Origin of the sequence: Achromobacter spanius, assembly GCF_039673305.1 — a bacterium.
Taxonomy (GTDB): domain Bacteria; phylum Pseudomonadota; class Gammaproteobacteria; order Burkholderiales; family Burkholderiaceae_B; genus Achromobacter; species Achromobacter spanius_F.
The window spans coordinates 111,766-156,569 of the sequence record NZ_JBDJLJ010000010.1 but is presented as its reverse complement, the minus strand read 5'-3'; the positions used below and the strand labels follow the sequence as shown (position 1 = coordinate 156,569).

Sequence of the window (44,804 nt, the reverse complement as noted above, 5' to 3'; positions counted from 1 at the left end):
CCGCCCGGGCCGGCGCCCGGGTGTGGCGCCGCACGGCGCCGCTGGCGCGGGCCGCCACCCTGCGCAAGATGGCGCAGCGCCTGCGGGACAACGCAAAGGAGCTGGCGCTGCTGGACGCGCTGGACTGCGGCAATCCTGTGTCCGAGATGGGCTCCGACGTCATGGTCGCCGCCGCGCTGCTGGACTTCTTTGCCGGGCTCGTGACGGAACTCAAGGGCGACACCATTCCGATGGGACACGACGCGCTCGACTACACCGAACGGGAACCCGTGGGCGTGGTGGCGCGCATCGTCGCCTACAACCATCCGCTGCTCTTCGCCATGGGCAAGCTGGCCGCCCCGCTCGCCGCGGGCAATGCCGTGATCATCAAGCCGCCGGTGCAGGCGCCGCTGTCGGCCCTGCGCTGCGCGGAGCTGATCGGAGACCTGCTGCCTCCCGGTGTCTTCTCGCTCATTCCGGGCGGCGCCGAGGCGGGGGCCTCCCTGGCCGCGAGTCCGGATGTCGACATGATCGGCCTGGTGGGCAGCATTCCCACCGGACGTCGGGTCATGCAGGCCGCGGCGGCGCGGCTCAAGCCCGTGGCCTTGGAGCTGGGCGGCAAGAATGCGTTCATCGCGTGCCCGGATGTCGACCCCGCGCTGGTGGCGCGCGCAATCGTGGACGGCATGAACTTCACCTGGTGCGGGCAATCCTGCGGATCCACCAGCCGGGCCTTCGTCCACCGGTCCATCTACGACGAGGTCTGCGCCCGGGTGGCTGAGGCGTGCGCCGCGTTCGTGCCGGGAGATCCCACCGACCCCGCCACCACCATGGGCGCGATGATCAGCCGCGAACACCGCGACCGGGTCAAGCAGGCGATCGACGCCGCCGTGGCGCAGGGCGCCCGCCTGATCGCCGGCGGCGGCATTCCCCAGGCGGGCGTGCCCGCGGGTGGCAACTACCTGGAACCCACCGTCTTTGCGGACGTGTCCGCCACGTCGCCGCTGGCCACCGAGGAATTCTTCGGCCCGGTGCTCGCGATCATCCCCTGGGACGACGAGGACGCGATGCTCGAGGCCGTGCAGCGCCTGGACGTGGGCCTGACCGCCGCGATCTGGACGGCGGACCTGGCGCGCGCCCACCGCCTGGCGCGCGACATCGATGCGGGTTTCGTGTGGGTCAACGAAGTCGGCAAGCACTTCCTGGGCGCTCCATACGGCGGGGTCAAGCAATCGGGCATCGGCCGCGATGAATGCATCGGCGAGATGATCTCCTTTACCCGGGAAAAGAACGTCCACATCAACTTCAGGCGGGTGAGCGCAACGTGAAGCCGGAATACGACTACATCATCGTCGGCGCGGGCTCGGCGGGCTGCGTGCTCGCCAATCGCCTGAGCAAGGACCCCGCGGTCTCCGTGCTGGTCATCGAGGCGGGCCCCTGGGACCGCGATCCGCTCATCCACATCCCGCTCGGCTGGGGCAAGATCCTGCAGCAGCGCCTGCACGACTGGGGCTACGACGCCGAACCCGCGCCGCACGCCGACGGGCGGGCCATCGAATGCGCACGAGGCAAGGTCGTGGGCGGAAGCTCGTCGACCAACGCCATGGCGTTCGTGCGCGGCCATCCCGCCGACTATGCGCGCTGGGCCCAACACTACGACCTGCCGGACTGGCGTTTCGAAGACGTCTTGCCCTACTTCCGCCGCCTGGAGGATTGGGAAGACGGGCACAACGATGACCGCGGCGAAGGCGGCCCCCTGCGCGTGCAGCGCTGCCGCTACCAGGATCCGCTGCTGGACGCATTCTCCGACGCCGCGCGCCAGGCCGGCCACGCCTGGCTCGACGACTACAACGCCGCGCCGGCCGGCGGCTTCTCGCGCCTGCAGATGTCGATCCGGCGCGGTCGGCGATGCAGCGCGGCCACGGCCTACCTGCGGCCCGCGCTCAAGCGACCCAATCTCACGGTGGTGACGCTGGCCCACGTGCTCGGCCTGGATTTCGACGGCGACCGCGCGGTCGGCCTGCGTTATGTCCGGCAGGGGCACACCACGGCAGTGAAGGCTCGCCATGAAGTCATTCTTGCCGCGGGCGCCATCAACACGCCCGCGATCCTGATGCACTCCGGCATCGGCCCCACGCAGACGTTGAACGACGCCGGCATCGGCACCAGGCTGGACCGCGCCGGCGTCGGCGAGAACCTGCAGGACCATATCTCCGTCATCGTCACCGCGCGCCGCCGGGAACCCGGCCCATTCGTGCGCGGCATGCGCCTGGACCGCATCGGCGTCTCGATGGCTCGGGCCTACCTGGGCGGGGAAGGCTTTGCCGGCGACGTCCCAGGCGGCATCGTGGGGTTCGTGCAGCCGGACGGCGCGGACACGCCCGATCTGCAGTTCCTCCTGACCGCGGCGCCCTTCAACGCGCATCCCTGGCTGAATCCGGTGCGCAAGCCGTTCGCCGACGGCTTCGCCGTGCGCACCGTGCTGCTGCATCCCCAAAGCCGCGGCCGCATCACGGTGGCGGGCGCCGATCCGCTGGCGGCGCCGCGGCTCGACCAGAACTTCCTGGCGTGCGACGAAGACCGGATCCGGGTGCGCGAATCCGTGCGCATCGCGCGGACCCTGCTGGACCAGCCCGCGCTGGGCGACTACGTCGCCACCGAACTGGCGCCCGGCGGCGGCGTGGCCGATGACGACGCGATAGACGCTTTCGTGCGCAAGACCGCCATCACGGTCCACCATCCCGGCGGCACATGCCGGATGGGCCGCCAAGACGACCCCATGGCCGTGGTCGACGGCCGGATGCGCTGCATCGGCGTTCCGGGCTTGCGCATCGTCGACGCCTCGGTCATGCCGGACCTGACCTCGGGCAACATCAACGCGCCCGTGCTCATGCTCGCGGAGCGCGCCTCGGACTGGATACTGGAAGAGGCCCGCTGATGATGCGACTTTCGCTGCAGCGCCATCGCTGCGTCAGCCTGCTGCCCCTGGCGCACACCGCCCACCAGCGGCTGGACGACTTCTTTTCCGTGGAGTACTGCAGCCACGCCGACGAACTCCCCGCCGACACGGCGGCCCTGATCGTCGGCGGCGATACCCTGCCGTCGCTGCAGGCAGGGCTGCCGGCGCGGATCCAGTCGGTGACCGTGGTCGGCAGCGACGCGGTGCCGGCGCAGTTCGTGGAAGAGATGAAGGCCAAACACGTGCTGGTGACCTGGCCCCGGGTTGCCGGCGCCGAGGACGAGCACGAGGCGATGGAAATCTGCCACGACGTGATGGCGGCGTTCGGCTTCGGCCGCATGGGGTCGCGGCCGCGCAACGTGGTCAATGATGTGTTGCTTTGCGATTGTTGTTGACGGGCGGGTCGCCGGCGTGCATTTAAAAGCGCTCCAGCAACTTCATCGCCGCCCGCTCTGACACCACCAGCACCAGCTTCATCACGGCACGGGTCGCGCCGACGAACACGCGTCGCACCTCCTCGTCGCCCAGCGTTTCAAAATCGACCTCCGCCATCACGACCGCCGGTGCGGACTGCCCCTTGAACCGGTGCACGGTGTCCGCCACGATTTCGCCCTGTGAATATCCTGGGCGGCCTTCACCGTCGTAAGTGCCCTGGAACTTTCTTAGCACGTAGGGTCCCAACTGATCGTACGAAAGGATGCGGGAACTATCCCTTCCCCGATAGGTGAGCAATGCAACGTCGGTGGCGGCGAATCCGGCGGACAGACACGCATGCACCCCTTCCTTGACCTTGTCGATCAAGTCTCCGGTGTTCTGATAGACGAAGAACTCAACTTCATGTCCCGCGACAGGCGACGCGGAAACCACGCTCACGCCGTCCGGTACCAGCGCCTGCAGCAATTGGACGACCGGGCGTGGACTGCGGAAGTTCTTGTCCGCGCGCAGACGGATCCACCCGGGAAGCGTCACGGCCGCGTGGCGATACAGCTTCTGCATCGGGTCTTCAAGCCAGAGAATGCGGGCGTCTTCCCGAGCATGCCGCAGTATCAGATCGAACCATTCCGCCTTGATATCCTGCCCTTCGTCCACGATGACCGTATCGAACAGCAGTTCCGGCGGGACCGCCAACGCCGCGCAGGCCTGGACGAGCTGGTCAAACGCCCCTGCCGAATTGAAGTCCGGCACGGCCCCCGACTGCCGCAGCATCCGTTCGCACAGCATGTGGAATGTGCACGCCATTCCGCCCGGCGGCGCAATCATCGCTATGTGATCGGCCAATGGCCTGTTGAAGCAAAGATAAAGCGGCCTGCGGCCGCTTTCGATCGTTGCGCGGTATTCGGCTAACGCCAACTGCGTCTTGCCGGAACCCGCGGTACCCGTCACGTGCAGGCGAAACGGCGTCATGTCGAGCTGCCGCGCCCAATAGGCGAGGCCGCTGGAGACGCGCGTGACGAGCGCCTTCGCCTGCCCCGCCAGGGCGCTGGCATCGGTTTCCAGCTGGATCACGTCACAAAGAAACCGGTCGACTTTCACATACAACGGACCGGCGTCGCCCGCCGGCAGAATCTCCTGGATCACAGCGCACAACGCATCGCGCCGACGCGCATCCACGATACGTTCCGGCATCACCCCCGCGGTTTGGGGAGATTTGCAGAGATAGTCCGGGCAAAAGAGCAGATGCTCGATCCTGACATACTCGCCATCCAGGGTGCGCGTCAGCTTGTTGCGCAGGCTGTTCACCGTGCGCCCCATCTGAACCGGCACCGACTTCAGCTTGCCGCCGTAGTTCTTGGCCAGCCCTTCGGAGGTCTCCTCGAGCTCGCCACATTTCTGCTCGATCAACATCATATGGCCCGCGCGGTTCACGACGACGAAATCGACTTCCCCGTGGATCGCGTGCGCGCCTTCGATGTTCGTCCAATGCACCGCATGATAGACCGTGTAATCGTCCGGCAACCCTTGCGCCAGGAACCCGAGCGTCTCGAGCTCCCGACGCATGGCGCCGACGGCCTCCATGTTCTGCCAACCGTCCGGCACGATACGCGCCATTTCATCGACCTCCGCTGTATGTGAACCTGGCGACCGCCTTGATGATTCCGGCAACAAGACGGGATTGCACCCATGCTGTCATGGATGCCTGTCTCAGATGTCGAGTCCTCGAGACCAGCCGGCCAGACGTTCCTGAAGTGCCTGGTTCGCCGCGCCCTGAGAATAGAGCTCGGTCGTGCGCCGATCCAGCGCTTCGAGCACAGGGTTCACTGCCGTTTTGGCAACTTCTTTAATCCTCTGTTCGTAACGCCGCGTCGTATCGTCAAGCGCCTGACGCACGATCGACATCACGTTCTGCACAAAGAGGCGATGACTGTCGCGCGCCTGGGCTTCCTCCTTCTGCGCCTGCAACAGCTCCCAACCTGCCTGGCCCACCATCAGGATCGGCCCTGCAGCCTTCCCGGCGACTCCAGCCCACTTTCCCATCGTTTTCTTGCCAATGCCTTTGAACAGCTTGGGAAACCATTCCTTGCCATACTTCAAAAGCTGTTTGACACCGTTTTCAGTCATTTCCCCCACAGGTGCCGATTTCAGCTGCTCGAAGATCCTGGACATCCGATCATCATCCGGATCATCCGATTCACCGTTTGGCGAAATCGGCGCAGCCTTCAACTCCACCTCGTCAATCTGGACTTTCGCCGTGCCGACAAACTGCGACAACAGCTTTCCAGCCTCACGCACCACAATATCTGTCCGCTCGAGTTCCGCGGCCAGCTTCGCGTCCACGCCTTCCCAGATACGCGACTGGGACTGTCCCAGGGCATCGGTCAGCAACGCGGTCACGGCCATCTCGTCGGCAGCGTCGATACGCGCAACGGCTTCCTGGATGGTGCCAACCTCGCGCGTAGCCAGCGCCCGCACTTCCTCCACCAGCCCTCGTTCGAGCCTTGCGCGCTCCTGCTCCACCTTGTTGCGGCAGGCCGTGAGCTTGAGATTCGCATCATTGCCGGATTGTTCGGCCAACCTGGAAAGCGCCTCGTTAACCAGCTTTCGCACCCGTTCGGCGTCCGACTGCAGAATCTTGTCCGTGGACGCGCCGAGAAACTTCGACAGCACCGCCTCCGCCTCCGGAATACCGGTCGCCGCCAGGAGTCCAGGCTTGTTTTCGAGATGTGCCTTGAGCGCGGTCTTCGCCTTGACATGCAAGACGTCTATGCTGTCCAACGGATCGTTCATGCCCAGCTTTCGGGCCGCCATCAGCATGTTCTGATAGACGACGTTCCTGATGCGCACGAACTCCGCTCCGTTCAACTCCATGCCCGCCTTATCGTTGATGATGATAAGCACGGCCTTTTTCTCGCGAACGAACGAGCAAAGGCGCTCCCAGGTGGCAGCTTCTTCGATGGCGCCCCCCGTCGAAATAACGAAGATGACCGCATTGCACTCGGTCCGAATAAAGCCCTCGGTCACTGCCTCGTGCTCGATCGGCGCGTCGATGCCTGGGGAGTCGAAAATTACATGACCATTCCAGTCGTACTTGGAAATTTTTGCAGTCAATGGCACGTCGCCCATGGGCGCGACTTCGCGACCAAGCAGCGCATTGATAAACGTTGATTTTCCTGCGTTGTAATGCCCGAACACCAACGTGCTGAGCTTGCCCTCCCTTGCATCCTTGGCCAACTTCTCGGCGGCCTCATCCACGCGCCGAAGGGCTTGCGCATCGCCTTGAAATACGGTGTCCAGGGCAGGACGAATTTCCAAAAAGCCTTCATGCAGGCGGACAAGCGGATTCCCAATGTTCATCGTTTTCCTATGGATATTGATTGTGTCGCAACGGGGTTGGATGGCTCAGGCATCGAACGACCCGGTGCCGATATGAGCCTCCAGTTCGGCAAGAAGCCGGCTAGTCGCCGAACTCACGTGATCCGTCTGTGCCTGCAGGTCTGCTATCCACTGTTCCAGGCCGGAAAAGCAGACCAGCATCATGCTCTCAAGCGTCTTCGCCGAACTGTTCTCGAATTGCTCACGGATCATCTTGCGAACATGCATGCCAACTTCCTGCTTGTTATCGCCGACGACAACGTCCAGAAACTCGGCATCATCCAGCGTCCCGCCAATCTTGTTCCCCGCATAACTTCCAACGGCCGTGGCGGCAAGACCGACTGCCAGGGCAACCAACGGCCCTCCGGGGACAAGGAACGATGCCGCACCAAGCAGTCCACCCAACGCACCGCCGCGCTTGGCGTTCACGTTCTTCTTGTGCCGGATTGACTGCGTCAACGGCATGAATTCGGGAATCTCGCCAATGGCGTCGTTCAGCGAATTCGTCAACCCGACGCCCAGCGACGCCGCAAATGCCGCTGCGATCGCTTCGCGACCCGCGCCGAGCCATTTCTTGTAAGCCACATCAACCGCGTGCTTGAATGCAGCGCTGTCCTTGCCATGCACGACGAGCAATGCGTCGATTCCAGAGCCGATCTCGAGCGCGATGGCTTGCAGACTCTGACGCGCGTCGGTGTCGGCTTGCATTCGCGCGCTGGCAAGGGATTGGGCCACGCCTTTCATGCACGCCTGAATCCGCACCAGGTCGCTGGACTGGATCTGTTGCAAAAATGAACGCAGGATCTTCAGCGGCCGTACAAGTTTGTCCCGGACACCGGCGCCCTTGGCCAATGCAGCGACGTCGAAGAGCATGTTCCCTACGCCGCTGAGCGCCATGCCTTCCGAGTCGGGGTTTTGCTCGGCATATGCAGCCGACACGGAATGCACCCTCGCCCGACGCAACGTCTCGCTCATGATGCGAGCGGAATCGCTCGAATCGCTCCCCAGTTGCGGCGACAAGGAGTCGCGCACATACTGGAGCTGGGCATCACGGTCTTCCCGCGACTTCATGACACGGACTTTGACGACCCTTCCGTTTTCACCAAGGTCCTCGTCCCACGCATCGCTTCCCGTGATGAGTACGGCCAGGTTGTGGTCCTTGCGCCCGAGCGCCTGCAGTTCGGCCATGTCGCTGCGTTTGCAAGGCGCGCCCGAACTGGTGAGATAAAGAATCATGTCGGCGGCATCGACATACTGAGCCGCCAGGTCGCCGTTTGCGCCATGCTTGGAATGCAGCCCGGGCGAATCGACCCAAGTCAGGCCGGGCAGGCGGAATCCTTGAATCGCGCTGGTGGTTTCGCTCTCACCCACCTTGAATGCCTGCATCTGGCGTATCGACTCGTCGCTCACAAGTTCAGTCAGTCCCTGGCTCTTCTCCACAAAGAATTCGGGCTTATGCCCGGATCCTGAACTGGCATGTTGTCCGGCCGGGTCGGTTTTCCCCCATGCCATGTAGTTCCCGAGCGAAGATTTGCCGGCCTTCACCTTGCCGTAGACGAACACCAGCAGCGAATCCGACACCCTCGCTTTGAACTGTGCGTGGGTCTCGCGATTGTCAATGGCCTCTTGCCATTCAAAGAAGACTTGCTTGATCAGGCCAACGTTGTCGGCCAACACCTCGCGCAAAGGATGAGTAGGCTCGAGGTTGCTGAGCGCCAGCGGATCTCTGCTGGCGATTTCCCGACATTTGTGCAATTCGCCAAAGAAGGCTTCCTCCGTCGACGAAATCCTCTGCTTGTTGTCTTCAAACTGTCCTGCAAGTTGGCGGAACACGCTAAGGAATGCTTCGCGCGTCAGCGTTTTCTGCGCAGCGCAGGAGTCTGGTGCCTGTTCAAGGGTCATCGCTTCCTTCATCACAATTTCTCCGCAAGAGCGATTAACGCGTCCCGCCTGCTGCTCATGCGTTCGATCCATTTCTCGTCCTTCACATGCGTCACCGCGTACTTCAGTTCGCTCGTCATTTTTTTCAGCGCGTCAAACGCGCTCTCTTTGCCCTCCATTCGAGCCAGGTCTTGCAGGTCTTCCATGGACAGACCCCGTGCGTCGCTTGCGCTGCCCGCAGGGCTGCCGCCGGTGGGAAACGGGTAGCCTATTGCCGACCGGACCACCATTTGAACGACAGGATTCATCGGTGTCTTTGCCTTTCCCGTCACCACCCCCTTGTGGGCCTCCAGAATCGAACCCACGTCGGTCGATGTCCTGGCGAGCAACTCCGCCCCAAGCTTTTGGCGCACCGCTTTTCGCTGCTGCTCCCGGGCTTTCCTTGCCTCCTCGTCCGAACCTCCCCCTCCGGAGGACGAACTCGATGAATCGTCATCCTTGACGACGTCGTAGATCAGTTTTCCGAGGCCCGCAATCAAACCGCCCGCAACGAGGAATGGCAACATCGTTTACCTGCCTTTATTCATAGCCAAGAGAATGGTCAACTGGACCGTTGACCGGCGTATATCATTCTGCGGAATCGATTCCCTTGATCGATTGCCTTACGTTCTGCACCAGAGCCGCTGCCGCGGCCTCAAAGGACTGCAGGCGCTTCTGGTGTGCGGCCGCGCGTGCCTGGATCTGCTGATCCAGTTCACGGGCAATATCGAGAATCTGCACAGCGAGGAACTCTTTTTCGGTTTGCAGGCGATAGGCGCGAGACGCCTGCCAATCGACTTGCGCTGAAGGTCCGGATAGTGCGTCGACCCAGTCCTTTAGTTCGGGAATACCGCTGATATCAACCAATCCGGGCTTGCCTTCCACTTGCCCTTTCCTGTATCGGGTGGCGGATACCGCGAACGTCCAACGAGGCTGAAAGCCCACTTCTTCGGCAAAGGATGCGCGAATGGTGGCTTCCCTGCGTGCAGCCTCTTCGGGGTCGCCTACCTCATCTATCTGGCTGATCACCAGCGCAAGACGAGATTCAAGACCACGCACCTGTTCTTTCAGCAGATTCAGAAACCGAAGCTCGCTTTGTTCGAATTCCGCGGCCATCAGGCGGTGAACATACAGGTAGCAGTCCCCGCCAAGCACTCCTTGCCAGGCCGTTTCATCATCATCCTCGACGCCATCTACGCCGGGCATATCGACCAGCGTGACGCCTCCAATATCCAGTTCGGACACCTCGCTGGTGACACGCGCCGCTCCGGTCTTGAACGCTTCTGCGCCTTGTTCGAACTGGCCGGCCAGCATATTGAGCAACGAACTCTTCCCAGCGTTGTAAATGCCGCAGGCGGCCACTCGCGGACCGGATTCTTGCAACGCGAGTTTGCGGGCCACATAGGCGGAGTACGCGTCGGCGACAGCGGGATAATCGCCAAGACTGTCTGGAACTGAGGTATTCGCAACTGTCATTTCGATATCACAAATTGAATCAATAAGATTTGTATTAATACATATTGGGCGAAAGAGTACCTCATCTGGCCCGCTTCAATGCTTGTGCAATTGCCGCGCTGCGCCGTTGCTCCACCTCATCGCCAAGCTGAATCAAGGCGGATTACCGAGAGGCCGCAAACCCTTTCAACCGGCTCGACAACAACGCAAGCACCGAGGGTTCACGGAATTTCAATTCCTTCGAGCCGCAGCGCGGACACTGTGTCGCAATGTCGTGCCCCACGATCAGCGCATCACTGGCCGGCGCAAACGTCTTTGACCAATTGCATTGAGAGCAGACCTGGGTGAACGGTTTGGGACGAACAGGCATGTTCAATATCCAAGAAAGGGAAAAGGGTCGACGCAAACGGCTTCGCGGCCCCGTTCAGGCACCGGCGTTATCCACAGCGTCACGCTTCACCGCATCGATGTACCGCCCCAGGATTGCGGTGCTCAGCACACCCGCCACGAAAACGATGGCAAAGGCAGCAAGGTGCTCCATGGGCGATGCATTGTTGTTGAACATACGGGCTCCGGAATAGGGAAATCATGGGTCCTGCGACTTCAGGCTTGAAGGCAGGTTAAGACCCGCTCGGGACAAATCCTGTCCCGATGACGCCGCGCTTACGGTTTTTCCGCGTACAGCGCCGCAAGCGCGCGCGCTTCAGCGGCCATTTCGTCGCGCAGCGCCGCCGGCCCCAGCACCTCGACATTGGGTCCGAACGACCGCAGCCACCAGCGCAGGCGTTTGCTGAGCAGGACGGTTCCCCGTATGTTCAGGCCAGCTCCCGCGGGCTGCGCCACCTGGTCATCGGCAAGCGGCGACTCGAGCAGATGGTTGCCGGCGCCATTGAGAAACAGCAGTTCGACGGAAACGGCGCCCTCGACCATAAAGTCGAACTGCCGCTGCGCCTTCACATATTCGGCAAGGCTGAATTCGGGAGGATAGGAGAACACCTCAGGCAGCATATTTGCGCTGACGAGCCTGTCCAGCCGGTACATGGCGGGCTTGTCATAGCCGGCCATTGCTGCAACGAGATAGACCACGCCACCCACTTCGACCAACCCCAAGGGGTCCAGGACCCTGGCCTTCTCCTGATCCGCCTTCGAACGCACGCGGTACACGACGTCCAGTTTCTGCTCATAGAACAGGGCCCGGGTAACGGCGGAAAAGAGCGTAGCGTCGATGGCCGGATGCTGCAGGGCAAAGCCGCCGCTTTCCACCTCGACCTTGTCCACCCATTTCCGATATCGGCGCTCGCTGTCATTGTGTGAGACGCCCAGGCGCTTTTCAGCGGTGTCGAACAACGAGGAAAGCGATTCCGCAACCAGCGACGGAATTTGCCGCGACGAAAACCGCCTCAAGGTCTGGAGCGCGAGCGCCTGCTCATGCGTCATAAGGCTGGCCGACCTGGCGGCCACCCCGCCCGCGCCCGCCCGTTTGCGCCAGACGAGCGCCGTGCCGCGCTTCTGGGATTCCACCAGTTGCTCGTCCTCCAGCCTCTGCAGCGTGCGTTGAACCGTCTTGACGACCGGGGGTTTGGGAAGGGACTGGCACAACTCCCGGTGGACTTCGGGGGTGCTCATGAAGCGACCGCCTTTCTCGGCGTCCTTCAATACATGGAAGATATTGGCGACCAGCGGGGGCATAGTGAACATCACTCGCTTCGACATGGAGTTAACGGCAGGGGGGAGGAATTCTTAAGACAGGGTCATCAATCGAGCGCCGGCCATTCGAATCCCAGCAGCGCATCCACGCGTAGCGTGCCGTCAAGGGTCATGGGTGTAGCGGTCAACGTATGCAGGTCGTGCAGGCCAGCCTCGACCAGCGTGCGCCGCAGCTCCTTGTCCGGAGCCCCAGCAACCGCTAGCGCGGCTGGAGGCATCAGGGATGCCGCGAGCGCATCTCGCAACACCGCGGAGAATTCCGATGCGGTTTCATCGGCGCCGGTCACTGCGAGAAGATTGCGTTGGACGAACTTGCGCGTCTCGCGCCAAGCATGCACGGCCTTGTAGCCGTCTTCTGGCGTCCACTCCAGCGCCGACAATGCACGCACCAGGCTTTGCACGGCAGCGTCCCACGATTTGTCCGCCAACATGATCCAGACGCCGCTGCGGACCGCCGGCAACTGGCTGACTCTTCCACGGCAGAGCACCAATGCCGGCAGGCCTCGCATACGCGCCTGACGTATGGCTTCAAACGGGCCTGATGTGTTCCACACAGCCCCCCCATTGCCCGCCAACTCGGCGAAATCGACCAAGTGCAGCGACAGCGCGCCAGCGACCGCCGCCCCATCGATGTGCCAGTCGATGGACGGCATTGCCAGAGCGAGCTTCCGAACAAGCGTGGCAAGTTCCTCTGCAGGTATCCCCCATCGTTCCAGGGAGATTGCCGGCCGCGTCGAAGCGATGTTAGCCGCGCTGTGTGGAATGGCTTTCGTCACTGTTGCTCCTCTTCATTTGGGAACAGGCAGTGTGGATCGGAATCGAGACATTCGGTGTCCGAACGGTGATGCGGGCCGTCGATCGAAGCCGCTCCAACGCTGTTACGGACGCTGCTCGATTGAAGCGGATGCGCTACGGTGTCACACTAAAATGATTGACGCTCTCGCCCAGCGCAACGGCTAACGCGGGGAGCGCCTGGGCTGCACGGCCGACTCCTGGTGCGGCTTGCCCGCTTCAAATCAGGACAGCCAGAAAGGAATCTATCTCCGTGGATAGCACAACAGAAGCAATCATCGCCATCGTGGGACCAGGCGCCATCGGCACCACCGTCGCCGCGGCGCTGCACGAGGCCGGCCGCACGCCATTGCTGTGCGGACGCACGCCCCGCGACCACCTGAACCTTCACGATGGCGATCGCCGCATCATCGTTCCCGGTCCGGTGCGGACCGATCCCGCCCAGGCCGATGGTCCGGTCGATCTCGTCTTTCTTGCCGTCAAGGCGACCCAGATCGAGTCCGCATCAGCCTGGCTTGCGGCATTGTGCCGCCCGGACACCATCGTGTGTGTGCTGCAGAACGGCGTCGAGCAGTTGGACAGGGTCGTCACGCACGCCCCGCGCGCGGAGATTGTCCCTGCGGTCGTGTGGTTCCCTGCGCAGGCGCAATCCGATGGCTCGGTGCGCCTGCGCGGCGACGTCCGGCTCAGCCTCCCGGACACGCCGGCTGCCCGCGTCGTGGCCAGGGCGCTATCGGGAACCCGGTGCGCGGTGGACGTCACCGCAAACTTCAACGCTGCCGCCTGGCGCAAGCTGATGCAGAACGCGGTGGCCGGGCTCATGGCGCTCACACATCGCCGCGCCGGCATGTTCGGCCGGCCGGACATCGCCACGCTCTCCCTGGCCTACATGCGGGAATGCCTGGCCGTGGCGCGCGCCGAGGGCGCCGACCTTGGCGACGAAGTGCCGCAGGAGATCCTCGACAAATTCCAGGCGTCTCCCGCCGACATGGGGACATCCATCCTGACGGATCGCGAAGCCGGCCGGCCCCTGGAATGGGATATCCGCAACGGCGTGATCTCGCGCCGCGGCCGGGCCCACGGCATCCCGACGCCGATCAGCGACGTCCTGGTGCCGCTGCTCGCCGCGTCCAGCGACGGTCCCGGCTGATCCCGCGGCCTGTTGCTGGAGATCCGACGGGCGCGTCGGCGTAAGTCATTGAAGAAGGGCCGCCCAAGCGACGCGGCCCTTCGGGACAAGTCTTTGCAACCAGCGCCCTTCACGTCACGGATGCGGCGCTCAAAGGGTGGACATCCGGCCCGGCAGCCACAGCGCCAATTGCGGAGCGGCCAGCAGCAGCACGATCATCAGCAACAGCATGGCAAGGAACGGCAGCACACCCACCACGACATCCATGAACTTGCCGTGGCCGCGCACGCTGTGCACCACGAACAGGTTCATGCCAAAGGGCGGCGTGAGCTGGCCCATTTCGCACAGCACGATCAGCAGCACGCCGAACCACACCGGGTCGTAGCCCAGCGCCACCACGATGGGCACCGTAAGCGGCGCGGTGGTGACCAGCATGGCGAGCGTGTCCATGAAGCAGCCGAGCAGGATGTAGAACAGGATGATGGCCAGCATCATGCCCAGCGGCGGCAGGTCCAGGCCGGTCACGGCATTGACCAGCAGGGTGGTGAGGCCGATCGAAGACAGCACGAAGTTCAGGAAAAACGCGGCCAGCGTGATCAGGATGATCATGCCGGTGGTCCGCAGCGTAGCCTCGAAGGCGCGGCCCAGCATCGTCCAGTTGAGCACCCGCTTGTAGGCGCACAGCAGGGTGGCAGCCACCACGCCGAGCGCGGCCGATTCGCTGGCGGTGGCGATGCCGCCATAGATCACGCCGATCACGAGCGCAAAGATGGCGAGCGGCGGCAACAGGTGCGGCAGCGCGGCGATGCGTTCGGCCCAGCTCACCATGGGGCGCTTGCCGGCCAGGCCCGGCCGCCACAGGCACAGGCCGACGATCAGCGCGACAAAGAGCGCGGTGAGCAGGACGCCCGGCAACGTGGCGGCCAGGTAGAGCTTGGGCACCGACACATTGGCGATCAGCGCGTACACGATCATGTTGATCGACGGCGGGATCAGGATGCCGAGCGTGCCGCCGGCCGCGATAGAGCCCAGGAACAGCGGCGCGTTGTAGCCGGCCTTGCGCTGCTCCGGCAGCGCCAACGTGGAAATCGTGGCGGCGGTGGCGACGCTGGAGCCGCTGGTAGCCGAAAACAGGGCCGACGCGCCGATGTTGGCGTTCATCAGCCCGCCGGGCAGCCAGGACACCCATTTGGACACGGCGCCATACATGCGGCCGGCCACGCCCGAATGCACCAGCAGCTCGCCCATCAGCACATACAGCGGAATCGCGACCAGCAGGAATTCGGCGCTGGTGCCCCAGGCCAGTTCACCGATGGCATTGCTCAGCTTCAGGGGCGAATAAGCGCCGGCCAGGCTCATGCCCAGCAGGCCCACGGTGGCGGCCGCGGTCACGCTCAGCGCCAGCAGGCCGAGCAGCATGGAAATCGTCATTATCAACATGGCTCACTCCTGGGGTTGCGTGCGCACAGGCACGGGTGCGTCGGCGGTTTCTTCTTCGATGCCCTCTTCCACCGAGTGGATGCCGATCAGCGCATTGACCGCCTGCCAGCGACCGCGCATCACGCGGCCCAGCGCGCAGGCGCCCAGCACCACGATGGTGAGCAGGAAGAACGCGTAGCCAGCGAACCAGAGCGACTGCGGAATCCATTGCGGCACCTGCAGCGGCGTGTTGGACACCGACTGGAAGGCGATGGAGTCGGCCAGCACGAACCAAGCGTGCCAGGTCAGCGTGCCCACGAAGACGCCCAGGCAGGCCAGCGCGAAAAGGTCGAGCACCACGCGCGTCTTGGCGGGCAGATGGGTATAGACCACGTCGACCCGGATGTGCGAGCGGCGCAGCAAGGTGATGGGAAAAGCCCAGGCGCTCGCCACCGCCAGCGTGTAGCCGGCCAGCTCGTCGGCGCCACCGAGCGAGACGCCGGCCACCTTGCGCGCGATCAGGTCGATCACGATGAGCCAGGACACAAGCAGCAGCCCAAGACCGCCCATCCAGGCGCCGATGCGGGCCACGCGCTCGAGCAGACGTAGCGAACCATGCGTTTCTGTCGTCATGAGAGTTCCTTGAAGTTCAGCGCAGCGTCACGCCCAGGGCCTGGCCCACGGACGCACTCCAGTTGGCGGCGCATTCCTCGCCGCAGCGCCGCGCCCAGCGGCTCGCCATCTCGGTGGCCACCTCGCGCAGCGTGGCGCGCTCAGCCTCGGTGGGCGACGAGGCCTGCATGTCGGCCTGGGTGTGGATGCGGCATTCGCCTTGCCCGGTGTTGCAGGCCAGCGCGTAGTCGCCCTCGCGGCCGGTCTCGTCCCACAGGCGCTGCTCCAGCACCTGCGCCTCCTTGAGCATGAACTGCTGCACGGCAGGGTCGAGCTTCTGCCAGCGGCGCTCGGCGATGGCGTAGAAGCCGATGGACCAGTCGATCGGCAGCAGATAGAGGTTCTTGGCCACGTCGTACCACTTCGCGGCGTTGCCCGAGCCGATGCCGGTCACCGCGCAATCGACCACGCCGGTCTGCAGCGCGGGAATCACTTCGGCAAACGGAATGGTCACCGGCGAGGCGCCCAACGCACGCACGTATTCGGCCATGTTGCTGCCGCGCGTGCGCACCTTGCGCCCCTTCAGGTCAGCCAAGGTCTTCACCGGCGCGCGGCAGAAGAACACCTGGGCCGTGTATGGCACGGTAGCCAGGAGCCGCACGCCGTGGCGCTCGAGCATGCGCTGCTCCAGCACCGGACGATAGGCGGTCACCATCTTGCGCGCGGTGGCAAAGTCGGTCGCCATGCCGGGCAGGTCCACGCCTTCGAAGGTCGGGTCGTCGCCGCTCACGAAGGCGAACACACCCATGCCGACGTCGAGCGCGCCGGCGCGCATCAGGCGCACGATCTCGGGCCCTTTCAGGCCGCTCTCCGACAAGCCGATCAGCTCGGCCGTCACCTTGCCGCCAGAAGCCTCGGGCAGGGTCTTTTCCCAGAACGGCTTTTCAACCGCCCCGAAGGTGTAGTTGTGGCTTCCCCCCCCGACCACCGCGAAGTGGGTCTCGGGCAAGGCGGCGGGCTGGGCGCGGACCGGTCCGGCCGCGCAGAGCGAGGTCGCGACGGCCGCCAGCAGCGCCGCCAGAGTGCTTCGTTTCATGTTTCCCCCCTGTTTGTGTATGGGCACACGCGCGGCGCGTACCCCGGCACGGCATCGGGTTATGCCGCGTTCGCCGGCGCGCGCGCGTCGGCGCGCACGCGATGCCAATCGGAATGACGCTGGAAGACCTCTGCCAGGTACAGCGCCAGCCGGTCATCGCCGCCGGGGCAGAGAATCTGCAGGCCGGTGGGCAGGCCGGCCTCGTCGCGGCCGTTGGGCACCGATACCCCGCACATCTGCAGCAGGTTGCCGATGCGCGTGTAGTGCACCGGCGCATTGCCGTGATCGATCTCGTCGAGCGGCAGCGCGGTGGTGAGCGTGGTCGGCGTGAGCAGTCCCGCCACGCCTTGCAGGCGCGCCTGCATCGCCGCCTGCAGCCGGTCGCGCTCGCCCAGCGCGGCCAGATACCGCACCGCCGGCACGTCCAGTCCCACCAGCAGGCGCGGGCGCACCGAGTCATCCACAGGCAGGCTGAAGTCGGTCATCTCGCGCTCGAACGAGGCCACGCCTTCGGTCATCATGATGTCCCCGGTCACGGCCTTGAACCCAGCCAGCGTGGCGGGCGGCGTGATCTCCACGACCTGCGCGCCCAGGCTCTGATAGAGCGCGATGGATTCATCGTAGGCCCGGCGCACGGCGGGCGCGACGTCGACGAGAAACGCCTCCGGCAGACGTCCGAGCGTAGCGCCGGCGATGCCAAAACGCGACGCGTCGAGCGGCTCGCGCCATTCGCCCGGCTCGGCCGGCGCCAGCGCATCGAACACCAGGCGCGCGTCGGCCGCGCTGTGGGCGAAGATGCCTACGCTATCGAGAGTCTGGCTCAGTGTGACCACGCCCCGCGCCGAAATGCGGCCCACGGTGGGCTTGAGCCCGGTGATGCCGCAATAGCTGGCTGGCACGCGCACCGAGCCGCCGGTGTCGGTGCCGATGGCGGCCGGCGCCAGGCGCCCGGCCACGGCAACCGCCGAGCCGCTGCTCGAGCCGCCCGGGATGCGGTGCACGCTGTCGTCCCACGGATTGCGCGGCGTTCCCATGTGCTGGTTCGGCCCCCAGGCGCCCATGGCGAACTGCACCATATGAGTCTTGCCCAGGATGATGGCGCCAGCGCGCTGCAACTGCTGCACCAGCTCCGCCGTGCGCGTGGCGATGGTGTTGGCGTGTATCGGCGAGCCGATGGTGGTGGGCCGGCCGGCGATGTCGATCAGATCCTTGAGCGCGATCGGCACGCCGTGCAGCGGACCGAGCCAGATGCCCTGGTCGAGCTGCAGGTCGGCCGCACGCGCCGCGGCCAGCGCTTCATCGGCGTACACCGCCACATAGGCGTGCAGCCAGCCGTCGAGCGCCGCGATGCGCGACAGATAGTCGCTCACCAGCGCCTCAGAACGCAGCTCGCGGCGGCGCAGGCGCTCGGCAAGGTCGGTGATGTCAAGGTCGATGCTCATGCTTGTGCTCCTTGGGCTGCCGCGATGGCGCGTTCGATCAGCGCTCGCGATCCCACGATGTCGGGAAATTTCTCGCCGGCGCGCAGGCGCGCCAGCGTGGCCTGTTCCCGGGTCTGGAAGTCGATGGCCTGCTGCGCGGCGGCACGCAAGGCGCCGCGGGCGAGCACCAGCACGCCGTTCTCGTCGGCCAGGATGGCCGCGCCGGGCCATACCGTGACGCCGCCGCAGTGGATCGTGCCGCAGAACTCGCCTTCCAGGCCAAGCAGTCGCGTGGTGATGGGCGACGGCCCGCGCGACCACACCGGCATGCCGTGTTGGCGCAGCTCGCCCAGGTCGGTCACAAGACCGTCCACGATGATGCCGGCCACGCCGGCCTGCTTCGCGGCGTAGGCCATCGCGCCGCCCAAGGCCGCCGTCACCGCCTCGCCGCCGCGGTCGATCACCAGCACGTCGCCGGGACGCACGCAGGCCATCGCATGGTGCAGAATGCCGCCATCGGTGCCGGGCATGCGCACGGTGACGGCCGGCCCGGCGATCCGCACGTCCTGCTGATGCGCGCGGATATCGCTGCGCATGAAGCCGGTGGTCTGGAAGTGGCCGATGGTGGCCGGCTCCGCCTGCAGCAACAGCGCCTGGTCCTCGGGCGGCAAGGCCGCGGGCAAGGGATGAATCAGATACATCGTGTCGTCTTCACTACAATGAGAAGGGCTCGGGAACCCGGTGAAAAAAAGGTATCACGTGGGCTTTCCGGACCAATAATCAAAGTTTCGGCGCTGTTTGAAAAAGAGTTCTTATCATGCGGATAACCCTAAGCCAGCTCGAGGCCTTCTACTGGGCCGCCAAGCTGGGCAGCATCCACGCCGCCGCGCGCCATCTGCACGTGACGCAGCCCGCCGTGTCGGCACGCATCCGCGAACTCGAAGGCGCGCTCGAAGTGCAGCTGTTCGACCGCTCGCGCCAGCGCGTGACCCTCACCGACGTCGGCCAGTCGGCGCTGCGCCACGCCGAAACCGCCCTGCACAGCACGCGCCAGCTTGAACACTTCGGCAAGGATCGCAGCCTGGGCGGCAAGCTGCGGCTGGGCGCGGACGAGTGCTCGGCCAACGTGGGCCTCACCGCCGTGATCGCGCAGCTCAAAGAGCACTACCCCTCGCTGGCGCTGGAGATGACGGTGGACGTGGGTTCGGTGCTCAACAGCAAGCTCAATGCGGGCGAGCTCGACATGGCGCTGCTCACCAACCCGGCCACGGGCGACACCGTCACCGACGTGTTCATCGGCTGGATGACGTTTCACTGGGTAGCCTCGCCCACGCTGCACATCACGGCCGATCCGTTCCGCGCCGAACATGCGCGCGGCCATCACATCGCCACGCACTCGCCGCCCTCCACGCTCTACACCGTGGTCGAAAACTGGCTGGCATCGGGCGGCGTCGACATGTCGGGCCCCAGCACCACCAATTCGCTGGCGCTGATCTCGCGCCTGATCGCGGCTGGCCACGCCATCGGCATCCTGCCGGTGCCGCTGCTGCAGGACATGCTGACCATGGGGGTGCTGCGCGCCTTGCCCGCCGATCCTCCGATCCCGCCGGCACGCTTCTACATCTCGTATCTCACCGCGTCGCACGGCGCGCACATCGACTCGATCGTGGACATCACGCGCGACACGCTCACGCGTCTGAACTTTCTGGCGCCCATCGAAGCCGCGCCGGCGCACGCCGACCTGGCATGACAAAGGGGCCGCGCAGGCGGCCCCGATCCGGCGTCATCGCATCGCGCGCGGCCCGGTTTGTCCGGACCGCGATGCGTCAGGCTCAATCGATACGAGCGCCCGATACCCGCACGACCTCGCCCCACTTCTGCACTTCGGCATCCACCAGCGTCACGAACTGCTTGCGGTCGGTGAGCTGCGGAATCACCAGGCCCACGGCGCCCAGCTTTTCCTGAATGGCCGGCGACTGCATCGCGGTGCGTGTGGCCTCGAACAGTTGCTGAAACACCGGCGCCGGCACACCGGCCGGGGCGCTCAGGCCGAACCAGTATTCGGAGGAGAAACCCGGGTAGCCGCTCTCGGCCACGGTGGGCGTGTCGGGATACGTGGGATTGCGCTTGGCGCTGCCGATGGCCAGCGCGCGCAGCTTGCCGGCGCGCACGTGCGGCAGCGCCGTATCCTGGTTGACGAACAGCACGTCGACGCGACCCGCCAGCACGTCGTTGATGGCCGCCGAACCGCCGTTGTACGGCACGTGCATGATGTCCAGCCTGGCGCGCTGCTTGAGCATTTCCATGCCCAGATGACCGGTGGTGCCGTTGCCCGACGAAGCGTAGGAATACTTGCCGGGCTGCTTGTGCACCAGGTCCACGAACTCGGCCAGGGTCTTGGCCGGAAAGCCGGGCGCGGTCACGAGCACGTCGGCCCCGAAGGCAAGGATCGCAATCTGGTCGAGCTGGTCCAGTCTGTAGGGCAGCTTGCTGTAGAGGCCCTGGTTGGTGGCAATACCCACGCCCGACACCAGCAGCGTGTGGCCGTCCGGGCGCGCCTGGGTCACGTAGGCCGTGCCGATGTTGCTGTTGGCGCCGCCCTTGTTCTCGACCACGATGGTGGTCTTGAGCGCCTTGCCCATTTCCGCGGCGAGCAGGCGGCCGATGAAATCGGTGCCGCCGCCGGCCGGGAACGGCACGACCAGGCTGATGGGTTTGTCGCTCGGGAAATCCGCGGCCTGGGCCGGCGCGGCGGCCAGGCCCAGGGCCAGGCCGGTGCTCAGCACCGGGGCCATCAACTTCAGAAACGTGCTGCGAACGGACGTTGCCATCCCTGCCTTGCGGCATGCTTTACCTGCGGCGTGCATGGTGTGATTCCCTTGTGTGTTATGGAGCGAGCTCTGAACTGCAGGGAAAAATTAGCACGCAGGTTTGCGCCGCCAGTAATCACAAATGCCCGCTGAATTGAGAGATTTTTCTTATTGCGGGTAATCCCGGCGTGGCACGGCGCACCGCCATGCGGCCACGCCTTCGACCCCGAATTTTTCGAGCGATTGCAGGAGTCTGAACCCTTCAGACCAATCGCCCATATTGCTGTCTGAATTGAGATGCCCTCGGGCTCCAACGTCGACAAGCTGGCTGCCCCACACTTTGGCGCAACGACGCGCATGTTCGACGCTGCCGTAGGGATCGTTGGAGCTGGCCACAACAATCGTGGGAAAAGGTAGCGTTACTGACGGAACAGGAGCAAAGCCGGTTGCGGCCACCGCAGGAAATGCCGGCGCGACGGGATCCGGCACGGCAACGAGCAGCGCGCCACGGATCCGGGGCGAATGACGGGCGGCCCAATGTGCAACTGCCAGGCATCCCAGGCTGTGCGCCACGATAAGGGTGTCATCGCCGACGTCCGCTACCTGCTCTTCGATTGCGGATACCCAATCGCCGCATGCAACGGTTTCCCAGTCTTGGACCACGAGACGCCGCCACTCTGGATGCGCCGCTTCCCACACACTTTGCCAGTGCAATGGACCGGAATTGCCGATACCGGGAACAACGAACACGGGATGGTCCATGTGCCAACGCTCCATCATTGAGTGGGCGTCCAGTGTAAAAGCGCTCGAACTCTGGCAACATCCCAAATCAAACGAATGAAGGCCCGGAATCCTTCAAATCGACGGCAGTTGATGGATCAAACAAATGAAACCTAAGCAGGTATTGTTGGACCGGCTGGACTGGCGAATATTGGAAGCGCTTCAGAACAACGCGCGCATCAGCAACACCGAGCTTGGCAAGCAGATCGGACTTTCGCAGCCAGCGGTCACTGCGCGTATCAGGCGTCTCGAGGAACAAGGCGTCATCGAAGGATATGCAGCGCGGATTAATCCCGGTCTCGTGGGCCGTGGCATTGCAGCCATCGTTCGTATCCGGACTACCCATGCGCAAATCAAGCGTTGCCTGAGTTCCTTCGAAGCAATGCCTGAAATCGTCGAGGCGCATCGGATTACTGGCGAAGACTGCTTCATGGTGCGAATTGTGGTCGAAGACATGTCGCAACTCGAAGCGGCAATCGACGCGTTGGCGAGCTTCGGGCCGGTGACCACTGCTGTCGTGCTGGCGACCTACCCGCCGAAGACGATCCGCGGATCGTCGCTGTGACAGACCGTATGCAGAAATCTCGCTGCCCTCCGAGCGCGTGATCCGCCCTCGGCGCCACGGCATATCTCGGCTACTCGCAGTCGAAGGGTGAGATTGAACAACCGGGCAAATCAGACAACGCTGGAAACCCGCCTGGCCAGATCCCCCTTGAGCAACTCCGCCAACCGGGTCAGTCCATGCGCCAGGCGATGTCGATCAATCGCTCCCCCCACTGAAACACGAAGCGCCAAGGGGCTGAAGGCCCCCGTGGAAAATGAGTCCGAGTCAGTGACACTCACGCCTTGTTGCAGCGCCGTTTGTTTGAGTCGATAGAAGTCGATATGACGCGGCAACTGGAGCCAGAGGTGCAGCCCATTCGGGTCGGCCTGAATCTTTCCCGGAAGGATCGATGCGGCGATGGCTTGTCGATGCCGCAGCTCACTCCTGACCTGCGCCAGCCATTGAACGGCAGCGCCCGACTCTATCCACGTCGACGCCATTTCGGTCATCCAGGGCGTGGGCATCAGCGCCAGCGCACGCAGGGCGTCAAGCACTGGACTTAACGGCTCGCCAGCAGGGACGACCAGGTAAGCGGTTCGAAGGCCTGGCGCAATGCATTTGGATAGCGTCGACACGTAGTAAACCGGAGTCGATGACGTATTGGCTGCCAGCGAAAACAGCGTGCTCGGCGCACGCTCGGTCAACAGCCAGTAAGGATCATCTTCAATGACTGGCAGCGCGTATTTCGCTGCAACACGCAGCAACTCTGTTCGTCGCTCGGTGGAGAGCGTCAGCGCAGTCGGGTTCTGAATCGTCGGATTCAAGTACAGCATTGCGGGACGGCGTTGTTCGCACACGCGCTCGAGGTCGGCAGGATCCATGCCGAATTCATCGGCCTTCACCCCGACGGCCACGCGCTGGAGCAAGCGGGCGGCGGCCAGGAAGCCTGGGTAGGTCAATTCATCGCAGGCAATGGCATCGCCGGACTGACTCTTGGCCAGCAGCAGTGCCGCGATAGCGGTTTGAGCGCCGGGGCAAACCACGATCCGCTCGATGTCCGTGCTGCCAGTCATCGGCTGCAGCCATTTCGCCCCTGCCGCACGATGCCGATGGGCTCCTGCACCCACGTGATAGCTCATCAGATCCATCGAGCTTGCGGCGACCTGCGTTGTGCCGCTGCCTTGCGCAAGCAGGTGCGAAAACTCCGCACTGCCGAGCAATGGAGGGATGTTCATCCCCAGATCGATCGTCTCCCCTGTTTCCGACCCGGAATAGGCCACATAGGTCCCACCCGCCCCCTGAGCTTCCAGGACCCCTTTCTGGCGAACTTCCGTGTACGCACGGGTGACGGTAGTGAGGTCGACGCCCAGTGTCTGGGCCAGTTCGCGCTGCGGGGGCAGGCGGTCGCCCGGCCGAAGAACGCCGTCCTTCACCGCTGTAACGATCTGCGTGGCGATTTGCTGGTACCGCGAGCCTGAGCCTGCGGCAAGGGGTCGCACCCACGACATGTTTGCTTTTTTAAGGCGACGCGAGACAGCCATGTCCTATCTTCATGTATGGATTTTCGGCCACTATCCTGGGTGAAAATTGATGCGCAGCCCGGACGATTCAACTTTTTGTATGGATTTTGGCGGTAGAATTTGAAATCTTGTATGGATTATAACGCCAGCGCTGCGCACTCCTGACCTCGATCGGCGTCCACGAGTCGTAATGAAGCTGCTGGAGCAGCGTTTTGAGGAAATGATGAATTTTTGGGTCCCTGTAGTCCTCGGTGCGTTCAAAGTCCTCGTGCTGGGCACGTTCATGTTTCTCGCCATCAAGTCCCATTACGATGGAGCCAAAAAGGAGAAGGAGAAAAAGAAGGAGATGGAGGGACGGTAGCGGGAACCTCGGGGCGAGCCCCCGAGTGCGTCTGGAAACAGCGCGGCAGAACATCCTGCCGCGTCCTCTCCCGCTCGATTTCAGAACCGGCGATCGTCGCTGCCGGCTTTCAGTGACTGATCATCCAAGGCCGGGCGCCGGCGAAGGTTTTGCCGCCGTCGACTGTCTGGCGTGTTCGGCCGGTGGCCTTGGCGCCAGAGCAACAACCGCAGCCCATGCCGTGGCCGCCGCGGGTGCTGCGGGGCTCATGGGCGGCGCGTTCGTTGACGGCGCGGGCGCGGTTCATTGCCGAGGACAGCGCCGAGACCGCGGGCGCACCGCTGACGAAGCGCTCGCAGGCGCCGCCGCAATCGGGGCAAGGCGCGGGGTCACGCCATTGCGACAAGGGTCTCAGCACGGAGAACTCGCCGCAATCCTGGCAGCGATAGTCATAGAGCGGCATGCCGGCTCCTCAAAGGTCTTTGGCGATGGGCATGTCCATGCCACGCTGGATCTGCGGCACGTCGCCCAGCGCATTGGGCTGGATGTCGATGTCGAAGATCTCGGTCGGCAGCCACAACGTCGCGCAGGCATTGGGAATGTCCACCACGCCGCTGATGTGGCCCTGCACCGGCGCCGTGCCCAATATCGAATACGCCTGTGCGCCCGAATAGCCAAACTTCTTAAGGTATTCAATGGCGTTCAGGCAGGCCTGGCGATAGGCGATGTGCACGTCCAGATAGTGCTGCTTGCCGCCTTCATCGACCGAAATGCCTTCGAAGATCAGATAGTCCTTGTAGTTGGGCGTGATGGGGCTGGGTTTGAAGATGGGATTGCGAATGCCGTACTTGGCCATGCCGCCCTTGATGAGCGATACCCGCATATGCACCCAACCCGCCATTTCAATGGCGCCGCAGAAGGTGATCTCGCCATCGCCCTGCGAGAAGTGCAGGTCGCCGACCGACAAGCCGCCGCCTTTGACGTAGACCGGAAAGAACACCCGGGAACCGCGCGACAGATCCTTGATGTCGCAGTTGCCGCCGTGCTCGCGCGGCGGTACGGTGCGTGCGCCGGTCGCGGCAGCGCGATCCCGCTCGGCGCCCTTGAGCTTGCCCATATGCGCCGTCTTGGGCGCCGGCGGATTGGCCAGGGGCGGAACGCGCTCCGGATCGCTGTCTATCAGCTTCTGTTCCCGTTCGTTCCACTTGTCCAGCAGCGCCTGATCCGGCAGGCAGCCGATCAGGCCCGGATGGATCAGGCCGGCAAAGCGCACACCAGGGATATGGCGCGAGGTCGTGAACATGCCTTCGAAATCCCAGATCGATTTCTGCGCCGAAGGGAAGTGTTCGGTCAGGAAACCGCCGCCATTGTTCTTGCTGAAAAAGCCATTGAAGCCCCACAGGCTTTCCTCTTTGGCGCCGATATCCAGCAAATCCACGACCAGCAGGTCACCGGGTTCGGCGCCTTCGACGCCGACCGGGCCGGACAGGAAGTGCACCGTGGACAGGTCCACGTCGCGCACATCCGAGGCATCGTCGTCGTTCTTGATCGCGCCGCCGGTCCAATCGTAGGTTTCAAGCACGAAGTCATCGCCCGGCTTGACCCACGTCGCCATGGGGATATCGGGATGCCAGCGATTGTGCACGCCTTCGTTTTCGTAGGGGGATTGGGCCAGGTCGACCTTGATCAGGGTTTCAGGCATGTCATGCTCCTTTGAGATGGACAACGGCTTCAGACAGACAGGTATTTGCTGATCGTCTTCTCGTCAACGCGCTCGCGCGGGTCTTCATGCACGAAGCGGCCCTTGTCGATCACGATGAGCCGGTCGGCGATCTGCATGGTGAAACTCAAGACTTGTTCGGACACCACAATGGCCAGATTGCGCAGTTTGCGGATTTCCAGCAGGCTGCGGGCGATGTCCTTGATGATGGACGGCTGTATGCCCTCGGTGGGTTCGTCCAGCAGCAGCACGCGCGGATTGGTGACCAGGGCGCGGGCGATGGCGAGCTGCTGTTGCTGCCCCCCAGACAGATCCCCGCCACGCCGTCCGCGCATGTCGTGCAACACCGGAAACAGGGCGTAGATGTCTTCCGGAATGGTGTCGCGCAGTGCCCGCCCGCGCATGCCGGTACGGATGTTCTCTTCGACGGTCAGTGTCGGGAAGATCATGCGGCCCTGCGGCACGTAAGCCACCCCGCTGCGCACCCGCTGATGGCTCTCCAGGCGTTCGAGCGCCTTGCCGTCCAGCGAGATCGAACCCTGAATGGTGGGCAGCATGCCCATCATGGTCTTGAACAGCGTGGTCTTGCCCATGCCGTTTCGGCCCATCACGGCGACGATCTCGCCGGCAGCCACGGCCAGGTCCACACCATGGATGACTTTGCTTTGGCCATAGCCTGATACCAGGCCAGCGATATTGAACATATTGCCTCCTGGCCTCAATGGCCGAGATAGACTTCAACCACGCGCGGATCGGACTGCACCTTGTCCATGCTGCCCTCGGCCAGCACACGGCCCTGGTGCAGCACCGTGACCTTGTGCGCGATGTTCTTGACGAACTCCATGTCATGCTCAATCACGATGAGCGATCGATTGCGGCTGATTCGATTGAGCAGTTCGGCGGTGCGCTCGCGCTCGGACACACTCATGCCGGCCACCGGTTCGTCCAGCATCATCAGCTCGGGCTCCTGCATCAGCAGCATGCCGATTTCCAGCCATTGCTTCTGGCCGTGCGAGAGCAACTCCGCCGAGCGGTCGAGGTGATCGGCCAGAAAAATCTCTTCGGCCACCTGCTCGACCCGTTCGAGCACGGCCGGACTGCGCCTGAAGGTCAGCGCGCCCAGCACGCTGCGCCCGGCCGGGAACGACACTTCCAGGTTCTCGCGCACGGACAGGGTTTCGTAGATGGAGGGGGTCTGGAATTTTCGGCCCACGCCGGCGCGCACGATTTCGTATTCGGCCAGGCCCGTCAGCTCCGTGTCCTTGAAGCGGATGGAGCCGGAGGTGGCCTTGGTGCGGCCGCAGATCAGATCCAGCAGGGTGGTCTTGCCGGCGCCATTGGGGCCGATGACCACGCGCAGCTCTCCCTGGTCGACATACAGGTTAAGGTCGTTGACGGCGACAAAGCCGTTGAACGAGACGGTCAGCCCTTCGATGTACAACGCGAACTCTGATGGGTTCATGCTGCCTCCGTGGCGCCATCCGCCTGCCGGCGCGACGCTTTGCGCGCCAGGCGCTTTTGGGTGTATTGGTGGTACAGACCGGCCAGCCCGTTGGGGAACGCCATCACGACGGCAATGAACAGGCCGCCCATCAGGAACAGCCAGAGCTGCGGGAAACTCTCGGAGAAATAGCTTTTGCCGAAGTTGACCAGCAGCGTGCCGTAGACCGCGCCCAGCAGGGACAGGCGTCCGCCGACCGCGGCGAAGATGACCATTTCAATGGAAGGCACGATGCCCACGAAGGAGGGCGACATGAAGCCGACCTGCAAGGTGAACATGGCGCCCCCTATCGCTGAGAACACGGCAGCCACGCAGAAGACAAAAACCTTGAAGCTGGCGACGTCATAGCCCGAGAAGCGCACGCGTTCTTCTTTGTCCCGCATGGCCATCAAGAGCTTGCCCAGTTTGGACGAGAGCAGGTAGCGGCCGAACAGGATGCAGGCAAACAGCAGCACGCCGCAGATGAAGTACAGCGTCAGCCGGGCGCTGTCCGTGCGGATATCCCACCCCAGCAGCGTCTTCAGATCGGTGATGCCATTGACGCCGCCGGTCCAGCCTTGCTGGCCGATGATGAGCACCGACAGAATCAGGGCCACGGCCTGCGTCACGATGGCGAAATAAGTGTCGCCCACGCGGCGCTTGAACATGGCTGCGCCCAGAACCAACGCCAGCAGGCAGGGCAGCACCGGTACCGCCATCAATGTGAACCAGAAGCTCTTGAAGGGCACCCAGAACCAGGGAAGCGACGTCAGCTGGTTCCAGTCCATGAAGTCCGGGATGCCGGGCGTGGACTGGATCTTGGTAGCCTCTGGCGTCGAGGCTTCCAGCTTCAGGAACATGGCCATGCAATAGCCGCCCAGGCCGAAGAACACACCCTGGCCCAGGCTCAGGATGCCGCCATAGCCCCAGCACAGCACCAGGCCCAGTGCGACAAAGGCATAGGAAAGGTATTTGCCGATGAGATTGAGCCGGAAGACGTCCAGGCTTAGCGGAAACACCACGAAGAGCAGCAGCGCCAGGATCACCAGCCCGGCCAGCCCTTCGCGCCCGCCCACGACATTGCGAAAGAATTTCTGCATGATGCGCCCCCCCTACTTGCGTACCTTGATGCTGAACAGGCCTTGCGGACGCAGCATCAGAATGATCACGATGGCCGACAGGGTCAGCACCTTTGCCATCGAACCCGTCATGAAGAATTCCGAGATCGATTGCGTCTGCGCGATGACGAAGGCCGACGCGATGGTGCCGAACAGGCTGGCCGCACCCCCAAACACCACCGTCAGGAAGGTGTCGACGATGTAGAGCGAGCCGCTGGTCGGGCCGGTGGAACCTATGGTCGTGAAGGCCGCGCCCGCAATACCGGCAATGCCGCACCCCAGCGAGAACGTCACGCGATCCACGCGCTTCGTATCGATGCCGACCGCGCCGCTCATGGCGCGGTTCTGCACCGTGGCGCGCACGTGCAAGCCCCAGGTCGATCGGTACAACGCCAGGAGCAGCCCGCCGGTCAGCAGGATGCTGATGGACATGACGAACAGGCCGTTGATCGGGATGTCCACGCCGTCCAGCGGTTGCCAGGAACCCATCAGCCAGTCCGGCAGCGTGGGGCTGACTTCACGCGGGCCGAACAGCGTGCGCAGCGTTTGCTGCAGCACCAGCGACAAGCCCCAGGTCGCCAGCAGCGTGTCCAGCGGCCGGCGGTAGAGATGGCGGATCATCAGCCACTCGACCAGCCAGCCCAGGCTGAAGGTCACGGCAAAGGCAAACACGATGGCGATGAAGAAGTAGGCCGGCATCAGGCCGGGCGCGTACTGCTGGACCAGTTCGGAACAGAGATAGGTGCAATAGGCGCCCACCGCCAGGAACTCGCCATGAGCCATGTTGATGACGCCCATCTGGCCAAAGATGATCGCCAGGCCCAAGGCCATCAGCAACAGCACGCTGAAGACCGATAAACCGTTGAAGCCCTGCATCAGCAGGATGGCCCCGAGATCGGAAAAGGATTCCATGGATGGCTCCCGGCAGTGAAAAGGGCGCCGCGCGCGGCGCCCGGATCGAGGTGATTACTGATAGCCCTTGGGGAAGGGATCGGGCTTGATCAGCTCCGGGGTTTCGAAGATCACGTCGAACTGGCCGTCCTTGCGGATCTGGGCGATGCGGGTCTTGCTCCACAGGTGGTGGTTGGGGTCGATCTTGACGTAGCCTTCGGGCGCTTCCTTGAATTCCAGGCCGGCCGAGGCGGCGACCACTTTGTCGACATCGAAGCTGCCGGCCTTTTCCACCGCCATCTTCCACAGCCAGGGGCCCAGATAGGCCGCCTGCGTCACGTCGCCGACCACGGCGTTGGCGCCGTACTTGGCCTTGAAGGCTTCGACGAATTTCTTGTTGTTGGCGTTGTCCAGGCTCTGGAAGTACTTCATGCAGGACCAGAAACCCTCGGCGTTTTCGCCGCCGATGCCCAGCAATTCGTCTTCGGTCACCGAGATGGTCAGGAGCTTCTGCTTGCCGCTGGTCACGCCAGCCGCCTTGAGCTGCTTGTAGAAGGACACATTGCTGCCGCCCACCACCACGGCGAACACGACATCGGGCTTTTTCAGTTTGATCTTGTTGATCAGCGAGCCGAATTGCGTGTGGCCCAGCGGGTAGTATTCCTCGCCGACCACTTCGCCCTTGAGCACGTTCTCGATATGCTTGCGGGCAATCTTGTTCGACGTTCGCGGCCAGATGTAGTCGGAGCCGATCAGGTAGAACGAGCGCGCCTTCTGCTCCCGCGCCAGCCAGTCCAGGCTGGACAGGATCTGCTGCGTGGCCTCCTGGCCGGTATAGAAGACGTTCTTGGATTGCTCCAGGCCTTCATAGAAGGTCGGGTAATAGAGCAGGCCGTTTTCTTTCTCGAACACCGGCAGCACCGCCTTGCGCGAGGCCGAGGTCCAGCAGCCGAACACCGTGGCGACCTTGTCGCTGACCAGCAGCTTGCGGGCCTTTTCGGCAAAGGTCGGCCAATCCGAGGCGCCGTCTTCCTGGACGATCTTGATCTTGCGGCCCAGGATGCCGCCCATGGCATTGATCTGCTCGATGGCCAGGCGTTCGGATTGAATCGACCCCGTTTCGCTGATGGCCATGGTGCCGGTCGCCGAGTGCAACTGGCCTACCGTGACTTCGGTGTCGGTAATGGCCAGGCCGGTGGTGTTGATGGCCGAGGTGGCCGGGGCGGCCGCGCGCGACAGAGCCGGTATGGTCAATAGCGGCAGGGAGGCAAAAGCCAGGGCCAGGCGCCGGCGCGAGGGCAGTTCCGGGGCATTATCGAAAGGGGTTTTGCCAGACATCGATGACTCCTCAATGGATCACGACCAGGGAAACCGAGCATGCGCGGCACATGCCGCGGCCCGGAGGGTGAGGGCATACTAGGAGCCGATGACGCAGTGCAACATACGTTGATTGACGTAGAGGCAGGCCCGCCCCCCGGGCGTTACAACGGCAACTACGTTCAATGACGTATCCCCACCCCCCCCGGAGCCCGATTTGTCTGCCAGCGCGCCTCAACGCATCGTCAAGATCCGCCGCGACTACAACACCTGGGTCGCCAATGAGACGCTGGAAGACTACGCCCTGCGTTTCACGCCGGTGTCGTTTCGCAAATGGTCGGAGTTCCGCGTCGCCAATACCGCCCTGGGCGCCGTGTCTTTCCTGGCGCTGGAAGCCATAGGCGGCGCACTGGCGCTGAACTATGGCTTTATCAACGCGTTCTGGGCCATCGTTGCCGTGGCCCTGGTCACCTTCCTGACCGGCTTGCCGATCGCCTATTACGCGGCGCGCCATGGCCTGGACATGGATCTGCTGACGCGAGGAGCCGGCTTTGGCTATATCGGCTCGACCATCACGTCCCTGATCTACGCCTCCTTCACCTTCATCTTTTTTGCGCTCGAAGCGGCCATCATGGCGCTGGCCATCGAGCTGGCCACCGGCTTGCCGCTGTCCATCGGCTATCTCCTGTGCGCCGTGGTCATCCTGCCCATGGTGGCGTATGGCATTACCTTCATCAGCCGACTGCAGTCATGGACGCAGCCGATATGGCTGGTGCTGCTGCTCTTGCCCTATGCCTTCATCGCCTTCCGCGATCCCGGGGCGTTGCAGGAGTTCCTGCGGTTTCCGGGCTATGACGGCCGTGGCGGCAGCTTCAATCTGCTGATGTTTGGTTCGGCGGTGGCGGTGGCCGCCTCGCTGGTGACGCAGATCGGCGAACAGGTCGACTTCCTGCGCTTTCTGCCCGAACGCACGGCGGCCAACCGCGGTCGCTGGTGGCTCGCGCTGATCTGCGCGGGTCCGGGCTGGATCCTGCCAGGCGCGGCCAAGATTCTGGGCGGCGCCTTTCTGGCCTGGCTGGCCCTGTCCCTGGGCGCGCCCGCCGACAAAGCCGGAGACCCCACCCACATGTATCTGGCGGCCTATACCTATGTCGTCAGCGATCCCGGTCTGGCACTCGTTCTGGTAACGGCCTTTGTGGTGGTCTCGCAGGTCAAGATCAACGTGACCAATGCTTATGCCGGCTCGCTGGCCTGGTCCAACTTCTTTGCCCGCATCACGCACAGCCATCCGGGACGGGTGGTGTGGCTGGTGTTCAACGTGCTGATTGCCGTCGTCCTGATGGAGATGGGCGTGTTTGGCGCGCTGGAGCATGTGCTGGCGGTGTTCTCGCACGTTGCGCTGGCCTGGATCGGGGCGCTGGTGGCGGATCTGGTGATCAACAAGCCGCTGGGCCTGTCGCCCAAACGCATCGAGTTTCGCCGCGCCTATCTGTATGACATCAACCCGGTCGGCGTGGGCAGCATGCTGATCGCCATGACGCTGGGCCTGCTGGCCTTTGCCGGCGTGTTTCCGGGCACGGCGGGCGCGCTGGCGCAGGCCTTGTCGCCCTTCGTGGCCTTGCTGGCGGCCTTTGTCTGCGCGCCGGTCATCGCCTGGCGCACGCGGGGACGCTACAACCTGGCGCGCACGCCCGTCGATGTCGCGGGTTCGGATCACGTCTGCGTGATCTGCGCCAACCGCTTCGAACAGCCGGACATGGCGCATTGCCCGGCCTATAACGGTGCCATCTGTTCCTTGTGCTGCACGCTGGATGCCCGCTGCCAGGATCGCTGCAAACAGCAGGGACGATTGAAGGACCAGATGCAGGCGGTCCTGGGCCGGCTGTTGCCGGCGCGGGTGACGCCGCTGCTGCATAGCCGCCTGGGCCACTACCTCCTGATCGTGGCGGGCATGGGCGCGCTGCTGGCCGGCATCCTGGGCTTGATCTACTACCAGGAGGTCGCCAGCCACATGCGGGCCGGCCTGGACCCCTCGGGATTGCGGCCAACCTTCCTGAAGCTGTATGCCGCCTTGTTGCTGATCGGCGGCGTGGCGGCCTGGTGGCTGGTGCTGGCCCATGAAAGCCGGCGTGTGGCGCAAGAGGAATCGGACCGTCAGACCCATCTGCTGCTGCGCGAAATCGAGGCGCACAAACAGACCGACGCGCAGTTGCAACAGGCCAAGGAGGCGGCGGAAAGCGCCAATCTGGCCAAGAGCCGCTTCATGGGCGGCATGAGCCATGAGTTGCGCGCGCCCTTGAACAGCATTCTGGGATACGCGCAGATTCTGCTACGCGACCCGGGCTTGCCACCGGCGCGGCGTGAGGCCATTGATGTGATTCATCGCAGTGGCAAGCATTTGATCGGGCTGATCGATGGTTTGCTGGACATCGCGCGCATCGAGGCGGGCAGGCTCAGGCTGGAGAACAGCGAACTGCGCTTCCCGGAGTTTCTGGAGCAGATCGTGCAGATGTTCCGGCCGCAGAGCACGCTCAAAGGGCTGACCTTTTGCTATGAAGCGGCGGAGCTGCCGTCCATTGTGCATGTCGACGAAAAGCGCCTGCGGCAGATTCTGATCAACCTGTTGAGCAATGCGCTGAAGTTCACCTCGGCAGGGCAGGTGTCGATGCGCGTGAAGTCCGCGGCGGACATGGTGCTGTTCGAAGTGGAGGACAGCGGCCGAGGCATACCCGCCGAGGATCTGGAGCGCATCTTTCTGCCCTTTGAGCGCAGTTGGGCGGCGGCCGAGCAGGCCGATTCCGGCACCGGACTGGGCCTGACCATCTGCCGCATGCTGACCGGCATCATGGGCGGCGAGTTGACGGTGCGCAGCGCCGTCGGCCGCGGCAGCGTATTCACGCTCAAGCTGTTTTTGCCGGAGGTGCGCTCGCCGCGCCGCGATGCCCGACCATCGGGGCTGGTGGTGGGCTATCGCGGCGAGCGGCTGCGGATCCTGACGGTGGATGACCAGCCTTCGCAGCGGCGCCTGGTCCGCGACCTGCTGGAGCCGCTGGGCTTTGAAGTACACGAAGCGCCGCATGGCGCGGCTTGCCTGGCTTGCGTGCATACGTTGCGGCCAGCCCTGATATTGATGGACGTCTCGATGCCGGACATGACGGGATGGGACGTCTTGCGGCGCTTGCGTGATGAAGGCGTGGCCGTGCCCATTGTGATGCTGTCGGCCAATATCCTGGGGCTGGACCCGAAAGACCCGGCGCAGAGCGGGCACAATGCATTCATTGCCAAACCAGTGATGTATGAGGATTTGCTGAGTCAACTTGGCCGTTTGCTCAAGCTGGACTGGCAGGTGGCGCAGGTGGAAGCGGCGCTGCCGGCGGGTGATCTGCACCGCGTGGCATTGGAGCGCGAAGATGCCGAAGCGTTGCTGGAACTGGGGGCCATGGGCTATATCAAGGGCATACAGGCCAAGCTGGAAGAAATACAGGGCCGCCGGGCCGAAACGCATGAATTGACGGCGCATTTGCGAGCGCTGGCTGGCGAGTTTCAACTGAGTGAATTCAATCAGCTGCTTAAACACCATGTACAGCGCCACCATGCCCACGCCCGATAAGAACCTCGTCATGCTGGTCGATGATGCGCCTGACAATCTGAAAATGCTCTCCACCGCATTGGATGCGGCGGGCTATCAGGTGCTGGTGGCAACCGATGGCCAGTCGGCGATAGAACGGGTGGATTTCGTGGTGCCGGATATCGTGCTGCTCGATGCGGTGATGCCCGGGATGGACGGGTTCGAGACCTGCGCGCGCTTGAAGGCCCATCCGGCAGCGGGAGATGTGCCGGTGGTGTTCATGACGGGCCTGACCGATCCCGAGCACGTATTGAAGGGGTTTCGGGTGGGCGGCGTGGATTATGTGACCAAGCCGCTGGACCCGGATGTGGTCGTGGCCAGGCTGCGGACGCATTTGCGCAATGCACGCAGCCTGTCGGCGGCCTTTGATGCGATCGATGCGGCGGCGCGAGCCGTGGTGGCGCTGGATGCGCGCGGGCTGCCCATCTGGAAGACGGGCAAGGCGCGGATCTGGTTGGCGGCGTATTTCGGTTGCGCGGAGGATGCGGCGGAGCTGCCGGCGCCCTTGGCGGATTGGGTCGCGGGCAATCTGGCGGCCGGGCCGGCGGCTGAACCCTTGGTGACTGTCAGCGCGCGAGGGCGCTTGACCCTGAGTCTGTCGGCATCACGGCGCAGCGGCGAGACGTTGCTGCTGTTGCAGGAGACGGCGCCGTTGGCTACGGCCTACGGTCTGACCCCGCGTGAGGCCGATGTGCTGCGCTGGTTGGCCAAGGGGAAAACCAATCGGGACATCGCCGAGATTCTGGGCATGGCGCCACGAACGGTGAACAAACACCTGGAACACATCTACGTCAAACTGGGCGTGGAAACGCGCGCGGCGGCGGCGGCGTTGGCCGTGCGGCAGGGGGAGGCCTTTTGAAGCGCTGCGCGGCATGGCGACGCTAGGCACGCTGATGACGCCATGAACCCCGCAAAAAGGAAGGCCGCACCAGCGGCCTTGCGCGGTGACCGTGGTGGTCGTGCGGTATAGTCCGCGTCAACCGACTTTACAGTCCTCGCTCGATCACCGAGTCGATTCGAAACTCCCGGTCTTCACACATGCGCTCCCGACATCCCCCACGCGGTGCCGTACTTCTGCTGATTGACTTGCAGCGCGCCATTGACCATCCCAGTTGGGGCGAGCGAAATAACCCCGATGCGGAGCGACAAGTGGGCCGACTCCTCGCCCATTGGCGTGGCCAAGGCTGGCCTGTTTGGCACGTTCGCCACGACTCGACAAGTCCCACATCTCACTACCGGCCGGGCCAGCCAGGACATGAATTCAAGCAAGAGACAGCGCCTATAGCCGGAGAATTGGTCATTCCGAAACAGACGAACAGTGCGTTTATCGGAACCGACATGGAAGACAGGCTCCGCGCCAATGGCCTCCACACATTGGTCGTGGCGGGAGTCATCACCAACAATTCAGTTGAGGCAACGGTCCGCATGGCCGGAAACCTTGGTTTCCAGACATGGCTAGTGGCCGACGGTTGCTTCACATTTGCACGAACAGACTGGAATGGGTCACCGAGAAGCGCTGAGGATGTTCACGCGATGTCGCTCGCAAACCTTGACTCCGAATATTGCACCGTGATTACTGCAGATGCGCTGTTAAGCACTCTCGGCTGACGCGAGCTTGCGCCCAAGGCGGCGGCACGCGTGCGCGATGGCCAGCGTCCAGCCCGGACTGAGCGCTTCCCTGCGCTCCACCGTAACTATGACGTTATAGTGGCAGCCAAATACAAAGAGAGAGACGATGGAAGACAAATCCTACCGAGCGCGTATGGTCCCGGAGCTGATGGTTAAGGACCTCGCACGAAGCCGGAAATTCTGGATCGAACTGTGCGATTTTGAGGTGGTCTATCAGCGCGAGGAAGAAGGATTTGTCTTCCTGGACCGGGAGGGTGCACAGTTCATGCTTGAAGAGGTCCGCGGCAACGGTGGCTGGATCACGGCACCGCTGGAAGCGCCATTGGGCCGCGGTATTAATTTCGAAATCAAGGTGAAGTCCATCGCCACACTGTGCGGGAAACTGCAGGACGCCGGTTGGCCGTTGTACCGGGAACCCCAGGAGCGTTGGTATAGAAGCGGGCAAACCGAGATCGGGGTGCATCAATTCCTGGTGCAAGATCCCGATGGCTACCTATTGCGCTTTTCTGCGTGGATTGGAAATCGCCCCTTGTAATGCACTAGATCATGTGCAATAGGTTGGTAAAAAGCAAACTTGCGCACAGGAGCGCTATTCCGCAGCGCCGCTTTCGAAGCGTCGGGGAATTCTGCATTAGCCAGCGCGTGCCACTGCTGACCGTCGAGCTTAATCTGGAGTGTGTGCCCGCGCGGCGCCGGCCCACCACTGTTTGCCCCACTCCTGGTTACCCGCAAGATAAATGATCAGCCCATGCGAATGGGTGAGAAGGCGCGCTGTACAAAACGCGACCGACTTTATTTATCGTTTTCAAGCGGGCCGAAGCCCGCCCCCGCCTCACTCCACCGTCACGCTCTTGGCCAGGTTCCGCGGCTTGTCCACATCCGTCCCGCGCGCGCATGCCGTGTGATACGACAGCAATTGCAGCGGCACGGTGTGCAGGATCGGCGACAGCTTGCCGTAGTGCTCCGGCATGCGGATCACGTGCATGCCTTCGGCGCTCTGGATCTTGCTGTCCGCGTCGGCAAACACATACAGCTCGCCGCCGCGCGCGCGCACTTCCTGCATGTTGGACTTCAGCTTTTCCAGCAGTTCATCCTTGGGCGCGATGGTGACGACAGGCATGTGCTCGGTGACCAGCGCCAGCGGGCCGTGCTTGAGTTCGCCGGCCGGATAGGCCTCGGCGTGGATGTAGCTGATTTCCTTGAGCTTGAGCGCGCCTTCCAGCGCGATCGGGTAGTGCATGCCGCGGCCCAGGAACAGCGCATTTTCCTTGGAGGCGAAGCGATCGGCCCAGGCCATGATCTGCGGCTCCAGCGCCAGCACCGAACCGATGGCGGCCGGCAGGTGGCGCAGCGCCTTCAGGTGCTCGGCTTCCTGCTCGTCGGTGAGCTTGCCGCGCGTCTGCGCCAGCGTCAGGGTCAGGAGGAACAGCGCGGTCAGCTGGGTGGTGAACGCCTTGGTCGACGCCACGCCGATCTCGACGCCGGCGCGCGTGATGTACGACAGCTTGCACTCGCGCACCATGGCGCTGGTGGACACGTTGCAGATGGTCAGCGTGTGTTCCATGCCCAGCGAACGCGCATGCTTCAGGGCGGCCAGCGTGTCGGCGGTTTCGCCGGACTGCGAGATGGTCACGACCAGCGAGCGCGGATTGGGCACGCTGTCGCGATAGCGGTATTCGCTGGCGATTTCAACAGCGACCGGAATCTTGGCGATGGACTCGATCCAGTACTTGGCGGTCAGGCCCGCGTAGTAGCTGGTGCCGCAAGCCAGGATCAGCAGGGAATCGATCTCCTTGAAGATCTTGTAGGCATCGTCGCCGAAGAGTTCGGGCGTGATGGCTTCGATATCCTGCAGCGTATCGCCAACGGCGCGCGGCTGTTCGAAGATTTCCTTCTGCATGTAGTGGCGGTAGGGGCCCAGTTCGGCGGCGCCCGTGTGCACGTGCACGGTATGCACTTCGCGTTCGACGTTCTTGCCGGCGGCGTCAACGATCCAGACGCGCGAGAGCTGCAGGTCGACGACGTCGCCGTCTTCCAGGTAGATGATCTGGTCGGTGGTGCCGGCCAGCGCCAGCGCGTCCGAGGCCAGGAAATTCTCGTTCTGGCCCACGCCCACCACCAGGGGCGAACCCTGGCGCGCGCCCACCACACGGTGCGGTTCGTCGCGGCAGAAGACGGCGATGGCGTACGCGCCATGCAGGCGGCGCACGGCATTCTGCACGGCCTCGAACAGGTCGCCCGCGTACAGGTGGTTCACCAAGTGCGCGATGACTTCGGTATCGGTCTGGCTTTCGAAGACGTAGCCCACGGCCTGCAGCTCGGCGCGCAGTTCGTCGTGGTTCTCGATGATGCCGTTGTGGACGAGCGCGATGCGCGGCTCGTCGTTGCCCAGGTGCGAGAAGTGCGGGTGGGCATTGTGCGTGGCGGGGACGCCGTGGGTGGCCCAGCGGGTGTGGGCGATGCCCGTAAAGCCTGTGATCTTGTCCTGCGCGATCTGCTCGCCCAGTTCGGCCACGCGCTGCGTGCTGCGCGTGCGGCGCAGATGGCCGTCGGCGTACACGGCGACGCCGCAGGAGTCGTAGCCCCGGTATTCCAGGCGCTTGAGGCCTTCAACAAGGATCGGGGTGATGTCGCGCTGGGCGACGGCGCCAACAATGCCGCACATAGGAGAGACTCCGGTAAGTTCGTGTACCGACGCATTGTGCGCGACCCCAAAAGAAATTTGATTTCTTTATATTGGTGAATTTGGCAGTTAATTCCCTTACACAAATGTGATTAAATAATCTTTCCTATAAATCCAGTTTTTGAATTAATCATGCAAAACATGCCGATTTCGCTACCCGAACTGGATGATCTGGACCGGCGAATTCTTGAACAGTTACAAGAAGACAGCTCGCTGACCAACCAGGATCTCGCCGCAAAGGTGCATGCATCGCCTCCGACCTGCCTGCGGCGGGTGCGGCGGCTGGTGGACGAAGGGGTGATCGACAGGCAGGTGGCCATCCTGTCGGCCGAAAAGCTGGGCAGCACGCTGACGGCCATCGTCGAGATCACGCTGGACGTGCAGGCGGCCGAAAGCCTGGACGCGTTCGAGCAGAGCATGCTGACGGAGCCCGCCGTGCTGCAGTGCTATCGGGTGTCGCCGGGTCCGGATTTTGTCGTGATCGCGCAGGTCAAGGACATGCCGGCCTACCATGCGCTGGTGCACCGGGCGTTCACGGCGCAGGCCAACGTGCGCAACGTGCGCACGTTCTTCTCGGTGCACCGGGCCAAGTTCGAGACACGGATCGACGTGCGGGCTTAAGCAAGTCAGCGCACAATATCATTTGCGCCAAGCGCGTCGGCTCCCCCCGAGGGATAATCAACCGGGGACGAGCCAAGATCCCGTGGTCCTGCCAGGAGCATCCCTTTGCCAATGCAGTCAACTCAATATCTCGAGATGATCGCGACTCACCTGAACGCACCGTACGGACAAATCGTGGACGCGAGCGACGTCGCCGCGGCATTGCGATCCGGCGACTTGGCGTCGGTTTCGGGCGACGACCTGGCAAGAGAACTGCTTGCCAGTATGTTCGTCGAACTCGAACCCGAACTCATCGGCAGAGCCAGTTTCGAAGCGGGGGTGCGGCTGGAAGAGGCTCAGCGACTCTATCAGCAAACCCGCGATCTCTTCGGATTGCCCAAGGCTGCTCGCTGGGAAGAGGCTATTGAGGGGGTGCTTTGATGAGCACGACATGGGCAGACATCCAGCGCCATCGCGCAGCCGGCCCATGGAGGGCCCTGGAGGCGCGCGCGCAGGTCCTGGTTGACGATGCCCGCCGCCACGGTGGCGAGTCCTTCCAGCCGGTGCTAGGGGGTGGCACGCGTTTGATGCTCGCGCTTGATCATCGCATCAGCGACGATATCGACCTGTTCGTCGACTCCCCCGGGTGGCTCCCCTATGTCTCACCGAGGCTCAATGACATGTTTGAGGATGAGCTTGCGGGTTACAACGAAGACAACGCCCATGTGAAGATTCGTTTCGCCGAAGGCGAAATCGATTTCGTCGTGGCGGCGCCTCTGCTTCCTGGCTCGTCGCATACCTGGAATCCTCCCGCTTCCGAAACGCGGTTCCCATTGGAACCGCCAGCCGAAGTATTGGCCAAGAAGTTGTTTTTCAGAGGCTGGGCGCTGACCGCTCGAGACTTGTTTGACTGGGTAGTCCTTCAAACAGAAGCCCCCCCCGCTGCCATCCCCGAACGGGCGTTGGCCTCGCTTCTCAAGGCCAAACTCGACGGCCTTGACGCGGCGCTGACGCATATGGTGCAAAGACCGTCCCAGCGCGTTGCGTGGGATCGGATCAGAACGCATAAGCCGCGAGACCTCGATTCGGCAGCGCAATGGGCCAAGGCGAAGGTAGCCGAATGGTCTGAATTTGCCTTTGCTGAAAGCAAGGTTTCCGGCACCTCACGCTGACAGCTGGCTGCGGCGCCTGCCTGGGACTACCGCCGCCCGATCAGCCGCTCGAACTGCGCCAGATACCGGTTGCCCATCTTCTGCACGTCGTGCTCGTTGCGCACGTATTCGTAGGCGCGTTCGGTGACTTCCTGGCGGAAGGCCGCGTCGTCCAGGCAGCGCGCCATGCCGGCCGCCATGGCGTGATGGTCACCCACGGCACACAGCACGCCACGGCCGTCGGCCAGGCTTTCCTTCAGGCCGCCGGCGTCGGTCGACACCACGGGCACGCGCTGCAGGAAGGCGTCCAGCACGCTGCTGCCCAGGGCTTCTTCTTCGGAACTCATCACGAAGACGTCCAGGATGCTGTAGAAGTCCTCCACGCCCTTGCGAAAGCCCGCGAAGCGGTACACGTCCTCGATGCCCAGCTTGCGCGCTTCGTCCTTGGCCTGCTGTTCGCGGTCGCCGCCGGCGCCGAAATGCAGGAAGACGAAATCGCGGCGCGTGCGGGCCAGTTCACCGACCGCGCGCACCAGGGTCACGGGATCCTTGTCGCGGATGAGCGCGGCGGAGGTCGCCATGACCTTCCTGCCTTCCAGGTCGAATTCGCGCACCAGGCTGGCGACGTTCTCGGCGTTGATCTGGTGGGGTTCGACCGCGCTGCGGATGATGACGGGCTCGATGCCCAGGCGCCGCGGCTCGCCCGCGGCCATCTCGCTGATGGCGACGAAGAGGTCCGCGTGCCGCCATTTGAAGCCGGTTTTCCATTCGTCGCCCGGCTTGACCACGAACGAGGTGCGGCGGGAAAACGCCACCGGACGGCGGTGCAGCCACTTGGTCAGCACGGCCCACGTGATGGTGTTGGCCGTCTGCGCATGGATGATGTCATAGCGGCCCGCGCCGGCCAGGAAGGCCAGCTGCCCGGGCACGTTGCGCACAGTGTGGGCGACAAAGCCTTCCTGGCGGGCGCGCTCGGCCAGCGGCGCGCCTTCGCGGCACATCACTTCGACGTCGTGGCCGGCCTTGCGGAACGCGCGCATGCAATACAGCGTCTGCCGCTCGCCGCCGCGCCAGCCCTTTTCGAAGTTCAGTTGCAGGATCTTCATGCGCGGCCGATGCCCGAATATTCAAAGCCCTGGCCGCGAACGTCGGCCGGCGTGTACAGGTTGCGGCCGTCGATGATGAGCGGCGTCTTGAGCAGGGCCTTCACGCGGTCGAAGTCGGGCGCGCGGAAGACCTTCCATTCGGTGGCGATCAGCAGCGCATCGGCGCCGTCCAGCGCGTCGTACATGTCGGACGCGAAGCTGACCCCCTGGTGGCCGGCCAGCACGCGCCCGGCCTCGTGCATGGCGACGGGATCGTAGGCTCGCACTTGCGCGCCACGACGCGTGAGCTCGGCGATGACCGTCAGGCTGGGCGCTTCGCGCATGTCGTCGGTATTGGGCTTGAAGGACAGGCCCCACAGGGCGATCTTGCGGCCGCTCAGGTCTTCGCCAAAGCGCGCAACCACCTTTTCGGACAGGCGGAACTTCTGCGCGTGGTTGGCGGCCTCGGCGGCCTCGATGACGCGCATAGGCAGGGCATGTTCGGCGGCGGTGTTGACCAGCGCCTGCACGTCCTTGGGGAAGCAGGAGCCGCCGTAGCCCGCGCCGGGATACAGGAAGTGGTAGCCGATGCGCGGGTCGGCGCCGATGCCGCGGCGCACCTGTTCGACGTCCGCGCCCAGGGCCTCGGCCAGGTTCGCCATTTCATTCATGAACGAAATGCGCGTGGCCAGCATGGCGTTGGCGGCGTACTTGGTCAGTTCCGCGGAGCGCACGTCCATCACCATCAGACGGTCGTGCGTGCGCTGGAAGGGTTCGTAGATGCGGCGCATCACGCCGATGGTGTAGTCGTCGTCCGCGCCGACGATCACGCGGTCCGGACTCATGAAGTCGTTGATGGCCGCCCCTTCCTTCAGGAATTCGGGGTTCGACGCCACCGTGTAGGGGATATCCACGCCGCGCTCGGCCAGTTCCTTGGACACGACCGCCCGCACCTTGTCGGCCGTGCCGACGGGCACGGTAGACTTGTCCACGATCAGCTTGCGCGACGTCATGTGGCGCGCGATGTTCTGCGCGGCCGCCAGCACGTACTTCAGGTCGGCGGAGCCGTCCTCGCCCGGCGGGGTGCCCACGGCGATGAACTGCACGTCGCCGAACGCCACGCTTTGCGCCACGTCATCGGTGAAATGCAGGCGGCCGGCCTGCACGTTGCGGCGGACCAGGTCTTCGAGGCCGGGCTCGTAAATGGGAATGCCGCCCTGGCGCAGCAGCGCGATCTTGGCCGCGTCCACGTCCAGGCACATGACATCGTTGCCCATGTCGGCCAGGCACGCTCCCGACACCAACCCCACGTAACCGGTACCCACGACCGTGATTTTCATGCCTGAACGCCTTCAAAATAGGTAAGCTTCGCGCCCGGCCACTGAAACCGGGCGCCGGCCGCCATTATAGAAGCGGCCGGCGCCCCGGGGCCGACGGCGCACAACGGGCCAAAATGGCGCTAGGTCCGCAGCTTGCTGAAGCGGACGGTGTTGACCACCACGGCCAGCGCCGCGCAAACCGTGCCCAGCACCAGCGCCAGCCCGGGCCCGTGGGCCGCGCTGACGCTGAACGCGATCGCCACCAGCGCGGTGCCGAAGCTTTGCCCGAACACCCGGGTGGTGGCCTGCAGGCCGCCCGCCGCGCCGCTGCGCATCCGGGGCGCGGCGGACAGCAGCGCCCGGTTGTTGGGCGTCTGGAAGAAGCCGAAGCCCACGCCGGCCACGAACATGCCGACGATGATCGGCCAGTTCGACACCGAGGAAGGCAGCAAAGCCAGCCACAGCATGCCGACGACCATCGTGGCCGCCCCCACGCCGCTCAGCGTGGCGGCGGAAAAGCGGTCGGACAGGCGGCCCGCAAGCGGCGCGATGATGGCCGTGCCCACGGGCCAGGCGCCCATCAGCATGCCCACCTCCAGGTAGGGACGGCCCAGCACCTGCTGGAAATAGAACGGCAGCGACACATACGAGGCCATCTGCGCGGCGAAGGTGCACGCGGACGCGCCCACCGCGAACGCCAGCGGCCGGATGCGCAGCAGGTCCACGGGCACCAGCGGGGCGGGCTGCCTGCTGGCCCGACGCACCAGCACCATGCCCGCGACCGCGGCAATGGCCACCAGTCCGATGCCGCGCAACAGGTCCTCTCCCATCATGTCCACGCCCGAGATGAACACGCCCAGCGTGGCCATGCAGAGCAGGGCGCTGATCCAGTCCAGCTTCACGTCGTTGCGCGGCACTTCGGGCAGATGGCGCAATCCCAGCATCGCCAGCGCGCAGATGGGCAGGTTGACCGCGAAGATCCACGGCCACGGCGCCACCGACAGGATGGCCGAGCCGATGGTGGGACCCAGCACGGACATGATGGCCACCGTGGTGGCGTTGATGCTGATGCCCCGCCCCAGCATCTTCAGCGGGTAGATGTTGCGCACCAGTCCGCCGAACATGCACATGAGCGTGGCGGCGCCCAGCCCCTGGAACACGCGCGCGGCGGTCAGCTGCCAAAGGGTGCCGGCCAGCGCGCATCCCAGCGAAGCCAGCGTGAACAGCACCAGGCCGAACGTGAACATGCGGCGAAAGCCGATGCGCTCGGCCAGCGCCGACAGCGGCAGGAGCGCCATCACGACGGCCAGGTTATAGGCGTTGACGATCCAGACCGCCTGGGCGGGCAATGCGTCGAGGTCGGTGGCGATGGTGGGCAGTGCCACGTTCGCGATGGTGGTGTCCAGCACCGACAGGCTGATGCCCGTCATCACCGTGGCCGCGGCCCAGTACCGGCGCGGCGCCGGCAGGCCGTCGGGCGGCGCGGGCCTGGCCGCGCCCCCCGGGGCCGCGTCGTGCTCCGGCATCACGACTTCTTTACCGGGCGCTGCCATCCGTCAACGGTGACCTGCTTGGGCCGCGACACCGTCAGCTTCTCAGCCGGCGCGTCGCGGGTCAGGGTGGTGCCGGCGCCCAGGGTCGCACCGCGGCCCACGCGCACCGGCGCGACGAGCTGCGTGTCGGAACCGATGAAGGCGTCGTCTTCAATGACGGTGCGGTGCTTGTTCACGCCGTCGTAGTTGCAGGTAATGGTGCCCGCGCCCACATTCACGCGCGCGCCGATATCCGCGTCGCCGATGTAGGCCAGGTGGTTGGCCTTGCTGTCTTCGCCCAGCACGCTCTTCTTGATCTCGACGAAGTTGCCGACGTGGCTGCGATCGCCAAGTTCTG

At 63.9% G+C, this 44,804-nt stretch carries 42 protein-coding genes (1 of these 42 running past the window's edge); 14 read left to right on the top strand and 28 right to left on the bottom strand.

The window, feature by feature from the left end:
- The 3 genes from ABE485_RS11815 to ABE485_RS11805 all read left to right on the top strand — a co-directional run.
- The coding region (locus ABE485_RS11815; protein ID WP_346515488.1) for an aldehyde dehydrogenase family protein at positions 1-1,307 on the top strand (1,307 nt) is incomplete at its 5' end.
- A complete protein-coding gene (locus ABE485_RS11810) occupies positions 1,304-2,917 on the top strand; it encodes a GMC family oxidoreductase (protein WP_346515487.1) in 1,614 nt (537 codons plus the stop codon). The genes ABE485_RS11815 and ABE485_RS11810, both read left to right, overlap by 4 nt.
- The gene (locus ABE485_RS11805) at positions 2,917-3,333 is read left to right on the top strand and encodes a hypothetical protein (protein ID WP_346515486.1); all 417 of its coding nucleotides are present in this window, start codon (positions 2,917-2,919) and stop codon (positions 3,331-3,333) included. Before ABE485_RS11810 ends, ABE485_RS11805 begins: the two co-directional genes overlap by 1 nt.
- Before the next feature lie 22 nt (positions 3,334-3,355).
- Here ABE485_RS11805 and ABE485_RS11800 read toward each other — a convergent pair whose 3' ends face one another.
- The 8 genes from ABE485_RS11800 to ABE485_RS11765 all read right to left on the bottom strand — a co-directional run bounded on the left by ABE485_RS11800 (position 3,356) and on the right by ABE485_RS11765 (position 12,606).
- The gene (locus tag ABE485_RS11800) at positions 3,356-4,987 is read right to left on the bottom strand and encodes an ATP-binding domain-containing protein (protein ID WP_346515485.1); all 1,632 of its coding nucleotides are present in this window, start codon (positions 4,985-4,987) and stop codon (positions 3,356-3,358) included.
- Between the two features lie 93 nt (positions 4,988-5,080).
- The gene (locus tag ABE485_RS11795; protein WP_346515484.1) at positions 5,081-6,730 is read right to left on the bottom strand and encodes a dynamin family protein; all 1,650 of its coding nucleotides are present in this window, start codon (positions 6,728-6,730) and stop codon (positions 5,081-5,083) included.
- A 45-nt stretch (positions 6,731-6,775) separates the two neighbouring features.
- A complete protein-coding gene (locus ABE485_RS11790; RefSeq protein WP_346515483.1) occupies positions 6,776-8,662 on the bottom strand; it encodes a dynamin family protein in 1,887 nt (628 codons plus the stop codon).
- Positions 8,662-9,195 (bottom strand): hypothetical protein, encoded by a 534-nt coding sequence (locus ABE485_RS11785; RefSeq protein ID WP_346515482.1) that lies wholly within the window; start codon positions 9,193-9,195, stop codon positions 8,662-8,664. The genes ABE485_RS11790 and ABE485_RS11785 overlap by 1 nt, the downstream gene beginning before the upstream one ends.
- Before the next feature lie 61 nt (positions 9,196-9,256).
- Positions 9,257-10,144 carry a GTPase gene (locus ABE485_RS11780; RefSeq protein WP_346515481.1) on the bottom strand — a complete coding sequence of 296 codons (888 nt, stop codon included), beginning with the start codon at positions 10,142-10,144 and terminating at the stop codon, positions 9,257-9,259.
- Positions 10,145-10,547: 403 nt separating this feature from the next.
- Positions 10,548-10,688, bottom strand: coding sequence for a hypothetical protein (locus ABE485_RS11775; RefSeq protein ID WP_346515480.1), 141 nt, complete (start codon positions 10,686-10,688; stop codon positions 10,548-10,550).
- A gap of 98 nt (positions 10,689-10,786) precedes the next feature.
- Complete coding sequence (locus ABE485_RS11770) at positions 10,787-11,821, bottom strand: helix-turn-helix transcriptional regulator (RefSeq protein ID WP_346515479.1); 1,035 nt, start codon at positions 11,819-11,821, stop codon at positions 10,787-10,789.
- A gap of 56 nt (positions 11,822-11,877) precedes the next feature.
- Positions 11,878-12,606, bottom strand: a complete 729-nt coding sequence (locus tag ABE485_RS11765) for a hypothetical protein (RefSeq protein WP_346515478.1) — start codon at positions 12,604-12,606, stop codon at positions 11,878-11,880.
- Positions 12,607-12,875: 269 nt separating this feature from the next.
- Here ABE485_RS11765 and ABE485_RS11760 point away from each other — a divergent pair, with 269 nt between their 5' ends.
- On the top strand, positions 12,876-13,772 hold the full coding sequence (locus ABE485_RS11760; protein WP_430795415.1) for an oxidoreductase: 897 nt from the start codon (positions 12,876-12,878) through the stop codon (positions 13,770-13,772).
- A gap of 129 nt (positions 13,773-13,901) precedes the next feature.
- On the opposite strand, the gene ABE485_RS11755 is transcribed toward ABE485_RS11760, so the two are convergent.
- Genes ABE485_RS11755 through ABE485_RS11735 form a run of 5 tightly spaced genes read right to left on the bottom strand, consistent with a single transcriptional unit; the run spans position 13,902 to position 19,000 of the window.
- Positions 13,902-15,191 (bottom strand): TRAP transporter large permease, encoded by a 1,290-nt coding sequence (locus tag ABE485_RS11755; RefSeq protein ID WP_346515477.1) that lies wholly within the window; start codon positions 15,189-15,191, stop codon positions 13,902-13,904.
- A gap of 3 nt (positions 15,192-15,194) precedes the next feature.
- Entirely contained in the window at positions 15,195-15,803 is a 609-nt protein-coding gene (locus ABE485_RS11750; RefSeq protein ID WP_346515476.1) for a TRAP transporter small permease subunit, read from the bottom strand.
- Between the two features lie 16 nt (positions 15,804-15,819).
- Entirely contained in the window at positions 15,820-16,878 is a 1,059-nt protein-coding gene (locus tag ABE485_RS11745) for a TRAP transporter substrate-binding protein (protein ID WP_346515475.1), read from the bottom strand.
- 59 nt (positions 16,879-16,937) lie between these two features.
- Positions 16,938-18,320 carry an amidase gene (locus ABE485_RS11740; protein ID WP_346515474.1) on the bottom strand — a complete coding sequence of 461 codons (1,383 nt, stop codon included), beginning with the start codon at positions 18,318-18,320 and terminating at the stop codon, positions 16,938-16,940.
- Positions 18,317-19,000, bottom strand: coding sequence for an RraA family protein (locus ABE485_RS11735; protein ID WP_346515473.1), 684 nt, complete (start codon positions 18,998-19,000; stop codon positions 18,317-18,319). The genes ABE485_RS11740 and ABE485_RS11735 overlap by 4 nt, the downstream gene beginning before the upstream one ends.
- Before the next feature lie 116 nt (positions 19,001-19,116).
- Here ABE485_RS11735 and ABE485_RS11730 point away from each other — a divergent pair, with 116 nt between their 5' ends.
- On the top strand, positions 19,117-20,049 hold the full coding sequence (locus tag ABE485_RS11730; RefSeq protein ID WP_346515472.1) for a LysR family transcriptional regulator: 933 nt from the start codon (positions 19,117-19,119) through the stop codon (positions 20,047-20,049).
- Between the two features lie 82 nt (positions 20,050-20,131).
- Here ABE485_RS11730 and ABE485_RS11725 read toward each other — a convergent pair whose 3' ends face one another.
- Positions 20,132-21,130, bottom strand: coding sequence for a Bug family tripartite tricarboxylate transporter substrate binding protein (locus ABE485_RS11725; RefSeq protein ID WP_346515470.1), 999 nt, complete (start codon positions 21,128-21,130; stop codon positions 20,132-20,134).
- 147 nt (positions 21,131-21,277) lie between these two features.
- The gene (locus tag ABE485_RS11720) at positions 21,278-21,871 is read right to left on the bottom strand and encodes an RBBP9/YdeN family alpha/beta hydrolase (protein ID WP_346515469.1); all 594 of its coding nucleotides are present in this window, start codon (positions 21,869-21,871) and stop codon (positions 21,278-21,280) included.
- A gap of 124 nt (positions 21,872-21,995) precedes the next feature.
- On the opposite strand from ABE485_RS11720, the gene ABE485_RS11715 reads away from it, so the two are divergent.
- Complete coding sequence (locus tag ABE485_RS11715) at positions 21,996-22,454, top strand: Lrp/AsnC family transcriptional regulator (protein WP_346515468.1); 459 nt, start codon at positions 21,996-21,998, stop codon at positions 22,452-22,454.
- Positions 22,455-22,564: 110 nt separating this feature from the next.
- Here the strand turns inward: ABE485_RS11715 and ABE485_RS11710 are convergent, their stop codons facing one another.
- A complete protein-coding gene (locus tag ABE485_RS11710) occupies positions 22,565-23,974 on the bottom strand; it encodes a PLP-dependent aminotransferase family protein (protein WP_346515467.1) in 1,410 nt (469 codons plus the stop codon).
- Positions 23,975-24,143: 169 nt separating this feature from the next.
- Between ABE485_RS11710 and ABE485_RS11705 the strand changes: the two genes are divergently transcribed.
- Complete coding sequence (locus ABE485_RS11705) at positions 24,144-24,314, top strand: hypothetical protein (RefSeq protein WP_346515466.1); 171 nt, start codon at positions 24,144-24,146, stop codon at positions 24,312-24,314.
- 109 nt (positions 24,315-24,423) lie between these two features.
- On the opposite strand, the gene ABE485_RS11700 is transcribed toward ABE485_RS11705, so the two are convergent.
- The 7 genes from ABE485_RS11700 to urtA are packed head-to-tail and all read right to left on the bottom strand — an operon-like array spanning position 24,424 to position 30,840.
- Entirely contained in the window at positions 24,424-24,756 is a 333-nt protein-coding gene (locus ABE485_RS11700; RefSeq protein ID WP_346515465.1) for a zinc ribbon domain-containing protein, read from the bottom strand.
- Positions 24,757-24,765: 9 nt separating this feature from the next.
- A complete protein-coding gene (gene fmdA / locus ABE485_RS11695; protein WP_346515464.1) occupies positions 24,766-25,995 on the bottom strand; it encodes a formamidase in 1,230 nt (409 codons plus the stop codon).
- Between the two features lie 29 nt (positions 25,996-26,024).
- Positions 26,025-26,717: an urea ABC transporter ATP-binding subunit UrtE gene (gene urtE, locus ABE485_RS11690; RefSeq protein WP_346515463.1), complete on the bottom strand. Its 693-nt coding sequence runs from the start codon at positions 26,715-26,717 to the stop codon at positions 26,025-26,027.
- Between the two features lie 14 nt (positions 26,718-26,731).
- The gene (urtD, locus tag ABE485_RS11685) at positions 26,732-27,475 is read right to left on the bottom strand and encodes an urea ABC transporter ATP-binding protein UrtD (protein ID WP_346515462.1); all 744 of its coding nucleotides are present in this window, start codon (positions 27,473-27,475) and stop codon (positions 26,732-26,734) included.
- Positions 27,472-28,593 carry an urea ABC transporter permease subunit UrtC gene (gene urtC / locus ABE485_RS11680; RefSeq protein ID WP_346515461.1) on the bottom strand — a complete coding sequence of 374 codons (1,122 nt, stop codon included), beginning with the start codon at positions 28,591-28,593 and terminating at the stop codon, positions 27,472-27,474. The genes urtD and urtC overlap by 4 nt, the downstream gene beginning before the upstream one ends.
- Before the next feature lie 12 nt (positions 28,594-28,605).
- Entirely contained in the window at positions 28,606-29,523 is a 918-nt protein-coding gene (gene urtB / locus ABE485_RS11675; RefSeq protein WP_346515459.1) for an urea ABC transporter permease subunit UrtB, read from the bottom strand.
- Positions 29,524-29,577: 54 nt separating this feature from the next.
- Entirely contained in the window at positions 29,578-30,840 is a 1,263-nt protein-coding gene (gene urtA, locus ABE485_RS11670) for an urea ABC transporter substrate-binding protein (protein WP_346515458.1), read from the bottom strand.
- Positions 30,841-31,036: 196 nt separating this feature from the next.
- Here urtA and ABE485_RS11665 point away from each other — a divergent pair, with 196 nt between their 5' ends.
- From ABE485_RS11665 to ABE485_RS11650, 4 genes are all read left to right on the top strand, one after another.
- Positions 31,037-34,429, top strand: a complete 3,393-nt coding sequence (locus tag ABE485_RS11665; protein ID WP_346515457.1) for a hybrid sensor histidine kinase/response regulator — start codon at positions 31,037-31,039, stop codon at positions 34,427-34,429.
- A complete protein-coding gene (locus ABE485_RS11660) occupies positions 34,398-35,306 on the top strand; it encodes a response regulator (RefSeq protein WP_346515456.1) in 909 nt (302 codons plus the stop codon). The genes ABE485_RS11665 and ABE485_RS11660 overlap by 32 nt, the downstream gene beginning before the upstream one ends.
- Positions 35,307-35,485: 179 nt before the next feature.
- Positions 35,486-36,055 carry a cysteine hydrolase family protein gene (locus ABE485_RS11655; RefSeq protein ID WP_346515455.1) on the top strand — a complete coding sequence of 190 codons (570 nt, stop codon included), beginning with the start codon at positions 35,486-35,488 and terminating at the stop codon, positions 36,053-36,055.
- Between the two features lie 127 nt (positions 36,056-36,182).
- Positions 36,183-36,611 (top strand): bleomycin resistance protein, encoded by a 429-nt coding sequence (locus ABE485_RS11650; protein ID WP_346515454.1) that lies wholly within the window; start codon positions 36,183-36,185, stop codon positions 36,609-36,611.
- 297 nt (positions 36,612-36,908) lie between these two features.
- Here ABE485_RS11650 and glmS read toward each other — a convergent pair whose 3' ends face one another.
- Positions 36,909-38,741 (bottom strand): glutamine--fructose-6-phosphate transaminase (isomerizing), encoded by a 1,833-nt coding sequence (gene glmS, locus ABE485_RS11645; RefSeq protein WP_346515453.1) that lies wholly within the window; start codon positions 38,739-38,741, stop codon positions 36,909-36,911.
- A gap of 150 nt (positions 38,742-38,891) precedes the next feature.
- Here glmS and ABE485_RS11640 point away from each other — a divergent pair, with 150 nt between their 5' ends.
- The 3 genes from ABE485_RS11640 (at position 38,892) to ABE485_RS11630 (ending at position 40,531) form a co-directional block, all read left to right on the top strand.
- Positions 38,892-39,380: an Lrp/AsnC family transcriptional regulator gene (locus tag ABE485_RS11640; RefSeq protein ID WP_346515452.1), complete on the top strand. Its 489-nt coding sequence runs from the start codon at positions 38,892-38,894 to the stop codon at positions 39,378-39,380.
- A gap of 111 nt (positions 39,381-39,491) precedes the next feature.
- Positions 39,492-39,800, top strand: coding sequence for a hypothetical protein (locus tag ABE485_RS11635; protein WP_346515451.1), 309 nt, complete (start codon positions 39,492-39,494; stop codon positions 39,798-39,800).
- Positions 39,800-40,531, top strand: coding sequence for a nucleotidyl transferase AbiEii/AbiGii toxin family protein (locus ABE485_RS11630; protein ID WP_346515450.1), 732 nt, complete (start codon positions 39,800-39,802; stop codon positions 40,529-40,531). Before ABE485_RS11635 ends, ABE485_RS11630 begins: the two co-directional genes overlap by 1 nt.
- Before the next feature lie 26 nt (positions 40,532-40,557).
- On the opposite strand, the gene ABE485_RS11625 is transcribed toward ABE485_RS11630, so the two are convergent.
- The 4 genes from ABE485_RS11625 to glmU form a co-directional block, all read right to left on the bottom strand.
- Positions 40,558-41,616: a glycosyltransferase family 4 protein gene (locus ABE485_RS11625; RefSeq protein ID WP_346515449.1), complete on the bottom strand. Its 1,059-nt coding sequence runs from the start codon at positions 41,614-41,616 to the stop codon at positions 40,558-40,560.
- Positions 41,613-42,935 (bottom strand): UDP-glucose dehydrogenase family protein, encoded by a 1,323-nt coding sequence (locus tag ABE485_RS11620; RefSeq protein WP_346515448.1) that lies wholly within the window; start codon positions 42,933-42,935, stop codon positions 41,613-41,615. The genes ABE485_RS11625 and ABE485_RS11620 overlap by 4 nt, the downstream gene beginning before the upstream one ends.
- Positions 42,936-43,054: 119 nt before the next feature.
- A complete protein-coding gene (locus ABE485_RS11615) occupies positions 43,055-44,440 on the bottom strand; it encodes an MFS transporter (RefSeq protein WP_346515447.1) in 1,386 nt (461 codons plus the stop codon).
- Positions 44,440-44,804, bottom strand: the final stretch of a protein-coding gene (gene glmU / locus ABE485_RS11610) for a bifunctional UDP-N-acetylglucosamine diphosphorylase/glucosamine-1-phosphate N-acetyltransferase GlmU (RefSeq protein WP_346515446.1). It continues 1,009 nt past the right edge of the window; only the last 365 of its 1,374 coding nucleotides appear in the window; its start codon lies off the right edge, out of view — the gene reads right to left on this strand; the stop codon is at positions 44,440-44,442. Before glmU ends, ABE485_RS11615 begins: the two co-directional genes overlap by 1 nt.

Bases quoted from the DNA above. Each gene is read 5' to 3' on its own strand.
- ABE485_RS11805 (WP_346515486.1), top strand. From the start codon at position 2,917: ATGATGCGACTTTCGCTGCAGCGCCATCGCTGCGTCAGCCTGCTGCCC.
- ABE485_RS11800 (WP_346515485.1), bottom strand. From the start codon at position 4,987: ATGGCGCGTATCGTGCCGGACGGTTGGCAGAACATGGAGGCCGTCGGC.
- ABE485_RS11795 (WP_346515484.1), bottom strand. From the start codon at position 6,730: ATGAACATTGGGAATCCGCTTGTCCGCCTGCATGAAGGCTTTTTGGAA.
- ABE485_RS11790 (WP_346515483.1), bottom strand. From the start codon at position 8,662: ATGAAGGAAGCGATGACCCTTGAACAGGCACCAGACTCCTGCGCTGCG.
- ABE485_RS11785 (WP_346515482.1), bottom strand. From the start codon at position 9,195: ATGTTGCCATTCCTCGTTGCGGGCGGTTTGATTGCGGGCCTCGGAAAA.
- ABE485_RS11780 (WP_346515481.1), bottom strand. From the start codon at position 10,144: ATGACAGTTGCGAATACCTCAGTTCCAGACAGTCTTGGCGATTATCCC.
- ABE485_RS11775 (WP_346515480.1), bottom strand. From the start codon at position 10,688: ATGTTCAACAACAATGCATCGCCCATGGAGCACCTTGCTGCCTTTGCC.
- ABE485_RS11770 (WP_346515479.1), bottom strand. From the start codon at position 11,821: ATGTTCACTATGCCCCCGCTGGTCGCCAATATCTTCCATGTATTGAAG.
- ABE485_RS11755 (WP_346515477.1), bottom strand. From the start codon at position 15,191: ATGTTGATAATGACGATTTCCATGCTGCTCGGCCTGCTGGCGCTGAGC.
- ABE485_RS11750 (WP_346515476.1), bottom strand. From the start codon at position 15,803: ATGACGACAGAAACGCATGGTTCGCTACGTCTGCTCGAGCGCGTGGCC.
- ABE485_RS11745 (WP_346515475.1), bottom strand. From the start codon at position 16,878: ATGAAACGAAGCACTCTGGCGGCGCTGCTGGCGGCCGTCGCGACCTCG.
- ABE485_RS11740 (WP_346515474.1), bottom strand. From the start codon at position 18,320: ATGAGCATCGACCTTGACATCACCGACCTTGCCGAGCGCCTGCGCCGC.
- ABE485_RS11735 (WP_346515473.1), bottom strand. From the start codon at position 19,000: ATGTATCTGATTCATCCCTTGCCCGCGGCCTTGCCGCCCGAGGACCAG.
- ABE485_RS11730 (WP_346515472.1), top strand. From the start codon at position 19,117: ATGCGGATAACCCTAAGCCAGCTCGAGGCCTTCTACTGGGCCGCCAAG.
- ABE485_RS11725 (WP_346515470.1), bottom strand. From the start codon at position 21,130: ATGGCAACGTCCGTTCGCAGCACGTTTCTGAAGTTGATGGCCCCGGTG.
- ABE485_RS11720 (WP_346515469.1), bottom strand. From the start codon at position 21,871: ATGGACCATCCCGTGTTCGTTGTTCCCGGTATCGGCAATTCCGGTCCA.
- ABE485_RS11715 (WP_346515468.1), top strand. From the start codon at position 21,996: ATGAAACCTAAGCAGGTATTGTTGGACCGGCTGGACTGGCGAATATTG.
- ABE485_RS11710 (WP_346515467.1), bottom strand. From the start codon at position 23,974: ATGGCTGTCTCGCGTCGCCTTAAAAAAGCAAACATGTCGTGGGTGCGA.
- ABE485_RS11705 (WP_346515466.1), top strand. From the start codon at position 24,144: ATGAAGCTGCTGGAGCAGCGTTTTGAGGAAATGATGAATTTTTGGGTC.
- ABE485_RS11700 (WP_346515465.1), bottom strand. From the start codon at position 24,756: ATGCCGCTCTATGACTATCGCTGCCAGGATTGCGGCGAGTTCTCCGTG.
- fmdA (WP_346515464.1), bottom strand. From the start codon at position 25,995: ATGCCTGAAACCCTGATCAAGGTCGACCTGGCCCAATCCCCCTACGAA.
- urtE (WP_346515463.1), bottom strand. From the start codon at position 26,717: ATGTTCAATATCGCTGGCCTGGTATCAGGCTATGGCCAAAGCAAAGTC.
- urtD (WP_346515462.1), bottom strand. From the start codon at position 27,475: ATGAACCCATCAGAGTTCGCGTTGTACATCGAAGGGCTGACCGTCTCG.
- urtC (WP_346515461.1), bottom strand. From the start codon at position 28,593: ATGCAGAAATTCTTTCGCAATGTCGTGGGCGGGCGCGAAGGGCTGGCC.
- urtB (WP_346515459.1), bottom strand. From the start codon at position 29,523: ATGGAATCCTTTTCCGATCTCGGGGCCATCCTGCTGATGCAGGGCTTC.
- urtA (WP_346515458.1), bottom strand. From the start codon at position 30,840: ATGTCTGGCAAAACCCCTTTCGATAATGCCCCGGAACTGCCCTCGCGC.
- ABE485_RS11660 (WP_346515456.1), top strand. From the start codon at position 34,398: ATGTACAGCGCCACCATGCCCACGCCCGATAAGAACCTCGTCATGCTG.
- ABE485_RS11655 (WP_346515455.1), top strand. From the start codon at position 35,486: ATGCGCTCCCGACATCCCCCACGCGGTGCCGTACTTCTGCTGATTGAC.
- ABE485_RS11650 (WP_346515454.1), top strand. From the start codon at position 36,183: ATGGAAGACAAATCCTACCGAGCGCGTATGGTCCCGGAGCTGATGGTT.
- glmS (WP_346515453.1), bottom strand. From the start codon at position 38,741: ATGTGCGGCATTGTTGGCGCCGTCGCCCAGCGCGACATCACCCCGATC.
- ABE485_RS11640 (WP_346515452.1), top strand. From the start codon at position 38,892: ATGCAAAACATGCCGATTTCGCTACCCGAACTGGATGATCTGGACCGG.
- ABE485_RS11635 (WP_346515451.1), top strand. From the start codon at position 39,492: ATGCAGTCAACTCAATATCTCGAGATGATCGCGACTCACCTGAACGCA.
- ABE485_RS11630 (WP_346515450.1), top strand. From the start codon at position 39,800: ATGAGCACGACATGGGCAGACATCCAGCGCCATCGCGCAGCCGGCCCA.
- ABE485_RS11625 (WP_346515449.1), bottom strand. From the start codon at position 41,616: ATGAAGATCCTGCAACTGAACTTCGAAAAGGGCTGGCGCGGCGGCGAG.
- ABE485_RS11620 (WP_346515448.1), bottom strand. From the start codon at position 42,935: ATGAAAATCACGGTCGTGGGTACCGGTTACGTGGGGTTGGTGTCGGGA.
- ABE485_RS11615 (WP_346515447.1), bottom strand. From the start codon at position 44,440: ATGCCGGAGCACGACGCGGCCCCGGGGGGCGCGGCCAGGCCCGCGCCG.